The 57,671-nt window shown below is 42.8% G+C and carries 52 protein-coding genes (2 of these 52 cut by a window edge); 7 read left to right on the forward strand and 45 right to left on the reverse strand.

All coding sequences use genetic code 11. From position 1 onward, the window contains the following. From BLU97_RS14060 to nagB, 5 genes are all read right to left on the reverse strand, one after another. Positions 1-352, reverse strand: the beginning of a protein-coding gene (locus BLU97_RS14060) for a M6 family metalloprotease domain-containing protein (RefSeq protein WP_139209047.1). Its footprint begins 1,142 nt before the window's first position; the window shows 352 of its 1,494 coding nt (coding positions 1-352); the start codon lies at positions 350-352; the stop codon falls past the left edge of the window. Continuing rightward, on the reverse strand, positions 340-1,989 hold the full coding sequence (locus BLU97_RS14065) for a fumarate hydratase (RefSeq protein WP_074762117.1): 1,650 nt from the start codon (positions 1,987-1,989) through the stop codon (positions 340-342). The genes BLU97_RS14060 and BLU97_RS14065 overlap by 13 nt, the downstream gene beginning before the upstream one ends. A 44-nt stretch (positions 1,990-2,033) precedes the next feature. Continuing rightward, entirely contained in the window at positions 2,034-4,937 is a 2,904-nt protein-coding gene (locus BLU97_RS14070; RefSeq protein ID WP_074762118.1) for a M16 family metallopeptidase, read from the reverse strand. Positions 4,938-5,048: 111 nt separating this feature from the next. Continuing rightward, positions 5,049-6,968 carry a glycoside hydrolase family 97 protein gene (locus BLU97_RS14075; RefSeq protein WP_139209050.1) on the reverse strand — a complete coding sequence of 640 codons (1,920 nt, stop codon included), beginning with the start codon at positions 6,966-6,968 and terminating at the stop codon, positions 5,049-5,051. Between the two features lie 49 nt (positions 6,969-7,017). After that, entirely contained in the window at positions 7,018-7,812 is a 795-nt protein-coding gene (gene nagB, locus BLU97_RS14080) for a glucosamine-6-phosphate deaminase (RefSeq protein WP_074762120.1), read from the reverse strand. A 135-nt stretch (positions 7,813-7,947) separates the two neighbouring features. On the opposite strand from nagB, the gene hflX reads away from it, so the two are divergent. After that, complete coding sequence (hflX, locus tag BLU97_RS14085; protein WP_074762121.1) at positions 7,948-9,279, forward strand: GTPase HflX; 1,332 nt, start codon at positions 7,948-7,950, stop codon at positions 9,277-9,279. Continuing rightward, complete coding sequence (locus tag BLU97_RS14090) at positions 9,272-11,134, forward strand: DUF4954 family protein (protein ID WP_074762122.1); 1,863 nt, start codon at positions 9,272-9,274, stop codon at positions 11,132-11,134. Before hflX ends, BLU97_RS14090 begins: the two co-directional genes overlap by 8 nt. 35 nt (positions 11,135-11,169) lie before the next feature. Here BLU97_RS14090 and BLU97_RS14095 read toward each other — a convergent pair whose 3' ends face one another. From BLU97_RS14095 to BLU97_RS14280, 39 genes are all read right to left on the reverse strand, one after another. Continuing rightward, a complete protein-coding gene (locus BLU97_RS14095; protein WP_175456391.1) occupies positions 11,170-11,586 on the reverse strand; it encodes a hypothetical protein in 417 nt (138 codons plus the stop codon). After that, positions 11,565-12,638, reverse strand: a complete 1,074-nt coding sequence (locus BLU97_RS14100) for an MraY family glycosyltransferase (RefSeq protein ID WP_254771735.1) — start codon at positions 12,636-12,638, stop codon at positions 11,565-11,567. Before BLU97_RS14100 ends, BLU97_RS14095 begins: the two co-directional genes overlap by 22 nt. Further along, entirely contained in the window at positions 12,632-13,663 is a 1,032-nt protein-coding gene (locus tag BLU97_RS14105) for an MraY family glycosyltransferase (protein ID WP_175456392.1), read from the reverse strand. Before BLU97_RS14105 ends, BLU97_RS14100 begins: the two co-directional genes overlap by 7 nt. Before the next feature lie 525 nt (positions 13,664-14,188). Next, complete coding sequence (locus BLU97_RS15875) at positions 14,189-14,332, reverse strand: hypothetical protein (RefSeq protein ID WP_254771736.1); 144 nt, start codon at positions 14,330-14,332, stop codon at positions 14,189-14,191. After that, positions 14,301-15,344 (reverse strand): NAD-dependent epimerase/dehydratase family protein, encoded by a 1,044-nt coding sequence (locus tag BLU97_RS14110; protein WP_074762124.1) that lies wholly within the window; start codon positions 15,342-15,344, stop codon positions 14,301-14,303. Before BLU97_RS14110 ends, BLU97_RS15875 begins: the two co-directional genes overlap by 32 nt. A gap of 363 nt (positions 15,345-15,707) precedes the next feature. Beyond that, positions 15,708-16,484 carry a glycosyltransferase family 2 protein gene (locus BLU97_RS14115; protein ID WP_074762125.1) on the reverse strand — a complete coding sequence of 259 codons (777 nt, stop codon included), beginning with the start codon at positions 16,482-16,484 and terminating at the stop codon, positions 15,708-15,710. Between the two features lie 4 nt (positions 16,485-16,488). Beyond that, a complete protein-coding gene (locus tag BLU97_RS14120) occupies positions 16,489-17,700 on the reverse strand; it encodes a glycosyltransferase (RefSeq protein ID WP_074762126.1) in 1,212 nt (403 codons plus the stop codon). Further along, complete coding sequence (locus BLU97_RS14125; protein WP_410543915.1) at positions 17,700-18,491, reverse strand: polysaccharide deacetylase family protein; 792 nt, start codon at positions 18,489-18,491, stop codon at positions 17,700-17,702. The genes BLU97_RS14120 and BLU97_RS14125 overlap by 1 nt, the downstream gene beginning before the upstream one ends. After that, a complete protein-coding gene (locus BLU97_RS14130; RefSeq protein ID WP_074762128.1) occupies positions 18,478-19,590 on the reverse strand; it encodes a glycosyltransferase in 1,113 nt (370 codons plus the stop codon). The genes BLU97_RS14125 and BLU97_RS14130 overlap by 14 nt, the downstream gene beginning before the upstream one ends. Before the next feature lie 14 nt (positions 19,591-19,604). After that, complete coding sequence (locus tag BLU97_RS14135; RefSeq protein ID WP_074762129.1) at positions 19,605-20,888, reverse strand: nucleotide sugar dehydrogenase; 1,284 nt, start codon at positions 20,886-20,888, stop codon at positions 19,605-19,607. 4 nt (positions 20,889-20,892) lie between these two features. Beyond that, positions 20,893-22,218: a hypothetical protein gene (locus BLU97_RS14140; protein ID WP_074762130.1), complete on the reverse strand. Its 1,326-nt coding sequence runs from the start codon at positions 22,216-22,218 to the stop codon at positions 20,893-20,895. Positions 22,219-22,244: 26 nt separating this feature from the next. Beyond that, a complete protein-coding gene (locus BLU97_RS14145) occupies positions 22,245-22,934 on the reverse strand; it encodes a CatB-related O-acetyltransferase (protein ID WP_074762131.1) in 690 nt (229 codons plus the stop codon). A 10-nt stretch (positions 22,935-22,944) separates the two neighbouring features. Continuing rightward, positions 22,945-24,036 (reverse strand): glycosyltransferase, encoded by a 1,092-nt coding sequence (locus BLU97_RS14150; protein ID WP_074762132.1) that lies wholly within the window; start codon positions 24,034-24,036, stop codon positions 22,945-22,947. 16 nt (positions 24,037-24,052) lie between these two features. Next, on the reverse strand, positions 24,053-25,201 hold the full coding sequence (gene wecB / locus BLU97_RS14155) for a non-hydrolyzing UDP-N-acetylglucosamine 2-epimerase (protein ID WP_074762133.1): 1,149 nt from the start codon (positions 25,199-25,201) through the stop codon (positions 24,053-24,055). A 10-nt stretch (positions 25,202-25,211) separates the two neighbouring features. Continuing rightward, a complete protein-coding gene (locus BLU97_RS14160; RefSeq protein WP_074762134.1) occupies positions 25,212-26,072 on the reverse strand; it encodes a glycosyltransferase family 2 protein in 861 nt (286 codons plus the stop codon). A gap of 1 nt (position 26,073) precedes the next feature. Continuing rightward, positions 26,074-26,691 carry an acyltransferase gene (locus BLU97_RS14165; protein ID WP_175456393.1) on the reverse strand — a complete coding sequence of 206 codons (618 nt, stop codon included), beginning with the start codon at positions 26,689-26,691 and terminating at the stop codon, positions 26,074-26,076. Positions 26,692-26,768: 77 nt separating this feature from the next. Beyond that, positions 26,769-27,689, reverse strand: coding sequence for a glycosyltransferase family 2 protein (locus tag BLU97_RS14170; protein WP_074762135.1), 921 nt, complete (start codon positions 27,687-27,689; stop codon positions 26,769-26,771). Next, complete coding sequence (locus tag BLU97_RS14175; RefSeq protein ID WP_074762136.1) at positions 27,682-28,785, reverse strand: DegT/DnrJ/EryC1/StrS family aminotransferase; 1,104 nt, start codon at positions 28,783-28,785, stop codon at positions 27,682-27,684. Before BLU97_RS14175 ends, BLU97_RS14170 begins: the two co-directional genes overlap by 8 nt. Beyond that, complete coding sequence (locus tag BLU97_RS16470) at positions 28,778-29,716, reverse strand: sugar 3,4-ketoisomerase (RefSeq protein WP_254771737.1); 939 nt, start codon at positions 29,714-29,716, stop codon at positions 28,778-28,780. Before BLU97_RS16470 ends, BLU97_RS14175 begins: the two co-directional genes overlap by 8 nt. Continuing rightward, a complete protein-coding gene (locus BLU97_RS14185; protein ID WP_081353049.1) occupies positions 29,679-30,653 on the reverse strand; it encodes a glycosyltransferase family 92 protein in 975 nt (324 codons plus the stop codon). The genes BLU97_RS16470 and BLU97_RS14185 overlap by 38 nt, the downstream gene beginning before the upstream one ends. Before the next feature lie 23 nt (positions 30,654-30,676). After that, positions 30,677-31,021 carry an acyltransferase gene (locus BLU97_RS16300; RefSeq protein ID WP_254771738.1) on the reverse strand — a complete coding sequence of 115 codons (345 nt, stop codon included), beginning with the start codon at positions 31,019-31,021 and terminating at the stop codon, positions 30,677-30,679. A 166-nt stretch (positions 31,022-31,187) separates the two neighbouring features. Continuing rightward, on the reverse strand, positions 31,188-32,603 hold the full coding sequence (locus BLU97_RS14195) for a lipopolysaccharide biosynthesis protein (RefSeq protein ID WP_074762138.1): 1,416 nt from the start codon (positions 32,601-32,603) through the stop codon (positions 31,188-31,190). A gap of 12 nt (positions 32,604-32,615) precedes the next feature. Continuing rightward, positions 32,616-33,647, reverse strand: coding sequence for a hypothetical protein (locus BLU97_RS14200; protein ID WP_074762139.1), 1,032 nt, complete (start codon positions 33,645-33,647; stop codon positions 32,616-32,618). A 2-nt stretch (positions 33,648-33,649) separates the two neighbouring features. Beyond that, positions 33,650-34,693, reverse strand: a complete 1,044-nt coding sequence (locus tag BLU97_RS14205) for a nucleotidyltransferase family protein (protein WP_074762140.1) — start codon at positions 34,691-34,693, stop codon at positions 33,650-33,652. A gap of 4 nt (positions 34,694-34,697) precedes the next feature. After that, positions 34,698-36,023, reverse strand: coding sequence for a hypothetical protein (locus BLU97_RS14210; protein ID WP_074762141.1), 1,326 nt, complete (start codon positions 36,021-36,023; stop codon positions 34,698-34,700). Further along, complete coding sequence (locus BLU97_RS14215) at positions 36,023-36,793, reverse strand: cytidylyltransferase domain-containing protein (RefSeq protein WP_074762142.1); 771 nt, start codon at positions 36,791-36,793, stop codon at positions 36,023-36,025. The genes BLU97_RS14210 and BLU97_RS14215 overlap by 1 nt, the downstream gene beginning before the upstream one ends. A 1-nt stretch (position 36,794) precedes the next feature. Beyond that, positions 36,795-37,745, reverse strand: coding sequence for a Gfo/Idh/MocA family oxidoreductase (locus BLU97_RS14220; protein WP_074762143.1), 951 nt, complete (start codon positions 37,743-37,745; stop codon positions 36,795-36,797). After that, a complete protein-coding gene (locus tag BLU97_RS14225) occupies positions 37,745-38,722 on the reverse strand; it encodes a Gfo/Idh/MocA family protein (protein WP_074762144.1) in 978 nt (325 codons plus the stop codon). The genes BLU97_RS14220 and BLU97_RS14225 overlap by 1 nt, the downstream gene beginning before the upstream one ends. After that, positions 38,719-39,867 carry a UDP-N-acetylglucosamine 2-epimerase gene (gene neuC / locus BLU97_RS14230; RefSeq protein WP_074762145.1) on the reverse strand — a complete coding sequence of 383 codons (1,149 nt, stop codon included), beginning with the start codon at positions 39,865-39,867 and terminating at the stop codon, positions 38,719-38,721. The genes BLU97_RS14225 and neuC overlap by 4 nt, the downstream gene beginning before the upstream one ends. After that, entirely contained in the window at positions 39,864-40,874 is a 1,011-nt protein-coding gene (neuB, locus tag BLU97_RS14235) for an N-acetylneuraminate synthase (protein WP_074762146.1), read from the reverse strand. The genes neuC and neuB overlap by 4 nt, the downstream gene beginning before the upstream one ends. Before the next feature lie 33 nt (positions 40,875-40,907). Continuing rightward, entirely contained in the window at positions 40,908-41,552 is a 645-nt protein-coding gene (locus tag BLU97_RS14240) for an acetyltransferase (protein ID WP_074762147.1), read from the reverse strand. Beyond that, positions 41,552-42,718, reverse strand: coding sequence for a LegC family aminotransferase (locus BLU97_RS14245; protein WP_074762148.1), 1,167 nt, complete (start codon positions 42,716-42,718; stop codon positions 41,552-41,554). The genes BLU97_RS14240 and BLU97_RS14245 overlap by 1 nt, the downstream gene beginning before the upstream one ends. Before the next feature lie 76 nt (positions 42,719-42,794). Beyond that, positions 42,795-44,003 carry a UDP-N-acetylglucosamine 4,6-dehydratase gene (locus BLU97_RS14250; protein WP_074762149.1) on the reverse strand — a complete coding sequence of 403 codons (1,209 nt, stop codon included), beginning with the start codon at positions 44,001-44,003 and terminating at the stop codon, positions 42,795-42,797. 12 nt (positions 44,004-44,015) lie between these two features. Then, positions 44,016-44,570 carry a dTDP-4-dehydrorhamnose 3,5-epimerase gene (rfbC, locus tag BLU97_RS14255; RefSeq protein WP_074762150.1) on the reverse strand — a complete coding sequence of 185 codons (555 nt, stop codon included), beginning with the start codon at positions 44,568-44,570 and terminating at the stop codon, positions 44,016-44,018. 311 nt (positions 44,571-44,881) lie between these two features. Continuing rightward, a complete protein-coding gene (locus tag BLU97_RS14260; RefSeq protein WP_175456394.1) occupies positions 44,882-45,268 on the reverse strand; it encodes a transcriptional regulator in 387 nt (128 codons plus the stop codon). A gap of 40 nt (positions 45,269-45,308) precedes the next feature. Continuing rightward, the gene (locus BLU97_RS14265; RefSeq protein ID WP_074762152.1) at positions 45,309-45,986 is read right to left on the reverse strand and encodes a DUF3990 domain-containing protein; all 678 of its coding nucleotides are present in this window, start codon (positions 45,984-45,986) and stop codon (positions 45,309-45,311) included. Positions 45,987-46,339: 353 nt separating this feature from the next. Next, entirely contained in the window at positions 46,340-47,404 is a 1,065-nt protein-coding gene (locus BLU97_RS14270) for a chain-length determining protein (RefSeq protein ID WP_074762153.1), read from the reverse strand. A 6-nt stretch (positions 47,405-47,410) separates the two neighbouring features. Beyond that, the gene (locus BLU97_RS14275) at positions 47,411-49,873 is read right to left on the reverse strand and encodes an SLBB domain-containing protein (protein ID WP_074762154.1); all 2,463 of its coding nucleotides are present in this window, start codon (positions 49,871-49,873) and stop codon (positions 47,411-47,413) included. A gap of 82 nt (positions 49,874-49,955) precedes the next feature. After that, positions 49,956-52,319: a beta-galactosidase gene (locus BLU97_RS14280; RefSeq protein ID WP_074762155.1), complete on the reverse strand. Its 2,364-nt coding sequence runs from the start codon at positions 52,317-52,319 to the stop codon at positions 49,956-49,958. Between the two features lie 107 nt (positions 52,320-52,426). On the opposite strand from BLU97_RS14280, the gene BLU97_RS14285 reads away from it, so the two are divergent. Continuing rightward, a complete protein-coding gene (locus BLU97_RS14285; RefSeq protein ID WP_074762156.1) occupies positions 52,427-54,271 on the forward strand; it encodes an alpha-glucuronidase in 1,845 nt (614 codons plus the stop codon). Between the two features lie 39 nt (positions 54,272-54,310). On the opposite strand, the gene mnmA is transcribed toward BLU97_RS14285, so the two are convergent. Continuing rightward, a complete protein-coding gene (mnmA, locus tag BLU97_RS14290) occupies positions 54,311-55,390 on the reverse strand; it encodes a tRNA 2-thiouridine(34) synthase MnmA (protein ID WP_074762157.1) in 1,080 nt (359 codons plus the stop codon). 167 nt (positions 55,391-55,557) lie between these two features. On the opposite strand from mnmA, the gene BLU97_RS14295 reads away from it, so the two are divergent. The 4 genes in view from BLU97_RS14295 to BLU97_RS14310 are tightly spaced (at most 13 nt apart) and all read left to right on the forward strand, a layout consistent with a single transcriptional unit that may run on beyond the window. Next, positions 55,558-56,523 (forward strand): SPFH domain-containing protein, encoded by a 966-nt coding sequence (locus BLU97_RS14295; protein ID WP_074762158.1) that lies wholly within the window; start codon positions 55,558-55,560, stop codon positions 56,521-56,523. A 13-nt stretch (positions 56,524-56,536) separates the two neighbouring features. Further along, complete coding sequence (locus BLU97_RS14300; RefSeq protein WP_028907323.1) at positions 56,537-56,728, forward strand: hypothetical protein; 192 nt, start codon at positions 56,537-56,539, stop codon at positions 56,726-56,728. Beyond that, on the forward strand, positions 56,709-57,188 hold the full coding sequence (locus BLU97_RS14305; protein WP_074762159.1) for a DUF1648 domain-containing protein: 480 nt from the start codon (positions 56,709-56,711) through the stop codon (positions 57,186-57,188). The genes BLU97_RS14300 and BLU97_RS14305 overlap by 20 nt, the downstream gene beginning before the upstream one ends. Then, a protein-coding gene (locus tag BLU97_RS14310; RefSeq protein WP_074762160.1) for an alpha/beta hydrolase family protein crosses the window boundary here: on the forward strand, positions 57,185-57,671 show its 5' end (the start). The gene runs 713 nt beyond the window's last position; 487 of the gene's 1,200 nt are visible here — the first part of the coding sequence; it begins with the start codon at positions 57,185-57,187; its stop codon lies beyond the right edge, outside the window. The genes BLU97_RS14305 and BLU97_RS14310 overlap by 4 nt, the downstream gene beginning before the upstream one ends.

Here is a 57,671-nt window from a genome sequence, read left to right on the forward strand (position 1 = left end):
CCTTAATAGGGCCATAGATGTCAAACTGCAAGTTAAAAAGTCCACCTGACTGATCGCGAAAATAATCAGCCACTGAGCCTAAACCATAACCCTCGTTATAGCCTTTCTCATTAAACAAACGCTGGTAATAGGCGGCAGGATCCTCCATCGAAAAATCGCAATCGGCAAAGGTTATCAGCACCACAGCCTGACGATACACTGTCTGCGGATCCCAATCTTGAACGGGACAGCTAAGCACCCCGCGGGTCTTAGCTTTATCAGTGGGGATGTTTAGTACACAAGGTTTTCGCTCTTGTGCGCTGGTGGCAATTGCCACCAGCAACACAAATGCGAACAGTGTTATTTTGCGCAAGGTGTCCACGGCTTCAGGGTCTTGAAGAAGTCATTACCCTTATCGTCAACCAGGATGAATGCGGGGAAGTCCTCAACCTCAATCTTCCATACAGCCTCCATACCCAGTTCTGGATATTCTACGCACTCAATGCTCTTGATAGAGCTCTTAGAAAGAACAGCGGCTACACCACCGATGGTTCCGAGGTAGAAACCACCATGCTTCTTACAAGCCTCGGTCACAACGTCTGAGCGGTTACCCTTGGCAATCATCACCAGCGATGCACCATTAGCCTGGAACTCATCAACGTATGGGTCCATGCGGTTAGCGGTAGTTGGACCCATCGAACCACAAGGATAGCCCTCTGGAGTCTTAGCAGGACCAGCATACAGCACAGGATACTTCTTGAAGTACTCAGGCATACCCTCACCAGCATCCAGACGAGCCTTGAGCTTAGCGTGAGCGATATCACGAGCCACGATGATGGTACCCTTCAGGTTTACACGGGTGCTTACAGGATACTTAGAGAGCTCGGCACGTACAGCATCGATACCCTCGTTCAGGTCGATCTCGATACCCTTACCACCCTCACCTGGCTTGCGCAGCTCCTCAGGGATCAGCTCTGTTGGGTTAGAGTCCATCTTCTCCAACCAGATACCATCGGCATTGATCTTAGCCTTGATATTACGGTCAGCCGAGCAACTTACACCCATACCGATAGGACAGCTGGCACCATGACGTGGCAGACGGATCACGCGGATATCGTGAGCCAGGTACTTACCACCGAACTGGGCACCCAGACCAATCTTCTGAGCCTCCTTAATCAGCTTCTGTTCCAGGTCGATATCACGGAAAGCACGACCAGTCTCATCACCTGTTGTAGGCAGACCATCGTAGAACTTAATAGAAGCCAACTTAACTGTAAGCAGGTTCTTCTCGGCTGATGTACCACCGATTACGAATGCAATGTGGTATGGAGGACATGCAGCTGTACCCAGACTCTTCATCTTCTCTACCAGGAATGGGATGAGTGTACCCTCGTTCTGGATAGTAGCCTTGGTCATGGGATAGAAGTAGGTCTTGTTGGCCGAGCCACCACCCTTAGCTACCATCACAAACTTATACTCAGCACCCTCTGTTGCCTCGATATCAATCTGTGCAGGCAGGTTACAACGGGTGTTCACCTCGTCGTACATGTTCAGAGGCGCATTCTGCGAGTAGCGCAGGTTATCCTGAGTAAAGGTGTTGAACACACCAAGGCTCAGAGCCTCTTCATCCTCGAAACCAGTCCATATCTGCTGTCCCTTCTCACCATGGATGATGGCAGTACCTGTATCCTGACAGAAAGGCAGGATACCCTTGCAAGCCACCTCGGCATTGCGCAGGAACTGCAGGGCTACATACTTATCATTCTCAGAGGCCTCGGGATCGGTCAGGATCTTAGCCACCTGTTCGTTATGTTCGCGACGCAGCATAAACTCCACATCGTGGAAAGCCTGCTGGGCCAAGAGAGTGAGGGCTTCTTTGCTAACCTTCACGATCTGCTTTCCTTCAAACTCGGCGGTTGTTACGCCTTCTTTTGTCAACAAGCGGTATTCCGTCTTGTCCTCACCCACCTGGAACATGGGCGCATACTTAAATTCAACTGTCTTAGCCATAATCGTATTTGTTTAATCAACGTTTAATGTTTAATCTTTCATGTTTAATATCCAAAAACTTCTTCGGTAGTCAGTCTCTTCACAGGACCGATCTTCTCGAGTGTCTTCATGTCGAGTTCCTTTTCATCGCCTAAGATGATATAGCGACATGGCTTGTTGGCCATCTGCTGCTTCTCAAAGTTCACGATATCCTGCAGGGTTACCTTATCCAGGTTCTTGTAGATAATCTCATCCAGACTGCAGTCAAGACCCAGGCGCAGAGCACTCAGATAAGCATTAAAGATACCAATCTTGGTAGTGCGGTTGCTGGCCATCTGCTTGGTAACAGCATCCTTGGCAATCTTAAAGGCTGCCTCGCTAGCAGGCATATTGTTCAGAATCTCGTTAAAGTGTGCAATACAATCGCTCATCTTATCGTTCTGGGTGATGATATGAGTCATAAAGAACTCCTTACGATCCTTCCAGCTGGGCTGAGCATAGTAAGCGTAGGCATTGTAAGCCAGACCACGAGCCTCGCGCATCTCCTGGAATACGATACCGTTCATACCGCCACCATAGTACTCGTTGAATACCTCCTGTACAGCAGCCTCATCAGGATTCCAGCTACGACCCTCATTGTGGTACATACGCATGTAGATGTTCTTAGCATCGTAAGGTGCAATCAGAACCTCGTTCTGGGTAGCAGGTGCATTCAGGTATGGCTTGTTCTCAGGGATAGCAGCCAGCTTCTTGGCTGGGCGGTGAGCCTTAGCAATAGCAGCAACAGCCTCCTTCTCGCTCATCGGACCAAAGTAAACCACCTTATGGGTGTAATTGCTCAAGCCCTTCAGCAGATCAACAAATACCTGTGGATCGGTATCTTTCAACTCCTGCTCGCTTACCAGGTCGCGATAAGCATTACGCTCGCCAACGGTAGCATAGCTATACAGGTGTGAGAAATAGGCACCCTGACTCTTCTTGGTATCGTTACGACGCTTCAAAGTCAGATTCACCATCTGATCGTAAGCGGCCTTATCTACCTTGGCATTCTTAAACAGGTCCTCGAGCAGAGCCAGTGCTGCAGGCATATTCTCGTTCAAACCCGACAGGTTAACGGTGATATTCTCAGTACCTACATTCATCGACCAGTCGCAAGCCAGCTCATAGAACTTCTGCTTCAACTCAGCGGCACTCTGCTTGTCGGTACCCAGCAGCTTAATATAATCAGCCACTACATCGTAGCGCTTATCAGCACTCTGACCAAACTCGTAGAAGAATACCAAATTGAACAAACCGTTATCGTTATTCTTCACGTAGTAGAAAGGCAGACTCTTACCCAGCTTAGCGATGGTCAGATCCTTCTTAAAGTCAACAAATCGTGGCTGGATGGGCTCTACCTCAGCATTTTGTACATCCTTCACAAACTGACTCATCATGTCGCGGTTGGTAGGGATGGCGGTGATGGCAGGCTTATCAATCTTCTTCTGCAGGCTGTCAACACCCTGCTTCTTGAATACGGTTACATATCCATCGGTAAAGAACTTGTTGGCAAAGTCAACCAGCTCCTGCTTGGTAATCTTCGAAATACGGTCGATGCTCTCAACCTCCTGTTTCCAGTCAACCTCGTTGATAAAGGCATCCACGAACATATCTGCTCTACCCTCGTTGCTTTCCAGACGCTGATAGTAGCTACGCTTCTTGTTGTTGATGATGCTGGGCAACAGGTTCTCGGGGAAGTCACCCTTCTTCAGTTTGTCGATCTCGGCCAGCATCAAGCTACGAACCTCTTCCAGACTCTGACCCTGCTTTGGGGTACCCATCAGGAAGAAAGCACTATGGTCTCTCAACAGTTCGCAACCACCATTGGCGCTCTGTACCTTCATGGTCTGGTTCAAATCCAGATCGAACAGTCCGGCACGACCGTTGCTCAGCACATCCTCCATCAGCTGCAAGGTATCAGCCTGCAGGGCGTTGGCCTGCTTAGCACGCCAAGCCATCCATACACGCTCGGCCTCTGGACCTACGATGGTAGTATCCTTGGGCTGTGTAAGAGCTGGCAGTGGTGCAAAGGTTGGCTGCTTTACATCAGCACCTGGCTTCCAACTGCTGAAGTACTTATCAATGATAGCGATGGTCTTATCAGGATCAAAATCACCAGCCATACAGATTGCCACATTATTGGGGCGATACCACTTGTTGAAGTAGTTCTTGATATTGGTGATTGATGGGTTCTTCAGGTGCTCCTGGGTACCGATGGTGGTCTGTATGCCATAAGGATGGTTAGGCCACAACAACTTGCTCAGGGTTGCGAACAGCTTACGACTGTCGCTGGTCAGTCCGATGTTATACTCCTCGTACACAGCCTCCAGCTCAGTGTGGAAACCACGAATCACCATATTCTGGAAACGATCGGCCTGGATCTTTGCCCAGTTATCAATCTCGTTCGATGGGATAATCTCGGTATAGCAAGTCACATCGTTCGAAGTGTAGGCGTTGGTACCCTCAGCACCAATAGCAGCCATCAGCTTGTCGTACTCGTTAGGAATAAAGTACTTGGCAGCCACCTGACTCACTGAGTCGATCTCGTGATATGCCTTTTTACGAGCCTCAGGATCGGTGAGCTTACGATAAGCCTCGTAGCGCTGCTCAATCTCAGCCAGCAATGGGGCCTCAGCCTCTGGGTTACTTGTACCAAACTGCTTGGTGCCCTTAAACATCAGGTGCTCCAGATAGTGAGCCAATCCTGTGGTTTCGGCAGGGTCGTTCTTTGAGCCTGTACGTACGGCTATATAAGTCTGGATACGTGGTTTCTCTGTGTTCACACTCAGGAACACCTTCAGGCCGTTATCCAATGTGTACATACGGGTTTGCATCTTGTCGCCGGGAACGGTGACGTACTTGAAATCCTTAGCCTGGACACTCATTCCAAGTGCCATGGCTGCGATAGTCAGTAAAAATTTAGTTTTCATTAATAATAAAATATTGATAATAATAATTATTTCAGCCGCAAAGGTAGGTATTATTTGCGACATTTGCAAATAAAAAGGAGCATTTCTTAATAAAAAAAATGCTCCTTGATATTATTTAATAATCATTCCGCCATTCGGCTGAATAACGACTTTTATCTTTCCCTTCTTATCTTTCTTCAAGGCTGTCTGTACTGGCTGCATCTGCTTATCGTCAACAAGCAGTTTAGTCAGGTCACCAAATGCCTTCAAATCAAGAGTCAGTGCGAGTGGTTCTTTCTGGGCATTCAAACCAGCGATGTACCACTTGCCATTAGTGGCTTTACGTGCCATCACCACATACTTGCCGGGATAGCCATCAATAAAGCGTGTCTCCTCCCAAGTGGTGGGCAACTCGCGCAAAAAGTCCATCTCAAACTGGGGCAGCTCCTGCAGGTTGTTTGGCTGCATGGCAACACACTGCACCGAGGTCTGCATGGTAATTCCCGAAGCCAGTTCGAAGATATCGGTAGTCTTTCGTGAGTGGCGACTCTTGTTATCGGTCGACATAAACTTGTTCATGATAATACCACCCCAGTCCATCGAGGCTGTGGCATTACGACAGAAGGGATGCAACGTCAGATCGAAACCCTCGCTGATGGTAGCACCCTCGCCAAAGAACAGGTTCTCCGAAGCCAGCACAGCCTCCGAAGCCACAAAGTTAGGATACATACGTTCCCAGCCACGGGGCACGGTACAACCATGGAACACCACCTGCAAACCATGACGATTGGCATCGCTCAGGATATCCTCATACAGCTGCATGGTCTCTTGCTTGTCGCCACCGAAGAAATCAACCTTGATACCCTTTACACCAATGCTCTCCAACCAGCTCATCTCCCTTTCGCGGGCAATGGCGGTGTTCATGCAGTTGCGTGGGGTTTGTGGGGCATCGTTCCAGAAACCATTACTGTTATACCACATCAGCAGGTGTACACCCTTGCTCTGGGCATATTTCGAGAGTTCGGCAATACGCTCGCGACCAATATTCTGGTCCCACCAGTTATCCACCAGACAGTACTCAAAACCCATGGCCGAAGCCAGATCGATAAAACGCACCTGATCGTCGTAGTTAATCGAGTTGTCCTGACCAATCAGCCAACTCCAGGTATAACGTCCTGGTTTGTAGTCAGTTGATGCCTGATAGCGGGGCTCAACCACATCGTAGCTGATAGTTGTCTCCAGGATTGGCTTCAAAGTGCTGCCCAAGGTAATGGTGCGCCATGGTGTTTCGCCAGGCAGGGGGATAGCAGCGTGGTCGATACCAAAACCATTATTCTCACCCTTATCGGGATAAGCCACAGTATAACCGCTACCAGCCTGATAGTCGCTCAGATGACTACCGCAATAGCCACCTGTCACACCCGTCTCGCTCACCAGTGCCCAACCAGTAGGCAGATGGAACAGCGCTGGGAAGATATAGCCATGACCATACTGCGAAGCCTTGTCCATGGGGGCATCGTTAGAGTAACCCTCCTCGTACGAAGGCTTGGTCTGCTCCCAACCAGTTTCCGGACCAATCTGTGGTGAGATAAAGGTGGTGGTACCCTCAGGGAAGTTAAAGCCACTCACCTCTGAGAGAATACGCACACGCTTGTACTCACGGCGACGGATAGTCTGTCGTGACATCTGGTAGCGGTAGGCGATATCATTGTCAGATACCTGGAACAGGATGCTGAACTTTACACCATCCTTGTTCTGCAGATTGATGGTCAAGGCATTGGCCTTGTAATCCACCTTCGAGGCCTTAGTGCCACGCATCGAGTAGCTATTAGCTACAGTTGACAATTGAGAATTTACAATTGACAATTCCTTAGTCAGGTCGCCCAGACTGGTTTGCAAACCCAAGGCCGATGGTGCCAACATCTGCTTACCATCAAGGGTAGCCGTATAACTCAGTTTTCCTTCTGCATCACTCACTGTCACCACCAAACTCCCGTTAGGTGATGAAACACGAACGTCATCAGCCCAACAAAGGACTGATGACGCCAGCATTATTGATAAAAATATTTTCTTCAAAATATTTAATGTTTAATGTTTAATATTACAAAAGCTGGTCGCTTTCGATATCCTTAAAGTACTTATAGGTGCTAACCTTCAGCTCATCAGCAGCCTCCTCATCGCTCACGATGATACCGTGCTCATGCATCTGCAGAGCCGAGATGGTCCACATGTGGTTTACAGCACCCTCAACAGCAGCCTGCATAGCGCGAGCCTTACCATGACCATTCACCAGAATCATCACCTCGCGGGCATCCATCACGGTACCAACACCTACGGTCAGTGCGTGGGCAGGCACGTTCTCTGGCTTACCACCAAAGAAACGGCTGTTAGCAATACGAGTGTCGGTAGTCAGTGTCTTCATACGGGTGCGGCTGCGCAGTGATGAACCGGGCTCGTTAAAGGCAATATGACCATCAGGACCGATACCACCGATAAACAGGTCGATGCCACCAGCCTGCTTAATCATCTCCTCGTAGTGCTTGCACTCAGCCTGCAAGTCAGGCGCATTACCATTCAGAATGTGGATATTCTCCTGAGGGCAGTCGATATGATCAAACAGATTGCGGGCCATAAAGGCATGATAACTCTCAGGATGAGCCTCAGGCAGACCTACATACTCGTCCATATTAAAGGTAATCACATTCTTAAACGACACCTTACCGGCGCGATTAGCCTCAACCAGTGCATTATACATACCTACTGGCGATGATCCGGTTGGCAATCCCAGCACAAACTTGTGGTCGGGGGTTGGATTGAACTCGTTGATACGCTTAATAACGTGGTTAGCAGCCCACTGTGACATTTTCTGATAGTCACTCTGAATAATTACTCTCATACACTATTTGTTTTTAAGTTTATTTCTATTTCCGTGCAAAAATACAACGAAATATTCTTTTTAGGCACGGATTAACACGGATTAACATGGATTTTTAGTGATTTTTACGCACTTATTCGTAACTTTGTGCCCAATATGAAAGAATTTGTAATATCAGAAGCGAAAGCAGAGACTGCCGTACTGGTGGGACTCATTACCAAGGAACAGAACGAGGCCAAGACTAAGGAATATCTCGACGAACTCGAGTTCCTGGCAGATACAGCCGGGGCTGTAACCGTGAAGCGATTCACCCAGAAAGTGGGTGGACCCAGTCAAACCACCTATGTAGGTAGCGGTAAACTGCTGGAAATCAAGGAATATATCAAGCAATGCCAGGATGCCTACGATGAGTGGCTCGATCAACAGGATGCCTCGCTGTTTGCCGAGGGTTTGCTCGACGAGTCGAATGCGCCACAGCCAGTAGGTATGGTCATTTTTGATGATGAGCTCAGCGCCAAGCAGATGCGCAACATCGAAAAGGAGCTACAAGTTAAGATTCTGGATCGCACCTCGCTTATTCTCGATATCTTTGCCATGCGCGCCCAGACAGCCGAGGCCAAGGCCCAGGTAGAGCTGGCACAGCATCGCTATATGCTCCCCCGCTTGCAGCGACTCTGGACCCACTTGGAGCGCCAGGGTGGTGGCTCCGGTTCAGGTGGCGGAAAAGGTTCGGTAGGACTGCGCGGACCTGGTGAAACCCAGTTGGAGATGGACCGTCGTATCATTCTGCAGCGCATCACCCTGTTGAAGCAGCGTCTGGCCGAGATCGATAAGCAAAAAACCACCCAGCGTAAGAATCGCGGTCGCCTGATTCGTGTGGCCCTCGTAGGTTATACCAACGTGGGTAAGAGCACCATGATGAACCTGCTGGCCAAGAGCGAGGTGTTTGCCGAGAACAAGCTCTTTGCCACACTCGATACCACCGTGCGTAAGATGACCATCGATAACCTGCCCTTCCTGTTGGCCGATACCGTTGGATTCATCCGCAAGCTGCCCAGCGATCTGGTAGAATCGTTCAAGAGCACCCTCGACGAGGTGCGCGAGGCCGACCTGCTGGTACACGTGGTAGATATCTCCCACCCCGACTTCGAGGATCAGATCCGTGTGGTCGAGGAGACCTTAAAAGAGTTAGGTTGTGCCGATAAGCCCGCCATGTTGGTATTCAACAAGATTGATGCCTATACCTGGGTGGAGAAAGAGGAGGACGACCTGACACCAGCCACCAAGGAGAACATGACTCTCGACGACCTCGAGAAAACCTGGATGGCTCGCACGGGCGAGAACCAGCACTACTTAGAGTGCCTGTTCATCTCGGCCAAACAAAAGGATAATATTGATGCACTGCGCGACATTCTGTACAAACGAGTACGTGAGCTGCATGTGCAGAAATACCCCTATAACGACTTTTTATATCAAGATTATGAGTAATTACAGACAACTAACCCAAAACGAAATCGACGTTTTGGAGAACAATGTGTGCTGGGCAGAGGACTGGCAACGTGTTTTAGTCGACGAGAACTTTAAACCGTACAACTTCCATCGTGTGATGTTCTATGGCGACATCCGCTTAGGCGCATTCAACAAGATGGTCGAGGTAAGCAAGGGCTTTACCAAGCACTCTGGTATCAACGATGCCACCCTGCGTAATGTCACGGTAGGTAACGACTGCCTCATCGAAAAGATTGGCAACTACATCAATAACTACACCATCGGTAACGACTGTTACATATCTAATATATGTACGCTCGAAACCACCGATGATGCCACTTATGGTGAAGGCTCAGTGATTTCGGTGCTCAACGAGATGGGCGATGGCAATGTAACCATCTTCCGCGAGTTGAACTCACAGTTGGCGTCGTTCATGGTGAAACATAACAACGACAAGAACCTGAAGCAAACCCTCCAGCAGATGATCGAGGACGAGCTGCGTGTGTCGCGCCCCGATCGCGGTTATATCGGTAACAACGTAAAGATTATCAACGCCAAGGATATCACCAACACCATTATCAAAGGCGACTGCGAGATTAGCGGTGCAGCACGCCTCTCAGAGTGTACGGTGATGAGCTCGATGGATGCCCCTGTGTTTATCGGCACCGGTGTCATCTGCGAGAATTCGATTATCTGCGATGGCTGTTCCATCAACAATTCGGTAAAAATGCAGGATTGCTTTGTGGGCGAGGCCTGTCAGATTACCAATGGTTTTACCGCCGAGGCCAGCCTCTTCTTTGCCAACTCGTTTATGGCCAATGGCGAGGCATGTGCTGCCTTCTGCGGCCCGTTCTCAGCCTCTCACCATAAGAGTTCACTGCTGATTGGCGGCGAGTTCTCGTTCTATAACGCAGGCTCAAACACCAACTTCTCAAACCACGCTTATAAGATGGGACCCATGCACTATGGTACGCTGGAGCGCGGCACCAAGACCGCCTCGGGCGCTTATGTGCTCATGCCTGCCACTATCGGTGCTTTCTCGGTGTGCTTCGGTAAGCTGATGCACCACCCCGACACCCGCAATCTGCCATTCAGTTACCTGTTGGCCTACGGCGACGATTGCTATCTGGTGCCAGGTCGTAACATCACCACCGTGGGACTATATCGTGATATCAAGAAATGGCCCAAGCGCGATAAGCGTTCTAAGCAGTCGCGTAAGAGTATCATCAATTTCGACTGGCTCTCACCTTTCACTGTGGGCGAGATTATGCAGGGCATCCAGATCTTGAAGGATCTACGCCATGCTTCAGGTGATAACGTCACTACCTATAATTTCCACGAGTATGTAATCAATGCCAGCTCGCTGCGTAAGGGATTAAAGTACTACGACATCGCTTTGCGCATCTATATGGGTGCCGTACTCAAACGCCAGCAAAAGATATCTCCTTCCTCCTTCCTCCTTCCTCCTACCTCCGAGGTTGGCAAGGGTCGCTGGATCGACATGAGCGGACTGTTGTTGCCCGAGAGCGAAGAGCAGCGCTTGGTCGAGGATATCAAGAATGGCGCCTTCGACAATATCCACGAGGTGCTCGACCGCTTTGTTGAGATCAACAACAACTACAGCGATTACCGCTGGGCCTGGAGCTACCAGATGATTCTTGACTACTACCAGCTCGAAGAACTCGACGAGGCCGCCTGTGAGCGCATTCGTGAGGACTACGTCAGAGCCCGCCGCGCCTGGATTGCCGAGATCCGCAAGGATGCCGAAAAGGAATTCCAGATGGGCGATGTCGAGCAGGACGTTTACGAAGACTTCCTCTCCAAACTCGACCACGAGATTGATTATGAGAACTAACAACATAAATCCCCAGCCGCTTGGCCGGGGATTTATTATTTCTTCTGTTTTTCCTTCTTCGCAATAAAGTGATCGATAGTCAGATGTAGCATAACACCCAAGAAGATATCAATCAGCAGAACCAACGTTTTATCCACCTCCAGCTTTACACTGATCACAGTAAAGGCAATCAAGAACACCGTCACTACCAAAAGCGTAACCATTGTCCAGAATGGCTTCATACCTGTTCGCATCAGCTTATGGTGGATATGGTTCTTATCAGGCGTAAACGGATTCCTGCCTTCACGCATTCTGGCCAACATCACACGTGGAATATCCATCAGCGGGATAATCATGGTCGAGAAGCCCATCAGCAACATACCTCTGGGGAATCCCATTTTATCCAGACTGGCCATATATACCAACAGGAAGCTCAACAGATAGCCCAACGTCAGACTACCCGTATCGCCCATAATACACTGATCACAGTAAAGGCAATCAAGAACACCGTCACTACCAAAAGCGTAACCATTGTCCAGAATGGCTTCATACCTGTTCGCATCAGCTTATGGTGGATATGGTTCTTATCAGGCGTAAACGGATTCCTGCCTTCACGCATTCTGGCCAACATCACACGTGGAATATCCATCAGCGGGATAATCATGGTCGAGAAGCCCATCAGCAACATACCTCTGGGGAATCCCATTTTATCCAGACTGGCCATATATACCAACAGGAAGCTCAACAGATAGCCCAACGTCAGACTACCCGTATCGCCCATAAATATCTTCTTACCTTTTTCAGCATTGCCAAATACATTATAGAACCAGAAAGGCAGCAGCACACCCAGCATACTGAACGAAATCATACAGAACAGATATTGCGCTTTGATGACTGCAGCCATACCTAAAGTAAACAGCGAAATCGAACAGAGGCCCGATGCCAGTCCATCCACACCATCTATCAGGTTAATGGCATTGGTGATATAAACCACTAGGAATACGGTGAGCGGCATGCCTATCCAGGCAGGAATCTCATGCAACCAGAACAGTCCCGACAAATCATGGATCCACAAGCCCGACAAAGGGAACAGCAAGGCGCATAATATCTGCACCACAAACTTAGCCTTATACGAAACGCCTATCAAATCATCAGCCACACCGGTCAGGTAGAGAATCATCATACCAACGGCCAACAAGATAAAGCGTGCTATCAGGATATACACTTGCGAGAAACCGCCATACAGGTGCATCAGCATCCAGATACCGATCGACAAACAGAAGCTCATCAGCAGTACCGGGAAGAATGTAATGCCACCCAATCGGGGGATTGGACGCTTATGAACCTTTCGCGCATCCGGAATATCATACAGTTTCTTCTTTCTGCTAATCAGCAATACTCTGGGCACAAACAACCAACCTAACAAAGCCGATAGTATGAAAGGTACAGCCGACGCATACGTCAGTTTCAGGGCATCCACATCTGCCCCAGCCTTAATCAATATGTCAAATATATAATTCAGCATCTTTCCCTCCCTGCACGATTTTTATAATACATAATCACAACCTGCATCAGGAGCCAGGCCGAAACATCAATCACTAACAGCAACGACAGATCCCATCCATTCCATACGCCCCACATGTTCAGGCATATAAATTCAAATGTAATCAACAGTACCACCACCAATACCTGTTTGGGCTGCAATCCCGCTTGCATCAGTCGGTGATGTATATGATTTCTATCGCCACTCAAAAACACATTTCGGCCGTTTACCAATCGGGTAATGCCCACACGCATCACATCAAACATCGGTATCAGCAGTGTACCAAAGCAGGCCATACCAATGCCCAAGGGCAATTCCTTTCCCCCCATCCTACTTATAGCAATCACCACGTAAGCCATCAGGTAGCCAATCGTCAGTCCACCGGTATCACCAAAGAAGAGTTTGCGCCAGCCCACTCGCCATCCCATCACATTTCGGAACAGGAACGGTACCAACAAACCCACCATGGCCACGCATACCATCAACAACAGATACTGTTCTGCTAACGCACACAAAACTGCCATCACACCGAAAACAATTATGGCCATACCCGAAGCCAAGCCATCAATATCATCCAGCATCGATACGGTATTCGACACATACAACACAGCTATCACTGTAAGTGGAATACTAATCCACGACGACAACTCGTACAAGCCCAACAAACCGTCCAGGTGGTCGATACGCAGCCCCGATAGCGGTATCAGCAACGCCGCCAGAAACTCTATCGCGAGTTTCGACTTGAGCGACACGCCAACTAGATCGTCCATCACACCTACCAGATACATGGCTGTCAGTCCAGTAATCATCATCATAAACTGCACAAAATAGGCGCTATTCTCGGCGTTTGTCGAGAACTGGTCGTTCAAGAAGAAGGTGCATGCCAAGGGCAAGCCGACACTAACCACAAGAATAGGGAATAACGAAACGCCCCCGAATCTGGGAACTCTTCGCCTAATTTTACCGTCGCGCACTACTGTTTCCTCGCCCATCAGTTCTTTCTTCACACTTACCATAATAATACGCGGTATAATAAAGAATGCCAAAAAGGTTGCCAACAATAGTGGTATAATGATTGAGTAATATATCATTTAGTACACTTATACTGCTAATATCCGCCGCAAAGGTAACACTAAATTTTCAATTAAACAAATTATATTGTAAAATTTTGCTATTGCGTTGACAGTTTTAGAAAAAGTGATGATATCCATACCTTTTCACAGCTCCCCCAAATCGGTGAATTAATTCAAAACCCTTTCTGAATTAACTCAAAACCCTTTTTGAATTAATTCACCTCAGTTTTCTATATATTGACTAAACGTTTCGTTAATCAGGCGAAATGCCCCCAAGCGCTGGGAACGTTTCACCAATTTTCATAAAATAATAATACAATCAAGATGCCGACATGGCCATCAACCAAATAAAACAAAAAAACTACCCCGAGAGGGTAGTTCCATATACAAAAAATCTGCTGCTTGTCGGCATTAACTACGACAAACAGCAGAAAAATCACTCTTGCAAAATCGAACGGTTTATTTAGTACCGTATTTCTCTACAGCTTCATAATAGGTATCCAATGAGCCGATGTCAAATCGACCAGCACTCATGGGCCAAGCATGCATGGTGGTATGTTCTACCAGATAATTAGCCGTAATACTGTTTATACCACTCTGCAAAGCGGCGTAATCCTTCTCTTAATGTAATCTTTGGTGTAAACCCAAAATCGCGCTCTAATGCTGTAGAATCAGCATAAGTGGTAGGTACATCGCCAGGCTGCATTGGCACTAATTGTTTGTGAGCCTCAAAATCATAGTCTTTTGGAAGAACACCTGCACGTAGCAATTCTTCCTGAAGAGTCTGTACAAAATCTAACAGATTCTCTGGTTTTCCTCCACCTATGTTATACACAGCATAAGGTGGTACAGGCAATCCATCTTCACCCACCTTTTTCTCTGGAGCTTCCTGCATCACACGGAAAACTCCCTCTACAATATCGTCAACATAAGTAAAGTCTCTGCGACAGTTACCATAGTTGTAAATCTGTATAGTCTCACCTTTCAACAACTTATTGGTAAATCCAAAATAAGCCATATCAGGTCTGCCTGCAGGCCCATAAACGGTAAAGAATCTAAGTCCCGTTGATGGTATGTTATAAAGCTTCGAGTAGCAATGCGCCATAAGTTCATTGCTTTTCTTAGTAGCCGCATACAGACTCACTGGATGATCCACCCTATCATCTGTACTAAAAGGCACTTTCTTGTTACCGCCATACACACTCGAGCTGCTCGCATAAACAAGATGCTTTACAGGGTAATGCCTGCAGGCCTCCAGTATGTTATAGAAACCAATAATGTTGCTCTCAATATATACATCAGGATTCTCAATGCTGTAACGTACACCAGCCTGTGCAGCCAGATTCACTACCACATCAAACTTATTCTCTGCAAAGAGCTTATCCACCAGTTCCTTATCGGCTATGGATCCTTTCACAAATGTATAATCTACGCCTTCAGGCTTAGCCTTTTCTATCACACTGAGTCGGAACTCCTTGAGTGAAGGATCATAGTAGTTATTGAGATTATCAAGACCTACAATAATCCCGCTTTTAAGTTCCTTAAACAGGCGCAACACCAAATTAGCGCCAATAAAGCCTGCACTACCAGTTATAAGTATTTTAATTTTATTCATTTACGCATAATAATACTATAATTTTACATCCTCTGTCTTTAAAAAATTCCACCCGACGATGTATCTGGTTCCGATGTAGTCATACATCCCTGATCTGCAGGTTCATTTACGAGGTGGCTCTGGCTCCCAAACCACCACTACGGACTCTATTCTATATTGCGTTTTCTTGTACCATAAAAAAACTTGTCATACTTGATACCATTCTTCGACTAGCGAAGCGGCATAGCCGAGCGGTACATACAAAAGCGCTGCATCGAAATGTTTTTGGGAACGGCCTCTGTCCTATACAAAAACAGATAACGGCCAAGGGGGTCTTCTGTTATTGCAGCCATGATACGTCTCCGTAAGTCAGGGCGTCAATTATTACTTTATCTGATGATTACCACCACGTATTAATTCATATATCTTATAAAAGTATCGAAGGCTTAAGAGGAAGAAGTTCGAGTACACTCCATTCTTCTTCATCGCCCGCAGGTGCTCTCGCATGATTTTTCGCCTACTAGCGAACCCTGCAGTCGAGGCACCGCCTGTTCGCATAGTCACAAAATCCTTTGGGATATAAAGCGTTTTGATGCGATGAATAAAAATCAGACGGAGCAGATTCTCAAAATCTGCCGCTATACGATATGAGGTATCAAAAGCACCGTACTTTTCATATATCGAGCGTTTGCAATAAAACGACGGATGAGCAGGCATCAAGCCGAATCTCATAAACGAACGTTTGAACACTGCCGACGAATAATACCTCACCATCTTCGTAAGGTCATCATCATTTACAAAGTGAATATCACCATAAGTAGCATCGATATCATTCTTCTCAAACGCATCAGCAATCTTCTGCAATGCATCATCAGAGGTATAGAAATCATCCGAGTTCAAAATGCCCACCACATCACCCGTAGCCATCCTGATGCCCTTGTTCATCGCATCATAGATACCACGATCCGGTTCACTGACATACTTCAGTCGACCTTCGAACTTAGGTTCATACTCCTTGATGATATCCAATGTACCATCTTTCGATGCTCCATCAATGATAATATACTCAAAGTCACGATAGCCCTGACGTAATACACTTTCAATGGTATCACGCAGCGTTTTATCGCTATTATATGTTGCTGTAAGTATAGAAATCGTCATCCTTCTATTTATTCAATAACGACTGATACAAATCCAAATACTCTTTGTATCTGTCATTCTTATTAAAGTATTTAACTGCACGCTCGCGGCACAGTCTTCTAGTTTCTTCTTTATGTTCACTCTGGCATACCTTCTTGATGCCAGCCACCAATCCATTGATATCACCCACCTCAACAACCATACCTGTATTTTCATCTATCGCCTCAGGACTTCCACCTGTACGATATGTTATTACTGGCGTCCCGCAAGCCAATGCTTCGATATTTGTAGTGGGAAAATTATCCTCATAGGTTGGGTTAATAAATACATCTGCAGAAGAGTACAACTCAGCCAACTCATTTACACTATTGGTTCTAACAATTCCATCAATATCCGAAGGAAGATTTTTACATTGATTTAAAGTCAATCCTACAAGTGTAATCTGGAAGTCTTCATCTAAAAGCTTCCTTATTTGTACTATATCCGATAATCCTTTTCTATCTGTCCATTTACTAGCCACGGCTATAATACGAAACTTCTTTTTGCGATTATCACTCACAGCATTATTAACCTTAGGTTTAAATACAGAGATGTCAATACCATTATATATTCTCTGCATCTTATTGCCTTTCAAGAAAGAATCTGAGACTACTCCAGAAAGCCAATTACAAACAGGGACAAGAGTCAAATCTGTTATTAAATTAAACCAATATTTTTTTAGTCTAAAGTTGTTTCTACTATTATCTCTCAACCAGGAAGATGGATATTCTTTCAACTCACGACAAGCGTAACACCCAGTTTTCCACTTATCGCATCCACTTATCATGAAGTGAGAGCAATGACCAGTCATCGTCCAACAATCATGCAAAGTCCATACAACAGGGACATTAGCATTAGACAAAAAGTCGAATAACAACGGATAATTCAGATAATAGCCATGAATATTGTGCAAATGAATCAAGTCAGGTTTTATTTCCTTAATCGCATAGATCAGCTTCTTTGTCGCTGTCTTTGATGCAAGCCCGTGATTATCTAACAATCTAGACTGTACACCATGCCACCTCTCATCCCACATGTTACCAATCTTTATCAGATGCGACTTACTAGGATTTGCCCATCTGCCGTATGCAATATAACTCTCCCAGCCATTCTGCATAGCCAACTGACCTATTTCCTCAGCTATTCTACCATGAGACCCCCAATTAGCTGTGATATTTATCTGTAATAAACGTGGCATTAATATGTTTTTTTACAACTTAAGAAATAATTAACGTGATTAATCGGCCAAAATGGCTCAAAATGCCTCCTATTAATCACCTTTCCTTTAAAACTGAAATAATGCTTATAGTCACTCTGAGAAAAAACATACTTATAATATTTACATGCAATATCTATCGATTTCGGATTGGCATGTTCAAGACGGCCGTAAGGAAAGGCAAAATATTCACAATCAGTACCAAGTTTTTCCTCTATAACCTTTCTACATATTCCTATCTGGTATTCAAGTTCATCTACATTATCACCATTAATACAATAATGATCCATTGTATGTGCGCCTATCAAAAAACCTCGTTTCTGCAAATCTGCCATCTGCTTCCACGTCATAGGTAGCTTCCCAGGACTCTTAGTAGTATTAACAGTAAAGTTTTTTATATACTGATCATCTCCATTTTCTGCAGCATTTGCAAAATTGGGATTTATAAAGAACATGGCATTAACGCCATATTTCTCCAGCTGCGGAGCAATTTGAGTATAACAATCACGCCATCCATCATCGAAAGAAAAAGCTATTGTTGGCTTATTCACTTTTTCATGATTCACAACCAGACTAACAGCCTTTTCGAAATTCACAAAATCACACCTTTCGTGTAACTTTTCCAATAGCTTAGCAAAACGTTCCCCATCAGCTTCGACATCATGATGCCAATCTACCATATGCCCATTCAAAATATGAATATATGGTGAAGGTTTTGAAAATGAACCAATTAAAGATAAATAGATATCTCTTGCTATTTTACGAACATTCATATTCATTTATCACATTCTTCAGAATCTTTATTTGCTTATGCGGGTTCCAATTCTCATCAACCTCTTTGAAGCAATTCATACGAACATCTTCACGATTAGCACAATGCGAAGTAAACCAATTTTGAATACAATCAGCCAAACCTTCAACACTACCATGTTTATAGAAATCACCTGTTATGCCAGGCCGTATTGCTTCAAACTCTGGACCTTGATTAGGTAAATAGTCATGAGATATACAAGGACATCCAAACATCATAGCATGGATGGCGGTAAGACCTATATCTCCTGGCACCACGCACATATCCGCATTATATATCAATTCTGCATTAGTTTTCTCATCATAACAAGCACCATAAAACCATACCTGATTCTCTAGGTTTCTTTCTTCGACCATACTTTTAAGAGTAGATTCATCTTCTCCGGTACCAATTAAAATCACATTAAAGACACTTTCATTTTTCTTTAGCAAATCAATAGCAAGGATCAACAAATCAAGATGTTTACGAAGATTAAGTCTACCGATCATCAGTAAAACAGGGGCATCATTTCCAAAATGATCTTTATATATATTTGAGAACATCATTTTGTTTCTCAAAGACAGCTGTGAATCATAATCAAGTGAATTATGAATTACATGAAGCTTCTGAGGATCAAAACCATTTTCAATCATTAAATCATGAGCATAATTCCCATATACAAACATGCCCCTAGTCAAAGCACTATAAGCTCGTTTCATCCACTTTTTCAAAAAGCCCTCGCGACCATACCATCCATGACTCCATAGAAGGATCTTCTGGCCTCTGAACAATGCAACAATTGCCAAGTACCATGAGGTCGTACACAAAATGCCCATGTCATCAATGACTACATCATAGCCTTTAGTCAACTTAATTACATTTTTCATTTTGTACCATCTACCACTACCTATTGGTAATAAAGGAACTTCTTTAGCATTTTTCAAAAGAGAAATATCAAATGTCTTAACAGTGGTTTCACCTTTACCAAAGATGAAATCACAATTCATTTGTTCATCCATTAAAGAATAGATGAGTTTTCTATAATGAGAAGCACAAAGAGAAACGAGACATACTCTTTTCATACAATGCAAGTGGATTACAATCTACCGTCAATCATGCTTCTATCAAGAACGCCCTTAACATCATAAACGACTCCGACTTCAGCATCTTTCAAGAATTCACGGACATCAACATCCTTAAATTGGTCATGGGCAACAGCAAGAACCACTGCATCATATTTCGACTTCAAAGAATTCATGTCATCACCATAAAGACTAATTTCATACTCATGATTTACCGCATCAGGATTTGCCCATGGGTCATATATGGTAATATTTGATGTATACTCTACTAAGGAATGATAGATATCGACAATTTTAGTATTACGGATATCAGGGCAGTTTTCTTTAAAGGTAACACCTAATATTAAAATATTTGCATTTTTAACCAATACTCCCTTTTTATTCATCAACTTAATAGTCTGATCAGCAACATAAGCACCCATTCCATCATTTAAACGGCGTGCGTTGCTCATCACACGTGGAAGGACTCCATATACCTGAGCCTTTTGAATCAAGTAATAGGGATCAACACTGATACAATGACCACCGACCAATCCTGGACTTAACTTTATAAAATTCCACTTACTGCTAGCAGCTTCTATTACATCATGGGTATCAATTCCCATAGCATTAAAGATTTTAGCCAATTCGTTCATAAAAGCAATATTTACATCACGCTGACTATTCTCTATAATTTTTGAAGCTTCAGCAACCTTAATGGAAGGTGCTTTGTGAGTACCATTAACTAAAACAGAATTATATACACCATCCACTACATCAGCAATTTCCGGAGTGGAACCAGAAGTTACTTTTTTTATCTTCTCTACAGTATGTAATTTGTCACCAGGATTAATTCGTTCTGGGGAATAACCTGCAAAGAAATCCTTATTAAATGTTAGACCAGAAACTCTTTCTACGACAGGAAGACACTCTTCTTCTGTAACACCAGGATATACTGTTGACTCATATACGACAATATCTCCTTTAGAAATAACTTTTCCAACCGTTTCAGAAGCGCCCCACAAAGGTTTCAAATCTGGACGATTATTTTCATCTACAGGCGTTGGAACAGCAACTACATAGAAATTGCAGTTACGAATCATTCCCAAATCTGTAGTACAAATGAATCCATGGTTATTTATGGCATCCTGAAGAAGTTCATCACTAACCTCAAGAGTAGCATCATGACCTTCCATCAACGCTTCAACACGACGCTGATTCATGTCAAAACCAATAGTCTTATACTTTGTTGAAAACAAACGAGCCAAAGGCAAGCCTACATAGCCAAGGCCTATTACGCAAATACGAATTTCTTTCATCTTATTATTTATTTATTGTTGAATACCTCATTAAAATCATATTAAACAGCAAACCGCAAGAAAGCAAAGTCGTAAACAAAGAAATATTTGAGATGTTCACCACCTGCCCAAGCATCATTGCTATAACAAAGTCTTGATCATGTCGATAAGAAAGCTTATTGAGTAGAGAAAGTATATAATAAAACACTATAGCAACAATTAATATCCCAACAACTCCCATAGATGAAATGCCATCAGTTATCAGGAAATTAGCATTCGCATTCATTGCTGTCACAACGCCATCATACACATCCCAAACCGCAGTTCCCATTGACGGATCTGTAAATGGGTACATATGCGTCACAGCATTAACAATGCCAATATGAGAAAAAAAAGTATACGGGACCTCAGAGAATACATCAATATAAGCAGGTGTCAACAAGGCTGAAATACCAATTGTTCTCATAAAAATAACCGCATCTATCGTAAACATCACTTCGCTTGCAGTTGATGGTAAATATAAAAGAACAAGAATAAACACAGCAAGTGGAAATACATACTTCAGCGAATAACGATTATAGACATTCTTCCTCAAATAATAACACAAACCACATTCCAATATAGGAATACCAATAGCAGCCTTAAGACCTGTAGCCATAAAAACCAACAAATTCAAAAGTAGTCCTGCCCAAATCTTTTTTTTATTTCTTTGATAGAATCCGATGGCAATAAATAATGGCCCTAGGAAACTAAAAGACCATAATTTAATATATTCCATTAGTGGGAATGAATTAGATGCTTCTTGATTCTCTGAACGCAGGTCATAAAGTTCGCTGAATGATACTAATCTCAATTTTGAGCCAAATACTACAATGATAAGTGTTGCGAATAAAATACCTACATAAAAATAATATTTTTCAGGAATTATATCCGTTTTCGTATCGTAGCTTTCATTTGACAATATATTTCTTGGGCAATAGAAGAAGAGAATCATAGAAATAAAGAAAGCAAGCTGATAAGGCAATGCTACCCAATAATCTAAATAATAATATTGTAATGCCGTTATTGACGGAACATATACCATAATATATATTATTATAGCAAAAAAGTCGGAAATACGCTTAGTAGCGTTATAAAACACAATAGGTATAATTGCCAAGAAATCAGTAGCAATCATCGGCAGATAGTCAGTATTCTCAATTCTATAACCGAAATATCCCCATACAGGGACAAGATAATCCACATAGATGCTCCTAAACAAATACTGATAAATTATGGCTGTCAACGTATTAACCACAAAAGACTCTTTGTGGATCTCGCCAACATCCAATACATAATCACGCAAATTCATAATATACAACTATAACCAACAAACTGTTATTCAAATGTTTGGGTAAAAAAATCTTTGTTCGCAGAGAACTTTTCCTTATCCCATTTCCACCATTGACTTTTCTCTATCATCGCAATTGATTCCTTTGAAAATCTATACTTAACTACTTTTGCAGGATTACCCACAGCTATGGCATATGCAGGAATGTCATTGACAACTACTGCACCAGCTCCAATAACTGCCCCTCTACCTATATGGACGCCCGACAATATTACTGAATTAGAACCGATCCATACTCCATCCTCAATAACAATATCCCCCTTTGAGGTTACCATCTCTGGGTCCGTCTCGTCAAACAAATGAGACAAGACATCATAAGTAGCAGGCTTTTGTAAGTTATGATTATACTCTTGAACAACCACATTCGAAGCAATAGAACAAAAAGCTCCGATATAAACATGATTTATTTCAGCACATATTCGAGTTGCCGGTCCACAGATAGAGGTATACCTTCCTATTCGGACCTTGCCAAACAAAATTGGATCTTCATAAAAACAACATCCAGAAGAAATAGTAACATCTCGCCCTAAAAAAGCAGAATCGAGATTCACATCTTGCAGTCCTTTTAAGCGTTTTAATGCGAAAAAGGGACTCACCTTACACGGAAAACTACTTTTTATGCCTTTCCGAAATAAAACAAGAAGATATACGAAAATGGAACAAAAAAGTTTTAACATAGGAACTTTATTACTTCAACTGTGATAGTACACGACGAATAGTCTCTTTATTGTCGCAATCATCATACATCCTTTTAGCACTATTCGAGAAATTCTGATAATTGGAATCAATATCTTTGATCGCAGAGTACAAAGCTTCGGCATCATCCTGTTCAGCCACACGACCTGCTCCTAAATCTTCAATGATATGAAGACCAGGAAGATTATTACCAATCATAGGTTTTCCGAATGCTCCATATTCGTATATCTTATTAGGAGCACAATAGGTTTGATTCAACTTGTCGGGATTATAAACAATAATACCAATATACGATAAAGAAGTTAGTAACATGTAATCTGGTGCCGGAATAAAGTCAATATGAACCAATTTGGGATATAACTTTTTATAATATTGTACACTATTCTCGGTATCACGTCCCATCATCACAAATGCGAAATCATCTCCTAAGCGTGCAGTGGCCTCAACAAAAGCAGACATATCACGGTTACGCTTAGAGATCCATCCTTGATACAATATTACCTTTTTCGACTTAAACAAATCTATATAATTGCTATACTTATCACTTAGGCCTGCCAGTTCTTTCTCAGACGGAATGAAATATGGCTTATTAGGCAATACATATGGTCTTCGCAACAACTTAAACCAAGCCTGATATATAGCAGTTCTATTGTACTCGGGCATAAATACCGCCTGAGCTTGATGAATAACTTTGCTTATAGCAGCTAATTGTCCAGGAGCGTCCTCATGCAACTCTGATATCTGAAGAATATACTTTTTTCCACTTAACAAATTCTTTCCTATTGCCCTAACTGTATTTCCTCCTTCAATCCAGACATAATCATATGTCAGGTTTTTGAGAACTCTTTTCACATAAGAGTGGAAGAGCAAATACTCACAAACTTTTGCAATACTATTGCTTGCATTTGCATAGTCAGCTACTTCAAACGTTACACCACGATTTTTAAATTCAGATGCAATTGTATCGTTAATACCACAAGTTACCAAATGTACTTCATGCCCCAAGTCGCGAAGAATATAAATCACACTAATAAGAGGCGGTATATTGTATATTTGGTTTTTATTTATTACTAATATTTTCATTTCTAAATAATAAATCTCAACGCAAAATATCAACTATTCTTTTACATGCCTTACCATCTCCATATGGATTTACAGCTTGACTCATCTCTGCATATGCCTTTTCATCATCAAGCAATACCGAGACACTATCAACAATCTTGTTATAGTCAGTTCCAACCAGTTTTACAGTACCTGCAGATAAAGCCTCAGGACGTTCAGTCGTATCACGCATTACAAGAACTGGTTTACCAAGGCCTGGAGCCTCTTCCTGTATGCCACCACTATCTGTGAGAACAATGGAACTCTTTTCCATCAAGTAAACGAATTCTAAATACTGAAGAGGTTCTATAAAGAAAAAATTCTTATATACAGAAAGATCCTCACCAAAAACTTCATGAATAGGTCTACGTACATTAGGGTTCAAATGCATCGGATAAACAAAATCTACGTCTGAATACTTTTCCGAAAGATCTTTCATTGCAGTTACCATATTAATAAAACCGTCACCAAAGTTCTCACGGCGATGACCTGTTATAAGAACTATTTTTTTTCCATTAGCAAGTCTCGTAATGTCATAGCCAGCCTCAGTTAACACTTTTGCCTGTTCGTCAGCTAACTCCTTATCATTCTTTAGCCTATTCACAACCATATGAAGAGCATCTATTACAGTATTACCAGTAACATAGATCTGCCCTTGCGCCTTTTCGGCCATTAAGTTCTTTTCTGACAAAGGTGTAGGAGAAAAATTATAGGCAGCAATACGACCAGTAATTTGACGATTCATTTCCTCTGGCCATGGACTATAGATATTATGAGTTCTTAGACCAGCTTCAACATGTCCAACAGGTATTTGTTTATAAAAAGCAGCTAATGCAGCAGCTGTAGATGTAGTAGTGTCTCCATGAACCAGTACCACATTAGGTTTTGATTCCTCCAAAACATCACGCATACCAAGCAAAACCTTAGCTGTTATATCAAATAAGTCTTGCCCTGGCTTCATAATATTTAAGTCATAATCAGGAATAATTTCAAAAATCTTCAACACCTGATCAAGCATTTCTCTATGCTGCCCTGTAACACACACTTTCGTCTCAAAATCTTCGTCATTAGCCATAAACTCTTTTACCAATGGCGCCATTTTGATTGCCTCTGGTCTTGTACCAAATACTAGTAAAACTCTCTTCATATGATTTTTCTTACGATTTCAGAACTACTTTTAAAACGTCTCTTTTCCTCTCCATCGGGAATAACAATACTCGCAACAATAACACAAACTTTACCATTTTTGCATAAACAGAAGAGTGATGTTTCCGATAATAATAGAACAGACTCTTTACATAAAACGTCATTTTTCTGACATTAACAGAGGACGAAGCTCCACCAAGATGTATTATTTTGCAGCTATCAATTATACATGATTTATATCCTCTTTCTTTCATTCTATAAAACAAGTCTGTCTCCTCGAAGTAAAGAAAGATTTTTTCATCAAAGCCCTTCAATTCATCATACACCTCTTTTCTAACGAAAATATCAGCCCCAGATATATAACCAGTATCCGACAAATTTCCTTGTAATACAGTTTGGCCGTCGGAAAGATGATTATTGTAATACGAGGGCAATAATTTATATAATCCTAACAAAAAGAATTCTTTAAATAAAGAAGGCAAACACCCATGCGAAATAGTTAACTTTCCATTGGCATCAATAAGATTGCAACCGCACGAAGCATACTCTGTATGCTCTTCCATAAAAAGGAAGAACTTTTTCAAGACGTTTTCGACTAATATTGTATCACTATTTAATAAAAAGAGATATTTCCCTTTTGCACAATCTGCGCCTATATTGTTTGCTCTTCCAAAACCTAAGTTCGATTTATTCTCCACTATGACAACTTCGGGAAATTGTTTTCTAATTTCAACCAAACTTCCATCTTCAGAGTGATTATCAACTAGAATAATCTCGTATTCTATGCCAGAAGTCAATTCATAGACAGATCTTATACAGCTGATCGTTAATTCGCAAGTATTGTAATTAACTATAATAACAGAAATATCCATCTCAATTATTCATTTCTATTCTTTTAACAACTTTAGCAGGGACTCCTGCAACTAACGAATAAGGAGGAACATCTTTCGTAACAACTGCATTTGCGGCAACAATAGATCCTTCTCCAATCCGAATACCGCCAATAATAGAAGCCCCCTCACATATCCATACGTTGTTCTCTATTACTAATTGTCCTTTTGAAACGACATCTCTTTCTTCAGGTGCTTTTAGTAAATCTTCTTTTGTGAATCTGCCATGAGAATTATCTGTAATCAAGACTCTTCGTCCGGTAAGTAGCCCTTCACCTATATATACACCATTTATAGCAGAAATATGAGTATATGATCCTATGTGACACTTCCTCCCAATATGTATCCTTGAATTAAAACATTGATTGCCATATTTCTGTACAGATTCAATAACAGAGTCTTTCTCTATCCTAACATTATCACCAATAACAATATTTTTTCCAATAATCTCACAGGCAGAACAAATCTGAGAGTGGTTCCCTAAGGATTTTAAACGATTCTTTAACCATAATGTATAAAGCACATCTCGGATAGATTTTAGATACAGAGCAAATTCATAAGGATAAACCTTACTAACTATCCACATTACTATCTGCAGCATTTTCTTTAAAGAAACCATTATTTTCGCTTATTATGTTACAGATTCCATTTTATAACAGTTACATTTCATCCAATAATCTATGACAAGGAAGCGATTCTCTTCAATTTAGAGAAACCAGCATACACTGCCCAAACATATGCAGTAATAATAAACCTCCAATAACCAATATTACCATAATAATGAGAAACATTTTGCCTGACATCTCGAATAATAAAAGTATGTTTTGTAGGTTTTATCACCTCATTCGTATATAGTGAACATAAGAATCTAAAAAGATCTTTCTTAAACTTATTAAATGTTGATTGAGAAATACGATTCCTTCTCAAAAGATCACTAAGAATACCAGGCAAAATAACTGCAAATGTATGAAACAAATTATATCCCCCCTTACCTGCATCATCTTCCATCTTTTCATACTTCTTATTCCAAATCACATATTCCGATTCTTGTCTAATTTCAAGGAGAAGAGATGTGTTGGGGAACATGTTATTCAACTCTATTGTATCAATTCTTTTAATATCTTTTTGCCAAAAACCTATTCCTGCACTCCAACTACAAAAATATGAAAGATGCATTATAAATGCATCCGTATTGCTACATTCTATTACTTCATCACGTTCTGGTAGTGCACCATCCGCGCAATAGATAACAGGCTGGGTATCTTGGTATTTCTCGACCAGTTCCACCATATCAGCGATGCTACCAGGTAGCATCACACTACGATGATTGATCATTTTGCAGAACAATCCCTTTCCTTCTTTCAAACAGCTTACTAAATTCAGGAATCCCTCATCTGTAGTCTGTTTATAGCGAAGATTGGAATAATCCATTCTCGCGATATGTGCAGGTAGCTGCGAATCTTTACCATTATCGGTAATGACTACTTCAAACTTTTCGTTATCATATCCCTGCGAATAGATGCTTTCAATAACTGGGAGTATCCAATCCACAGCCCCATTCGTAGGAATACAAAGCGACAATATTGGTTGTTTATCCATGATAGTTATTGATAACCTTTACTACTTCAGCTGCCTCATCCATTGAAACAACCTGATTCATAGGAATACTTAACTCCTGAGCATGAATCTTCTCTGTAATAGGGTAGTTACGATTATTCCACTCCTTATAGCATTCCTGCTTATGAGGAGGTATTGGATAATGAATCAATGTCTGTATGCCATTCTCTTTCAAATATTCCTGCAACTCATCACGCTTCTCACAGAAGATGGGGAACTGATGGTATACATTATTCTCATCATCAATACGCTTGGGAAGTGTTATCAGCGGATTATTTATATTGGCATAGTAATAAGCAGCCAACTGTTGACGTGAATGATTATCTTCATCCAAGTACTTCAGCTTTACATCCAATGCTGCTGCATCAATCTCTGCCATACGACTATTCATACCAACATATTTAAACACATATTTTTTCTGACTGCCGTAGTTTGCCAATGCACGAATTATTTCTGCCAATTTGGGATCATTAGTGGTTACTGCACCTGCATCACCTAAAGCACCAAGATTCTTTCCGGGATAGAAACTATGAGCAGCAGCATCACCCAAAGCACCAGTTTTTATTCCTTTCCAAGCACAACCATGACTCTGAGCGCAGTCTTCCATCAACTTCAGGTTATACTTTTTGCAAATCTCTCCTAACTTATCATTATAAGCGATACGTCCATACAAGTGAACAATCATTACACCTTTAGTTTTAGAAGTAATTGCAGCTTCTATCTTGTCAATGTCAATCTCCAAATGTTCCCAAGTTGGTTCGACTAACACAGGCACAAGATTATTACGTGTTATCGCAATAATTGTGGCTATATAGGTATTAGCTGGCACGATAATCTCGTCACCATCCTGCATTAATCCCATTTCCTTATAGCCACGCATCAAAAGATACAAAGCATCAAGACCATTGGCGACAGCAATGCAATGCTCTGTACCTATGTATTTCGCATAATCAGTCTCAAACTGCTTATTTTCATTTCCTTGAAGAAACCAACCAGAATCAATCACACGATTGACGGCGGCTTTTATTTCGTCACCATGCATAGCCGTAATGGCTTGCAAATCCAATAGTTTAACCATTATTCTGCGTCTTTATATATTCTAAATAATCATCATAATTACGGATATAGTCCTCTTCAGAGTACCCATCAGAAGCCAGCACCAAACATATACTACCTGAAGAGAATCCTTGTTCAGAAGCCCAAATGCCAGGAGGGACATGTAATCCCCAGAAAGGGCGATTCAATAATACTGTTCTTTTATTAACGCCATCATCAAGCACAACTTCGAAACTACCACTTGCTGCAATAATAAATTGATGGCACTTCTTATGAGCATGAGCTCCTCTATCCTCGCCACCAGGGATGTCGTAACTATAAAAAACACGATTTATATGGAAAGGAACATGTACATTCTCATACATATACGTCAAGTTGCCTTCCTTATCATGCATCTTATTAAGTTCACATAACGAGCAATCAAACACGCTCTTACCTCCACTACGCATCTGTGTTGGCATAGGATTATTGACCATTACAGAAGTCTTTGCATCTGATTTCATTGGTATCTTAGACATATCCTTCCGCCAAATCTTATATTCTTCGTAATCAGATACATAGTCATGTTCATCGTATTCGGTCGAGGACAGTACCAAGGCCAATGAATTGGTTGAGAAGTTAGTCATTGTCCGCCACATTCCTTTTGGGATATACAATCCAAAATAGGATCTGTTTAATGAATAGGTATTTCTTTCATACCCATCATCTACAACAACATCGAAGCTACCAGAAAGTGCAACAACGAACTCCTCTGTTTCTTTATATGCATGACCACCACGATCTTCACCCCCAGGAACATCATATATCCAATGAACACGTTTAATCTCAAAGGGGATTTGTTTAGTCTGTTCTATAATAGACAGATTACCACGATCATCTCCTATCTTTGGCAGAGATAATATCTTACAATCAGAATTATTCATTTGTTTTTTCGTTTTGAGGATATCTACCATCCATTTTCAATTTAAGTTGCATTAAAAATCGATATATCGAATAATCTGACGACACATTAAAATGTTCATGCCATAAAAATTGGTCGAATGTTTTCCAAGATTTACCAAATACCGCAGAGCCTCTCTGATGTTTCTTTTGATAACAACCGAAAGCCTTACTCCAGTAATGATTCACTTGAATCGTAAGATTCATCTTATATCGATGAATACCTGCAACAACAAAATAGCCAAAAGAATTGATGGGCGGGACATTCAATTTTCCAAGTTTCACTTTAAATCCATGCATCATACCCTTTGAGAAGTAAGCAATATCATAATCTGTGTTATAAATAACCTTACCAATTTCCGAAATTTTCTCCCACGAATTGATATATTGCTCTGTCACTAGTTTGTTATTATCGTGCTCATAATGTCCGTTAGTTCCAAACATCTTCCAATAGAGCATGATGACAGGATACTTCTCGAAAGGTTTTATCCACTCTGCAATACTTACAACTTTTAACGGACATATAAACTCATCCAAATCTAGGAATGACACCCAGCTGGATTCATGCCGATAAGTAACATACCAATGGTCATACATTGGCCCCTGCCCTGGTACCACAGGCCATTCTACCAAAGTTACGACACCACTATCCACATAAGGTTGAAGCACCTCTTTGTAATTATCATCCGAGTTATTATTATATAGATAAAAATGTTCAAATCCTATTAACATATGGTATTCAATAAACTCTTTCAGATATGGAGCTTCATTCTTAAAAATTGACAATATGCTAAATCTGTATTTCTTATCATATACAATAGGAGATCTGAAATAAAACAAAATCCTAAAGAAGAAATTATTAAAGAATGCTTTCAGATAATTGACGATGAATCCTATACCATATTTCTTTTCACCATCAAAGATAAATCTTTTGTTCTCTTGATATTTCATGCTATAACAATGATTATGATATACTAATTGAAACGACCCTCTAACTTTAATCGATAATAATGATCCTTGTCACGGTATTTAATGATGGTAGCCGGATTTCCACCAACTATAGCCAATGGGGGAACATCTTTACATACAACAGAACCTGCTGCAATAATGGCGCCCTCACCGATATTTACATTGCCAACCACAAGCACTTTATCACCAAACCACACACAATCTCCTATTGTCACATTCTTTACTACAAAAGTGTCATCGTATGGAATCATTGATCCCTCATAATTGTGGTTTTCTGTTATAATCTGACACCCAGATCCAGAATGGAAATAATTACCAAATGAAACTTTTCCTCTCCCTCCGATTTCCATACCATTAAAATTGCAATAGTCACCTACAGTAACATTCTTGGTAAATATGGAAGGGAAATTAACGCGAAGACCTACGCCAAAAGACCCCATAGAGTTTTTAGCTCGTTTAGTGCATTTCCTGCGAAAAAAGTCCATTCGCATTTCCTGATATATGCAATAAAGTTTCCTAATAAATTTTAATAGCATAACTTTTAACCCTTGATAAAAACAGATATCCTATAACAGATAAAAATACTGTAGAAATCAATATTTTGAAGATAATTGAATAATCTACCAAATAAAAAGCTAAAACTGTCATCAACAATTGTAACAACAGGAACAGATACCACTTAACATCATAAATAGACATCCGATGATAAAAGGGATAGAAATAGCCGCAGTATCCCATATATAAGCATCCCAAATAGAATCCTATCAATGCTGCATATATTCCCATATATGGAATCATTGTGAAATAAAACACAAAACTGATAATGCCTGCCATGAATGTGATTCCCAACATCTGAACCGTATGCTCATGATAAAAGAAATAGTCAATACAATAGACATACAAAGGCCTATAATTCAGAGCCATCACCAAAATGATGGAATACTTATATGTAGCAGCTATTTCGTCATTACTTATTAATATATCATAAATCTCACGAGACCATAGTGAATACAAAAATGTCAAAGTGTAAGCCATCATGATATAAACATACAAGATACGCTTCATCTCTGACGTATTCTTATCATGAATAAATTGATAGGACATGGGAGACCAGACCTGACTTATAGCCCCCATTACTGTATCAAACATACTAAAGATGCTTTGAGACATTGTTAGATGCCCAATTTCGGTTTGTGGCTTATGATGATAATTCATGGCCAGCACATTCGATGAATTCATCAGATAAGCAGAATAATAATGAGGTATTGTTGGGATACTTACTTTCAGTAATCGAATAATCGTACGCCACTTGAAATTGTAAATTGGCGACAAACCTAAGTGCCTGTTTACAGCTGGCCAGTATGTCAAGTTTGTTAAAAAAGTTCCAGCAAAACCACCGACATAAGCTCCCATGTAGCCCCACCTAAACACAACCACACACACAAAATTCACTATGATAGTGATAACACCAGACATAACAATTCGCCAAGCAACAGGTGTAGGCTTCAGGTTCAACTGATAATACAGCTGACCTATGGTGGCAGTCGGTCCAAAAAAAACACTTGAGAAATTACCTAGTATAATAATCAGCCATCTATTATCTTCAGCTTCTTTAGGAATGAAAAAATAGAGCAATACTGCCTGAACTATCGCAAAGAAGATCATCCAAATCGACAAGAAACCATAAACCTCTCGCCACATGAGCTTATATTGAGATTGACATTTATAGAAATAATTCGGCAATAGTGATCTTAATCCTAAATCTTGAAGAGCTTGAACAGCAAAAACAACAGAAGTTATAGTTCCAATAATGCCGTAATCGGTACTTGTAAGATACAGAGTCAGAATCGGCAACAAAAGGACTGTCAGGATCTTAGGAACAAATGGAGCAACACCATATATTGCACTTCCCTTAAATAATTCTTTAAGCATATCTTAAAAAAACTACAGTTCTTGTTCTACCATTTCTATGCCATTCAGGGAATAATAATTTGATATCATACGATATTCTTCAAAGAATTTATTATCTTCTGAATGATAAAGGATATTTACGACTCGCGTTTGAGGGAACATCTTCTTTAAATTGAATAATGCTGATGAAGTAAAGCCATATATAGCCAATGGTTGGCATTTATTGCCCAATAGCTCCATCTCAACCATCATTTCCGGTCTTCGGAATTCACATCCAAATCTTTGGCAGAGTATTCTTGCATATTCGCTTCTATCACATCCGTGGGGAATATAAGTTATCGTTTCATTTCTATATTCTTTTCTCAAACATGACATCAGTTCACCCAACTTTTTAACAAACGTCTCTTTTAAAATTCCCAATGGATCGCAATAACGATCTATATTAGTTCCAACAATATACACGCCACTCAACTGTACATCACTTTTTTCGTTATTACATGTAACGTATTCAAGATGAAGGGGGAGTATATTATACTTTGGGTTATGTACATCCCCATATAGTGATAAGAAATTTTTATTTAATCCAAAATTGCGCCTGCTTGCAACATTAGCCAAAAAGGTTTTCCATACTTGAGGCATTGGCTCCGTAAAAACATTGTTAAATAATGACAAAGTAACATTTCCGTCATCCAAGTACACAATATCCGCACTATCGGAAACAAAACTACTCCCTAAGATAAAATCATAATAGCCTCGGAAATCACCTATAAAAAGACGTTTATATTTATTCTTATGATGAAATTTAGAGCGGAACTTGTAAAAAAACACATTGGTTCGATTTAGTTGCATTAAGGTCCTATTGTACATCTCAAAATGATCCAATATAGACCATAATTGTTCATTCCTTGGATCACCTTTCTGATAACAAACCACAATTTTATAGTCTTTTATCTCCAATTGCCGGATGACCGCCGCTGCACATAAAACCTGCAATGGAGAAGACACTGCGAATACAGATGGAGTCCATAAACCAAAAGGATTAGAACTTTGGAGATTTTTTTTCATGTCTATCTCAAATGTTTTGCTAATTCGATGGCATTCTGGTACTCCTGAGGATTACCAATATCTATCCACGTACCATTTAAAGGATAGCGGATCACGTTCTTCCCATCAGATATCAGCTTCTCAACTAAATCTGTTGCATTAAAAAATACATCATTGGGGATTTGATTCAAAGCTCTTCGCTTTATCAAATAAATGCCAGCATTTGCATAATATGTATATTTTGGCTTTTCAACAAGCCCTTGGATATTTCTTCCTTCCAGATCGAGAATACCATAAGGGATACTAACATTGTAGGGAATAGCAGCTACAGACATCTCTGCATCATGCTGCTGGAAATGAAGGAAGAAATCCTCATAATCGATATTCGTAAAGATGTCACTGTTCATCAGAAGTACAGTGTCATTATAGAACTTTGGGACAAACTTGATACTACCGATTGTCCCAAGAAATCTTGGCTCACGGACAGTTTGAATCTGCACGCCATTGTGAGGTTCCGCAAAGTGCTCTTCTACCTGCTCTCTCAGATAATTAACCGTCACGGAAATGTGTTGCACCCCGTATGATATCAAACGGTCAATATTATGATCAATAATAGCTTTATCACCAACTGGTAGTAGAGGTTTAGGGGTCTTCTCTGTCAATGGACGAAGACGTTCACCCTTTCCTCCAGCCATCATCACGGCATCGATTGGCAGCTTGGTAATATAATCCTCCAAATTGATAATTTCAGAAATTGAATTATCCTTTTTGAGGATAGGAACCAACTTCATTTTCATTTCTCGCTGCTTGCGCAATTCTGAAACGATTTCTCCTTCTCCTTCTCGGATGAATTTGAAATTTGTGTTCATTATAACACCTATCTTATCTTGAACACTGGCACCAGATGTTAGCGCACGTCTGGCATCTCCATCTGTAAGAGTTCCAACCATCCTCCCCTCATCATCCACAACGAAAAGCACCAGCGGCCCAGTCCAGAGTGCATTAATCTGTTTCAATGCCGCCAATAGTGTCTGGTTTTGGGGAATTATGTATTTTTTTTCAACCATAGGATTATAACTTGATTCTAACTATATCTTGATTGCCATACTTATCATTGCAGGCTAAACTGATGGTATCAACTTCTTTGAGATCCATCGTACAACTGTCATTGAAGGTGTAATAATAACGTTTCCTGAACTCACCAAAGTCAAGATTGTCATGCATATATTGGCCCGACTTCAGTTTTATTGCCAAATAAGGCTGTGATCCAAAAGGCTCGCCGGATACCACATCTATGGTAAGAAGATTGCCTTCAATTTTTGTATCTAATTTTATAGGATTGTCAGTTTTCAGATTCAAGACATCTTTGAAAGCATCTGTCGTTTTAGAAAAACCATAATCAATCTCTGGGTATTTTGCTGCCACCTTCACGAATTTCTCCCAGAATTCCTCTAATTCTATTGATATTTCACGCCAGTCGTGAGTATCAACACCCATGTAAACGGGAGCATTATCAGCTACAGCCTTCTTGAAAGCTTTCTCAATCTCAAATTCTGTGATATTACGGAAACGCGTTTTAAGGTTCAACACTCTTGCAATATAGCGGTTGCACTGCCCCTCTTTTCGCCAATCATATATATCAGGATGGTAGATAGTCCAATCCTTTGGAGCACCACGCCAATCACCGGCAACGCCATTGCCTGTATAGTCGTCATTATCAACAGACTGGTTAGCAACATCGAATGGCATCCACTGCTCAAGGAACCAGTTAATATCAGGTCGTTCTGTATGGAATCCTGGTCTGTTTACCAACGGAAAGAAATTTCGGTCAATAATTCGACGACATAGCATCTGATGAATCAAGTCATAACAATTTTCATAACAATACGCTGTCAGATTTGCCTGCTTCTTGAAATGCATAGCATGAACATGCCATTGGATGTCATCAATATCCGTTGAATCCGTTTCATCCATGATACGCTGGTAATGGTCAAAAACATTTAAATAACCAATATCACGATGTCTTGGGTTAGTGTCATATCCCACATGATCCATCACATGCCAGTTAAAAACGAGACCACCTTCTCCGTTACGACCAACATACTTGGCACGGTATTCCTTTGACATAATGCGATAAAGCATGTCATCGATCTCAGACCAAGTGCTCTTATATTGTAACAGATGTGGGTCTGTAATGATTCTTACCTTTTCAACTTGTTCAGGGGTGAGGAAATCAACTTCTCCTGCACGAAGTTTTTCAAGATTTGCTTTGGATGGCTTCAGTGGAATTTTAACTTCCAGAATACTTTCCAGACGTTGGAAAGTTGCAACTATATCCTCATAAAGCGGCCCTTCAGTATCTATAGAAAGGCATATATATACGAATGGTTTATTCATTATTTCCAACTATTTGCTTTAATGAACGATTCTTTAAATGCTTCATTATTCTCGAACAGATATTTGGCTATCACCTGCATCAACTCATAATCTTCCTCTGAGTCAATGTCAAGGATTCCTGTATCAGCCATTACAACAGCATCACATCCAGAATTAAAGAATGTGGAATGTTCCTTATTACGCAAGGCATCGGGTGAATAAGCATAAATAGAAGCATTCATATCATAGAAAACAGGTGCCTCCTGTCGGGTTGTGAAGTTTGAAGGGATGGCTTTACAGAAGAAGCCGTTCTCCTCTTTTACCATATTGAAATATGGGTTACGGCGTGATGGTGCAACGCTATAAACCACATCCACATCATTACGCTGTTTCTTGCGATCAATAGCATTCTTAACATCTTGAACGGTACGCAACGGTGATGTTATATCTAAATCAACTACCATATCAAACTTCTGAGCAAACGATTCTTCAGCCTTGTTTAAGTTATCCAAGATAACAGCAACCTTGGGAACTTTGTCACCAGCCAGACTTTCCTCTCGGTGAATGATAGTAACAGGTACTTCCTTCACACGGCTAACCAAATTCATCAGCGGTTCACTATCTGTATTCAACACAATCTTAATATCATCATTGCCTGCATACTTTTCCATATACAGGAAAATGTTTGCCATTGAATACCAAACCAGTGGCACATCAAGGAAATCACGGGCATTCTTGCCCTTAACGCCCTTGGAACCAGCTCGGCCACATAATGTAAACAGAATGTTCATCTCAGAATTCTCCTTTTGCTATTTTCAGCACCTGGTATGCATGTTCCGGAGTGCTGTCGTTTATAGTTTTATTGTTTATTATCTCAAAGAAATGCACTATCTCTGCCATCTGAAAGGCATTGCGCTCGCTATTTAACTTAATAGTTTCGCCTTTCTTTAGGTAGCTGACAATACCAGCAATCAAATCACAATGGATAGTATCATCAGCGGTAAAGAGATCAAGAGTTCGTTGAGTCTGACGGCCAAAGTAATCCAAATGAAGTTCAAAGCTGGTCTTCTCGTTCTTACCAATATAGATAGCGAGGTCATCACTATCAATCTCCAGATTGGAAACTTTTTTAATCAGCTGCTTGCACTCTGTAGGCATACCAAAGAGCCAAGTAAGATAATCCCATTCGTGAATGAGATCAATGCTGACACCACCACCCAAATCTTTATGTGCGCTATAGGTTTTGCGATAGTCTTGCCCTGGTCGCCAGTCAGGAAGGTAGCTGGAGGACATAGCCCTTGCGCAAATGACATCGTCTGGGTTTACATGCTGCTTCACATATTGCAGAACGGCATTGTAATGCAACGGACATGCTACGTATGAAGGAATACCCTTGATGGTGTCAAATATCTTCTCATCAACTTCAGTGCTATAAAACACCGGTTTCTCTATGAAGAAAGACTTGGTATGACCGGAGAATCGTTCAACCGTTTCATAGTGCATCGAAGTAGGATTAGTAACAAACACCACATCATACTGGCGGTCTGCAGGAATCTCATCAGCAAACAGATAAGTGTTACTTACCAATGGCTGTAACTCATCTGCAAGAGGTCGGCCCAGAGAGCTCCGGTATAAGTCCACTGTACAACTATCACCCTGTGATGCCAGGTAAGCATGCACATTCTTAAGGTGACGGGTGGCAATAGAACCTAAACCAACGAAAGCTATCTTATAATTATTCATTACGCCTCGATCTGATCGATTATCTTAAGCAGTTCAAAGTCCTTCTCAAATGTCCATGCAGGCACAGCAGTTGTAGCTGCAATCTGAGCCAGAAATGCATTCAGCTCCTCGCGATAAGGATTCTCTGTGATAAAAGCAGCATATCCATCTACATGCTCTGAAGCATCATCAAAATGAATAGTCCGCATTTCCTTGGTTTCGAGGTTATATTCCTGTAAAGAGTCTGCTGTACCATTCCATGACATCTGGAATGCCTCGCCATACACATCAATATGTCGGATGGATTTGCGGGTAACAACATCAACAGCCAACACACCTTTGTTGCAATTCTCATGTTCAATGGTAATAAGGTAGTTATCGTTATAGCTGATATTCAACTCTGTGTTCTTGCTCTTTACTGCACTTACATTCTTGATGGGGCCAAACGCTGTAACAATCCAGGGCAGGTCGATAGCCATAATCTCACGACAGCCATTGGTTCGTGGATTACCAATAAAGTAGCTGTTATAACTCTCCCATGGATGCCAATCAGGCAGATACTGTCCAATATGATAGATATAGTTGAGAGGACAGGTAGCCTTGTTGGCTTTCTCTATGATGGTTTGCGTCTCCTTACGATACAGGAAAGTAGATGAAAGGAATAATACTTTTCTCTTTTCCTTTGCTAACGCCATATTCTCAGCATAACCGTCGGCCACCAGATTAATCTCGGTAAAGACGTGGAGATTATGGGTCAAGCATTCTTTTATGATTGCAGCATGAGAAAGTGGAGAGGTACTGATAACAGCCGCATCGGGATGCTCAGCTTCTACCACCTCAGCTATGCTGGCATAGCATTTTAGGCCAAACTTCTCCTTTACCTCATTACAACGGCTCTCCTGACTGTCAATGCCAAAGAGTTCTATATCTCTATGCTCACTAAGCAGACGAATTCTGCGTTTGCCCATTGAGCCAAGTCCAATGACTATTATCTTCATAAATCGTAGAAATGTTTCTGAATTATATTATCCAGAGGATAGGTCTTGATGACATTCAAAATGGCATCACAAGTACCTTCCTTATAGTATGGATTCTCTGGCTGCTTTGATTCACAATCAACAACCTTTTTAAGTCCCTCCTTAATTTCATCGATGGAATATCCGCAGTGTACCACACTATCAGCAGCAATACGTCCTTTCTGACGGTCACCAATATCCAATGTGGATATTCCAAAACTGGGTACCTCAATAATACCACTAGAAGAATTACCAATCACAGCCGTCATATACTTCAAAGCTGAGAAATAGCGTCTTTGCCCCAACGATGGGATAAACATACATCTACCCTCGTTCTTATCCACATATTCCTGAATACGTTTGATAATAATCTGCGAATTGGTGTCTGAGTTAGAATAGGTGAAGATGATATGATAATCCTTGTAATCATCCATAGCTTCAAGCAGGTTTAATACCTGTGTTTCAGATGACATATTTGAGAGAGTAACAGGATGGTATGTGCAAAGGAAGCACTTTTCTGTCAGATGGAAGTTCAAACTCTGCTCTATCTCCTCCTTACTCATGAAGTCGTTTTTCATAACATTCTCCACACCAAGGGCACCTACATTGAATACTCTTTCTGGCTGTTCTCCCAACTGAATCACTCTCTTGCGGTAAGCCTCTGTGGAAGTGAAATGCAAGTGGCTCATCTTGGTGATAGCATGACGGATGGCATCATCAAATGCACCCTCTGTAATCTCGCCACCATGTAAGTGAGCAATGGGTATCTTATAGATCAATGCTGTAGAAGCGACAGCCAACATTTCATAGCGGTCACCAAGTATCAACAGTAAGTCTGGCTGCAAAGCATCAAAGGCATCTGCAAATCCGCTTACTCCCCTACTAATAGCTTTGGCCGTGGTGTTAGCATTATCCGGAGCCTCATCATCTGCCATATATACTTTGTAGTCAATAGTGAAGCCGTCACGCTCAATCTCCTTATAGGTCTCACCTTGGAGTTTTGACAGATGCTGATTGGTTGCAATGACCTGTAATGTCAATTCAGGATCATCCTTAATGGCTTTCATCAAGCCTCTAAGGATTCCATATTCTGCACGACTACCAGTAACTACACAAATCTTTCTCATAACTCTATCAACTCTTCTTCGTTGAAATCACGGACGGCCTTGGTTCCAACAACCTCCTCCCAACGCATAGGAGTAATACCTGTTCCAGGACGTTTAACAGTAAGATTATCTTCCGAAAGAATTTCGCCTTTCTTAATATCTCGGGCTGCTACAATACTCTTGCGGGCAATGGCAATGTTCTTGCGTTCACTTTCACTAACATGCTTTGTTCCATCACCGCCTACAGCTTTTTCAATATGACGGATGGCACTTACCATTGCCTTTAACTCGTCTGGTTCAAGACTGGCCTTGTGATCGGGACCTTCCATATTTCGGTCAAGAGTAAAGTGTTTCTCTATCACCATTGCACCAAGTGCTACTGCGGCAATGGGAACTTCAATCCCCTTGGTATGATCACTATAACCAACCTCAACACCAAACTCATTGCGGAGCGCATCCATTGCCTTGAGATTTACATCTTCAAAAGGAGTTGGGTATTCTGTATTACAATGCAATAATATCAAATTCTCCTTTGATAAACCATTTCTATAAAGCGCTTCAACAGCAGCACGAACATCTACCATATCACACATACCTGTACTGAGAATGGTTTTCTCATTAAAGGATGCTACTCGTTTCAGAAAAGGATAGTTTGTTACTTCGCCAGAAGGAATCTTCCACAAACCAAGATTCAACGAGTGCAAGTATTCGATGCTATCAAAGTCGAAAGCTGTTGAGAAGAACTTAATGCCTTTCTCTTTGCAGTAAGCAATCAACACCTCATGGTCTTCAGATGACAACTCCAGTTTCTTTAGCATCTGATACTGGCTATCACCTTCCTTGCCAATGTTCTTCTGCTGGTATTCTGCCTGCTTAGCAGCCTTAGTGACAAGTTTAGAGGCCTTGAAGGTCTGGAACTTGATATAGTCCACACCAGCCTCAACGGCTTTGTCGACCAGTTGTTTCGCCAGTTCTATGGAACCGTTATGGTTCACACCAGCCTCTGCTATGACTGTAACATGTTTCATGTTAATTGAAAGTTGAGAATTGAAAATTGACAATTACGAAACCTTAGCCTTTATCTTTAAGATAGCAGGATTACCAGAATAGATTCCCTTTTCTTTAATAGACTTCCTGACTAAAGAACCTGCGCCAACAACTATGTCATCACCAACGGAAATACCATTAGCAAGAACAGACTGGCTGCCAATAAAGCAATTGTCACCAACCTTGCAATCACCATTTACCATGGTTCCAGTAGATATATGACACTGATTGCCTATTACTGCATCATGTTCGATATTGGAGAACGTATTCAATATAACATTATTGCCAACCTTGGCTCCTGCATTAACAAAAGCCTGATGGAGGACAACTGTTCCCTCTCCTAATTCAGCATATTTTGATACGTATGCTGTAGAAGCAACTACTGTAGCTAGTTTGCCACCAGCTTCTTTAATCTTGTTGTAGAGCCTAATGCGGATAGCCGGATTCTTGATGAAGCCAACCGTAATGACGAACTCTGCTTTATCAACGTAAGCAGGAATGTCATCATCAGTACCAATGACCTTGGTAGAAAGAATCTCCTTCCCTACCTCCTCAGGCATATCCAGTACACCAAGAATGCTGTAGCCAGCACTCTCAGCTGCTTCCAGTACGGACTTACAATGTCCGCCACCACCAACAAGAATTAAAGGCTTTTTCATTATTCTTTGGGCAAATCAGAAGGACGTACAGAACTGGGGATATTCACCACTCTATCAGCAAACCAAATGGTGTTCTTCAAACCATCATTCTCACATTTCTCGAACATTGGCAGACGATTCATGAGTTCCCATATAGGACGTGTCATAACACCATTATCGTTTGTCTGCTCTAGGAATTCGAGCTGTGCTTCTTTATCCCTTAATATTACAGCATTAAGCCAATAATTGGAGTAAGTATCAGGTGAATCGACAAAGAACTCAATATCGGGTACATTCTTGAAATACTCTTCATATTCTGCAGCAACCTTACGCTTGCTGACAATATACTTATCAAGATTCTCCAACTGTGCGCAACCTAAAGCTGCATTGATGTTTGGCATACGATAGTTGTAACCAATATGGTCATGACGGAATTCCCAACGATGTGGAATTTTGGCCTGGGTTGTAATATGCTTAGCATATTTGCCTAATTCCTCATCCTGGAAAAGCATCATTCCGCCTCCACCAGTAGTAATAGTCTTATTTCCATTGAAACTAATGGCTCCAACCTTTCCAAATGTACCTGTATGCTGACCTTTATATTTAGAACCAATACTTTCGGCAGCATCCTCAACGAGCTCAATATGATATTCTGCACAAAGATCAGCAATCTCCTCAATGCGAACTGGGTGACCAAAGGTGTGCATTGGAACACATGCCTTTACTCTGCGACCGGTATTCTTATTGAAGCACTCGCCATTACGGATTTCTGCGTTCTTAACAAGCCATTCCTTCATGGCATCAGGAGAAAGCCCCATTGTAGAGCGGTCGACATCAATAAACACAGGATGTGCACCAATATAGCTCAATGCATTACATGTTGCTATGAATGTTAGTGCCTGAGTAAGCACTTCGTCATCGCGCTCAACACCAACAAGCATCAAACTCATGTGGAGTGCATTAGTTCCACTTACGCAGACAACAGCCTTCTTAGAACCAGTATATTTTGCTATCTCTTCTTCGAAACGATCAACGAACTTACCTACAGATGATACAAATGTAGTATCAATACACTCGTTAAGATATTTTTTTTCGTTTCCTGCAAAAACAGGTACTGCCAGAGGAGTAAACTCCTGATTGCCGTATACCGACTTTATAAATTCAATTGTTTTTGAAAAATCAGCCATAATTACATCTTGATTTTATCGAGATGTATTCGCGACTCGGCAATACTCAAGCTAGCTTGGTATTGCTCTCGCCGCTCTACATCTTTTGATCTAAGTTTTTACCCTTTTCTTCGTGCTCAAAGTTAGGTATAAACGTTTTAATAGCCTCAACTACCTGAGCTTTTGTAAAATCTTCTTTCTGGAACAGAGATTCCAGATTGCTGAAGAATTCGTTTACTTCGTCCATATTATGACGTGTGGTCTGTTCCACTACACCCAAAGACAGAAATCGCTGCATATCGATCTTCTCACCAGGCACATAGAATTCCTCATATGCCTTCTCACCTGTAGTATCGCTTCCGAAATATACAACGGGATAAATATCTGAATCATAATCCATCTCTGAAGCATAATGCTTAGCCTCAGCATCCGAACCACATTCTTTTTTTGAAAAGCCTTCAGCTTTTACGAAGTCATCACAGATAGAACTAAAAGTTAGCATCTGGTCCTCGCCAAGTTTGGGGAAGAATACTTCACCTGGCTTACCTAAAATACAAGCCAACATACAAATCTGACCAGACTCCTCGGGAGATACGAAATATCGTTTTACATCAGAAGGAGCAGCAAGCGGCTGTTTCTTCTGAAGGCGATGAATCCAACCATCGGGAAGTGAACCATTACTGAATGCTACATTTGCAAAACGAGCTGTAGTAACCTTGAAATTCTTATTATATGCCATCACAAGATCTTCCATAATACGCTTGCTGGCACCCATGATATTTACAGGATTGGCCGCTTTATCCGTACTAACGCAGAAGAAATGCTTTGGCGGATAAACTGTCAGTAAGTCCATCAACTTCTTGGCTTTTATATCATTATTCTCAATAAGAGCCTGTACAGAATAACGGTCTTTCTCAGAACGTACGTGCTTATGAGCAGAAAAATTAGCTACAATATCAAAGCCATGCTCTTCTCTAAAAATACGCTCAAAAATAGGATCTGCAAAATTGAGTGTATAACAACGGAACTCATCGGGAACATAAAGGTCTTCGGTACTTCTTACATCACGAACAAGTTCTGCAAGTCCATTTTCGTTAAGATCGACAACAACTACGCTTTTGGGTTCAAAACGCAAAACAGCCTTTATGAAACTAGAACCGATACTTCCGGCTCCACCTATTACACAAACTTTTTTACCCTTAATTTCATTCGTCAGTTTTTCCTTGTTTGCCTCAATATCAGGCACAAACATACTGACAGGACGAAAAGTCACGCTATCAGCAATGAATTTATCTAAATTAAACATAATACCCTTGAATTACAATAAGAAAGGGCTATCAAAGTCCTTCAATAATGGATGTTTTGTATCTTTATCAGAGAGAATGGCTTTATCGGTTGGGATACGCCAATCAATATTCAGTGATTCATCGAGAATGCTGATGCCACCATCGGCTTCGGGATGATAGAACTCATCACATTTATACTGAAAAACAGCAGTTTCACTCAGTACAGCAAAACCATGGGCAAAGCCCTTAGGAATAAAAAACTGACGGTGATTATCCTCGGTAAGTTCTACAGCGACGTGCTGACCATAGGTTGGTGAGCCCTTGCGAATATCGACTGCGACATCCAAAACTGCACCTTTGACACAGCGCACCAATTTGCTCTGAGTAAAGGGAGGGCGCTGGAAATGTAGTCCTCTCATTACACCATAGCTTGACTTAGACTCATTGTCCTGAACGAAATTGATGGGGCCGATTTTTTCTTCGAACTCTCTTTGAGAGAAGGATTCGAAGAAATAGCCACGGCTATCTTCGAAAATGCGGGGTTCAATAATGAACAAGCCGTCGATTGATGTTTTTATAACTTCCATAATCTATTCAATAATCATTTTTTCGACAACTCACCCAACCCTCTCTTGCCGTGTAAGAGAGGGCTTCAACCACTCTCCAAACCTCTCGCCAATCTTCGGCAAGAGACTTAAACTCAAAGTTGCAGAGACCGACAACTTATCGTACCTTTTGGCAAGCCGGGACTACGGCTTATATTGTCAATGCGCTAAAAGCGCTATATCTAATACCATGCTAAAACACTCAGTGAGCGCCACGCGGCCGCTCGGCTTTGCCGCTTGCTACCAAAAGGGACGCGAGAAGGGGCAGACAGCCCCGACGAGCGGAGGTAAGATTATTTGTTTCGCTCAATTATTTCATCTGCGACTGTTGCAAACTTGGATAGGTCGGCTTCGTGTAGTGGATAATACATATTTACCACCTCTTTAGCGCCTAGGCCATTTTTATGCATAAAGGAGAAACTGCGACGAGAGAGCCACTGATAATATGCCAATGCCCAACCAGCCCAGTATTCTGGTCCTACAGTGTATGTGCCGTCATTTTGTTGCGAAATAGCGTTTCCAGACGACTCGACCACCATATCTGCCAGTTCTGCGCCAGACAGGCCCACCAAATATCGAGGATTACCTTTAGCGAACTGACGCGACACGTCACTCATTAAGAATTTGTTATAAAACTCATCTATTGAGTAGCCATACTTGTTAACCCCACAATCCATCATAACTGCGAGATTACGCATAGCGCCATTGAGATATGTTTTCTTATAAGCTCTGGCCATTCTTCCAATTATTTCTTATGATATCAATCACATAAGTCTCATTCGCTGCCATTGGCAGAGCTGCAATTTGCTTATACTTTTTCCTAGCCTCGTCATCGCGCGACTTATACTTTGCAAAATAATCGTCACAAGAAGCACCGATTGCATCAACGAAAGTCAGCGCATCAAAAGCCTTCTTTGATTTCAAGACAACCTGCTCACCAAGCTCACCTAACCTCATTGCCTCAGACAAATCTGCCAACGAAAGAGTACCATTAATGAAGTCTCCAGCATAAGAGAAATAAGAGTCATCAGCTCTATAGCCAATTATAACATCATAATTTTTATAATCCACTTTAAAGTTCTCAAGCAAATAATTCTTCGCTTGAAGTGGCAAACCATCAGTTACATTGAACTTTCTATTCTCTAATAAGATTGTCAACCAGTTCAAAATGGTATATTCTGGAGTATTCAAGTTCAAGACCGTTAGATTGGTCAAATCTAGCTGGTAATGATTGGCATAACCATCAGTACCAGAAGCGCATGCCCATTCCTTCGCCAATTCAACATGCTCGGTACAATAGAAGCCTCGACCATAATCATTGTAGATTTTGCCTTCTCCAAAGACAGGTTTTTCTACAACATTTACAGATCCGTGAAAAATATCGATTTTATTTTCCATAATTTTAATACCATGCTAAAACACCGAGGGGTTTGCCGCGCGGCAGGGGGCGAGCAGCCACCTAAGAGCGAGGGTGGGCGGGAGCGATTTGCGCATGCAAGAGCGGGGTATTTGCAACAAGCGCAATAAAAATATTCCGGACTGACGAATACAAAGTGCTATAGGTCAGTACGTTACAAAAAAATTTGCTTTTATTAACTACACGGTACTTGGGAGTTTTAAGAAATCGATTTCCCTTTTCCGCATGCAAAGATAAGGGAATTTTATGATACCACCAAATAAAAAAGACGGAAAATGACGATTTCTCAAATAATTATACGCCAAGTTCCGTCTTTATTATGGGGATTGTATTATTATGACAAGCCCAACAACGGCTTTAGCTGATGCTCTTTAACAAGAACATACAATGTAGTAATAACCACAGCCATAAATATGCAAACCATTATGATTCGATTCCTTTGAGGACCAGCAGGCCCTAAAGGAACAGTAGCGCGCTGAAGCGTGGTAAAGGCAGGGGTTGCCTCCTGCACCTTGGCCTTGTAAGCCAACACCTGGGCACATAAAGTATTGTAGTTATTATACTGCAACTGCAAATCGTTTTCCAAATCGGTTTGCTTCTGACGGATGCTTTCTAACACCACATCCTGATTAGCATCGACAAACTCAACGTATTTCTGGCGGGCATGCTCATAATCCTTTTTAGCCTGAACTTGCAACATCTCGGCATATTCCAAATCGTGACGCGACTTCTGGGTACGATATTCCGTTAAGAAATCCTGCAAACGGGTCTTGACAGAATCAGCCAATAAAGCTGCAATATATGGTTCCTGAGCTGTAACATTGATTGAAATCAGATTTGTTTTCTTATCAATCTTGCAAACCACATTCTTCATGACCATACCAGCAATACGCGACTGCTCGCCTGTTAACTCAAAATTATTCACCAGGGTATCCTTCTTCTTTTCTGGTGCCATCAGGCCAAAGAAATCCTCCCACCATGGCTCTTTCCACTCGTTTTTGAGATAATCGTAATAGGTGATGGACGTTTTATCCTTTTTACCATGCACCTTGATGGGGAAAAGTGAGGTTTTAAAATCGGTACTCTTCATCAAGTCTGGATAGAGCGAAGGGGTAATAGCATCGCCACCTGCATTGCCACCTCCACCCAAACTGACACCAAAGGAGCTAGCCAAAGAAGCCAAAGACCCCATACTAGTACCACCACCAGATTCTGGCGCTAACAGCACCTCACATTTAAAATAAGGAGGGATGGACTTAGCAATAACAATAGCCACCACAAAAGCGATAGGCAATACGATATAGTAGAGTTTACGATTCTTTTTTATAGCCTGCCAAATAGCACCAAAATCTATCGGCAGGGGCTTTCGACCTTGAGAGTGTAACTTATTCTGCTCCATATTACATTAGAATGTCTTTATCAGGTTTGTAACTGTGGCCAGCATGGTAACCATGGTGGCGAGTGAGGTACCCAGGTTGGCAATCATGCTAATTTTATCATTCGTAGAATTAATCTTACTAGGTACAAAAATCTCACAACCAGGTTCAATCTTAGCGCCACTAGCCTTCTTCACAGCACCATTCTGATAGAGAACGAATGCACGCGACTTTTTAGCCCCCAAGCCAAATCCACCAGCCTGATTGCGCACGTACCATTTATAACTCTTGCCGCTGCTATAGCTGGCGGTATTAGGATACATGACGTTACCATCAATCTTAACAGTACCGCTAAACTCGGGCACGATGATACGGTCGCCCTCACGGAGTACCACATCATAGTCAGTTCCAGGATTAGCCAACGCCTTATCGAGCTCGATAGCTACATAGTAAACACTATCCTGCTCAACCTTATTGGCATCGAAACCAGCACCTGACTGCACCTTGGCCAACTGGAGGATACGGTTGAGACGGAACTTCTCATCGTCGTTCATGGGGCGCTCGATACGGGCACCACGGATATAAGCCTCTTTGGTGACACCGCCGGCAGCCTTCACCACCTCGCTGAGACGCTGATTTTTACGCGTCAATGGATAATTACCTGCGAAGAGCACCTCACCCTCGACACTGACATTGCGCTGGGGCATATAACCGGGACTTTTACGCACATACACCTCATCGTAGGGCTGCAGTGTGAAGTCCTTAGAACCGTCAACGACGAAACCATCTTTCAAAGTGAAAGAGAAGGTCTGAGCCACCTCAGGAGAATCCTCGGTAGCTTTAGGATCAATCATGCGACGTGAAACATCAACCTTAACGGTAGAAGCTGCATCGGTGAGGCCACCAGCCTGGATAATCAGGTCTTCGATCGACTCGTCATCAGCATACTCGTAAGTGGCAGGGAACATCACCTCGCCAAAAATAGTCACAGTGCGCTCGTTGGTCTTTTCCTGCTTAGAAGCGATGGTAAGCACATCCTCGTTCTCCAAAGGTACATCGGCTACTGTGCCGTTAAGAATGCCCTGGATATCGAGTGAAATGACACGACGGGTGCGATCGGCTTTCATACGATGCAAAACACCGCGACCGGCAAAGGCATCTTCGGTCAAGCCGTCGGCCTGCTCGATCAAACTCTTAACAGTGGTGATATTGCCACCCAAGCTATACTGTCCGGGGCGGAACACAGCACCTGCAATCTCGACCATATTCTCGTAACGACGAAGGTTACCACCTACAGTCACTGAGTCGCCATCCTGCAAGCGGAAGCTCGACATATCGAACTCGTTGATATTGTAAACCGAATATTTCTCGCCTGCCACACGATTAACACGAACCGATTTTTTGTAAGCATCGCCTGTAAAACCACCGGCATACTTAAGCAAAGTGGCAATGCTCTCGTTTTTCTTCATCTCGTAAGCCATGGGGCGCTTGACATTACCAGCCACATCGACGATGTTCTGATAAGGACCAACCATGATGACATCGTTCTCGGCCAAACGGATGTTGCCAGAGAGTTTGCCATTGAGGATATAATCGTAGATATCGACCGAAGCAATCTGACGACCACCACGGAACACCTTGATATCACGCAATGTACCCAAACTATTTACACCACCTGCCATATACAGGGCATGGAACACACTGGCAAAAGCAGAAAGGGTGTAAGTACCAGGTGCCATCACCTCGCCCATCACGTTGACCATGATAGTACGGGTCTGGCCCAATGTCATACGAATCTTGGAACTGCTGTAACGCTTACCAAGAGTCTGCTTGATTTTAGCATTGGCAGCTGCTACAGAGAGACCAGCGATGTGGATAGGACCGTAACCGGTAACCACGATAGAGCCATCGGGACCAACCTCCATCTGCTCCGACTTCTGCGAACCGCCATATACATCGACGAACACCTTATCGCCAGGGCCTACAATATATGAAGTAGGCGTAGCGATATTCATGTTTGGCTCGAATGAAAGGGCTTTGTTATTGAAGATATCACGGCCAAACACACGTTTGCCATTAATGGTATTCACTGAATCAGGGATGTATATCTTCTGTCGATTCTCGATAGATGTTGTTTCACCATCAGCATCGGTACTTGTACCAACTTTCTGTACATACAACTCGTTACCCTCAGCATCAACACGCACAGCACCATTACTCTCACGCATACGGCTATCAGCCGTAAGCTGGTCGGTAGTTGATCCAGAAGAACGCACGGCTGAGGTGCCATTCATCTTTTCGTACTGACTGCGCACACGCTGCAACTGCTGCATGGTAACGCCTTTTTGCATAAGTTTAGTAGCAATCTGCGACTGAGAAGCGCCATTCTTTGATTCGCGCTGGACATACTGCATCACCTGAATGTCGCTCATCTGAGCCTGCACCAACAGGGTGGTGAGCAACAGTGACAATACCAATAGAGATCTCTTCATTTCAAAAAATACTAGCTATTTTTAAACGGCTGCAAAGATACTGAATATTTTTAAAACAAGCAACTTTTTTACCTAATTTATATTAATAGACAAAGATTTTGTAATCCTTGATGCTACCTGGGGCACCTTCCTCGGCACGTGGCAGATAATCGAAACCAGTGATAGTCTGTTCGCTACCAAGGTCGATGACCATCAAATGCGGCAGGGCTACACCCTTCTCGGTACGCCAGTAAGTTGACTCCTGCAAATCGAAAGATTTTTCAGCAGTATTATTGCCACGCTTGATTTCCTCGCTATCAGCATATTTCACCGTCCAAGGCTCACGACTGAGGCGAGCACCATCGGCATTGATGGCATAGAGCTCGGCTACAGAAACCACATCCTTACCTTCGTGGGTAGATAAAGCCTGGATGGCCAGATAACGACCAGTCTTTGGCGCAGCAAAACGCACCATCTGCCAACCATTGCCTGCAGCCAACTGACCTACCTTCACAGGGGTAGCCGAGTTAAGATCAGGCTGATCAGCGGGATTGTTATGTGTACGAGATTTTTCAATATTCAATTTATCAAGTTCGGGCTTGTTCTGAGCAAAGAGCCAAGGCGAAAGGCGCTTCTGATCCTTGGTGAAATAGAATGCCTTGGCAGAGGGACCTACCACATCGAGCACAACCACCTCGTTCTTGCCCTTCTTAAGCCAGCAGCCAGGCACATAGAGGGTTTGCTGAGGGCCAATAGACCAGAAACGACCGACGGCATGACCATTGACATACACCTGACCCTTGCCCCAGTTCTCCATATTCAGGAAGGTATCGCCTACCCTCTTGAGGTTGAAATAGCCACGATAATAGCCAGAGCCCTTGAACACCATTTTTGTAAGAGAATCGCGCTTGGCGGTATCGAGTGCCTTCTTGGCAGCTGCATAGCTATCGGGAATAGTAAAGATATCCCAGCGCTTCAGGTTCCAGACGAGCTCGTGACCATCCTTATCGGTCGACAAAGTGACGCTCTCGGTGATGCCCTTATAATCCTTGATAGCACGACCAAAATTGATACGACCCATGGCCTCGATGAGGATCTTGAGTTCCTGACCTTTCTTAACGGCAGGCAACAGCAGGCTCTTTTCGTTACGTACACGATCGATCTTGCCGATATAGGTACTATCGATAAACACCTGTGCAAAGTCGTGACCATCATTGAGGGTAAGCACACTAGGTGTATCTACCTCAGGCAGCGAGGTGATATACACCATCGAGCCCCAGCCCTGATTAAGTTCCTCCATGGTGCGCAATGGGCTGTTCATCACCAGACTATCGGCACCCAGCAGAATATCGGCATGCTCCTTCATTTCGAAGGCAGGGATGTTAATCATATTAGCAGGACGTGCAGGGATGGCAGGCAGCGGTGTTTTGCTGTACTTCTGCATCATCTTGCGCAACTGGAAGAATTTCTCGGTAGTGCCACCATACTCGTTGATAGGGGCATCGTAATCGTAACTGGTTACATCGGGTGCAAAACCGGGCGAGTTAGCACCAGCCCAGTGACCAAACGAGGTACCTCCGTGAGTCATATAGAGCGAGAACGAGATATTCTTCGACAGCATCTCGTCCATACCATCCACCATATCCTTGGCAGGGCGTGTTTCGTGATTAGCACCCCACTTATCGAACCAACCGCTCCAGAACTCCGAACACATCAGAGGGGCATTGGGGCGCAGCTGCTTCAGGCGTGCAAACTCGTGATCGATATTGGCACCAGTACCAAAGTTCATGGTCCAAACCAAATCGTCGAGACCATTCTTCTCGAAGTTTGAACTCCAGTCGCACTGGAACAGCGTGAGTTTTTCGCCGTAGATACCACGCAGACAGTCGCGAATCTCTGAGATATAAGGTTTATCCTCGCCATACGAGCCATACTCATTCTCGACCTGAACCATGATGATAGGGCCGCCATTCTGGATAGTGAGTGGTGCCAGCTGCTCGCCTACCTTCTGCTCGAAGATTTTCACGCGCTCCAAGAAATAAGGATCGCGCTCGCGCAGACGGATATCTTTTTTCTTGAGCAGCCACCAAGGCAGACCGCCCATCTCCCACTCGGCACATACGTATGGACCAGGACGGACAATCACGTACATGCCATTTTTCTGGGCCAGTCGGCAGAACTCAGCCACATCGTTATTATCGGTGAAATCGAACTGTCCCTCGCGCTGTTCATGGATATTCCAGAACACATAGATACAGAGGGTGTTCATACCCAAAGCCTTGCACATTTTGATGCGATGCTCCCAATAAGGACGGGGGATACGCGGATAGTGAACTTCGGCCGCCTTTACCACAAAAGGCTCGCCATTAAGCAGGAAAGTTTTGTTTCCAACAGTAAAATCGCCAGCACTAGCAAACTGAGCAAAAGTGAGCAATAAAGCAGTAATCAGTAGTTTAACTTTTTTCATTTTGTATCTTTTATTTCTTTATTTGGTGCAAAGGTACAAATTTTTAGGCACGGATTACGCGGATTACACAGATTTTTTATATTTTTGCAACAAAATTATCAATAAATATGAAGAAACTAACATTACTCTTAATGGCATTGGTCTTTGCTGGGATGGCAAAGGCTGAAGACGGTCACCGGTTGTGGCTGAGATACCAACCAATTAACAAAGCAAAAGTTACAGGACCCGAGTGTATAGCAGCTCAGGAACTGAGAGCTTACAGCAAACAGGATGTAACCCTGAAGCTGGATGCGAGCATGAAACAGGATGCGTACAACATCAGGAATGGTGTCATCTCTGCCAAAAACGAGATTGGATTATTGTATGGTGCTTATGCAATGCTGCGTGGCGAGACCACCGGAAGTGAGCCATTCTACAAACTGCGCATATTGAACCATTGGGACAACCTGAATGGTACCATCGAGCGCGGTTATGCCGGTCTTAGTATATTCTGGCATCCCGATCAGCCCATCGATGCCGAATTGATTAAGGAATATGCCCGCGCCAATGCCTCGATCGGCATCAATGGTACGGTACTGAATAATGTGAATGCATCGCCTAAGATGCTGTCGGCTATATATATTAATAAGGTAAAGCAATATGCCGACATTCTGCGTCCTTACGGCATCAAGGTTTATCTCTCGGTAAACTTTGCCTCGCCCATGAGCATCCCTGCCAAGGGATTCAACGGCGGCAAACCCGTAAAGACTGCCGACCCACTGAATGCCCAAGTAAAAGCCTGGTGGAAAGCTAAGGCCAAAGAGATTTACGCACAGATTCCCGACTTTGGCGGATTCCTGGTAAAGGCCAACTCTGAGGGACAGCCTGGTCCATTCGACTACAAGCGCACACATGCTGATGGCGCTAACATGCTGGCCGATGCCGTGAAGCCTTATGGCGGTATTATCATGTGGCGAAGCTTTGTGTATGGTGCCGCCCACAGTGGTGAGGACCGCGTCAAGCAGGCTGTAAGCGAGTTTAAGGATCTGGACGGTAAGTTCCGCGACAATGTGATTCTGCAGTCAAAGAATGGGCCTCTGGACTTCCAGCCACGTGAACCGTACGCTCCTATCTTCGACAATATTAAAAACACAAAACAAATGGCCGAGTTGCAGATTACTCAGGAATACTTAGGCCAGTCGCGTCATCTTACCTACTTAGCCCCCATGTGGCGTGAGTTCTTTGGATTTGTCGCCCCTGAGAAACTGGTAGGTATTGCTGGTGTTGCCAACATCGGATTGGATAAGAACTGGTGCGGCCATCACTTCTCACAGGCCAACTGGTATGCCTTTGGTCGTTTGGCATGGAACCCCAACCTGACCAGCGAGCAGATTGCAGAAGAATGGCTGGGTCTGACATTTAATGCTTCGAATAACGAAGCATTAAAGTCGATGATGCTGCGTAGTCGCGAGGCTTGTGTGGATTACATGATGCCAATTGGTTTGCACCATATCTTTGCATTTGATGAGCACTACGGACCAGAGCCCGACGGTTATAATCCACACGTGCCCTACGAGTGGTGCCCAGTTTACTACCATAAGGCCAACAACGACAGCATTGGTTTCGACCGTACACATACAGGTTCGAATGCCACAGCACAGTATCGCGAGCCCTATTGCGCACTGTATGACAACATCAACACCTGTCCTGAGCGCTACCTGCTGTGGTTCCACCGTGTGCCATGGAGCTACCGACTGAAGAGTGGTCGCACCGTACTTGAGGAGATGGACTACCGTTATGCACGTGGCGTAAAAGAGGTTGAGGACTTTGTCCGCATCTGGAACGAGGCCAAGCCCAACATCGACGAACAGCGCTGGCAGGAAGTGGATGCCCGCTTGCAGCATCAACTCGAAAATGCCAAGGAATGGCAGAAAGTATGTATGGATTACTTCAGTAGTTTTACAAAGAAATAAAAACAACAAATCCCTCGCCAGTAAGCGAGGGATTTATTGTTAGATGGTGATTTCGCCTGAGCCTAAGCAACGGTGATGATCCTTGTCGTAAACTACACAGAACTGACCTGGTGCCACACCGTGAATTTTATCTTTTGAGTGAACCATGCAAGTAGTTGGGCTTGTCCACTCTAATGTAGCTGGATGGTATTCTGGGGTATGACGAATCTTAAAGGTAACCTCTGTCGGTTGCAACTCCTTGGTCAGAAAGTGGAAATCGTGCACAGGGAAGTCGGCCTTATAAGCAGTTTCTGGATCGTAGCCATGCGACACATATAATATATTATTATCCACATCTTTCTTAACCACAAACCAAGGACCACCGCCAAAACCCATGCCCTTGCGCTGACCAATAGTATGGAACCAAAGGCCCTTGTGCTCGCCTATACGCTTGCCAGTTTCCAACTCAATCACATCGCCTGGCTGCTCGCCCAGATAGCGGCGGATATAGTCGTTGTAATTAATCTTTCCCAAGAAACAGATGCCCTGGGAGTCCTTGCGCTTGGCGTTAACCAAGTGCTCGCGCTCAGCTATTACACGCACCTCGTCCTTCACATAGTGGCCTATTGGGAAGAGGGCCTTCTTCAACTGCCAGTCGGCTATCTGTGCCAGAAAGTCAGTCTGATCCTTCACTGGGTCAGGACTGGTACAGAGCCACTTGTTGCCCTCAGAATCTATCTCTGTCATAGCGTAGTGACCAGTGGCTATCAGGTCGTAGTCGTGACCACGCTTCTCATCAAAGGCTCCAAACTTTATCAGTCGGTTACACATAACATCGGGATTAGGTGTTAATCCTGCACGCACTTTGTCCATGGTGTACTTTGTCACCTGGTCCCAATACTCCTTGTGGCAGTCGATAACTTCCAACTTGCATCCATACTTGCGCGATACAGCCGTGGCCATCTCCAAGTCCTCCTCGCTCGAGCAGTCCCACTCCTCCTGCTCCTCAGGACCTATCTTGATATAGAAGCAGTCAGGGTGCAGCCCCAGCTGGGCAAACTCGTGCACCACCACACTGCTGTCCACTCCGCCTGAGAGCAGCACAGCTATACGCTTATTTTCTAACTCCTTGATATTCATGGGTGCAAAGGTACTAAATAATTGATAATTGACAATTGATAATTGATAGTTGATAGTTAAATATGGTTAATGTTTACTCAAAATCCATTGTCAGTTCGAAAACACTTCATATCTTTGCGATATCAAAATGATATCAAATCGAATTATAAATATTAAACATTAAGATTATGGAAACAAAAGAGTTTGAGTTCAGAGGATCGGTACTGAATGGATTCCTGATGCTGTTTGTAAATATCGCAGTTCTAATTCTGACGATTGTTGGTATCGTTGAGAGCATCATTATGCTCGATGCTACTGATGGCACACAGGGCGGTTGGTTGCTTGGATTGTGTGGACTGATGATTATCGTTAATATCATCATGTGGTGTGGCCACATGCAGCTGGAACCCAACGAGGCACGTGTAACCACATGGTTTGGTAAGTACACTGGCACATTCGCTCAGACAGGTTTCTTCTGGATTAACCCATTCTATGGCACCAAGAAGGTAAGTCTGCGTGCGCGAAATCTGGATGCTGAGCCCATCAAGGTTAACGATAAGACAGGCAACCCTGTGATGATTGGCCTGGTATTGGTTTGGAAACTGAAGGACACCTACAAGGCTCTGTTCGAGGTTGATACTCAGACGATGGCTGCTACTCCCAATGCTGTGGGTGGCGACATGAAGGGCTTAATGAACGCACTCGAGAATTTTGTACGTGTACAGAGTGATGCTGCCCTGCGACAGGTGGCCGGTCAGTATGCCTACGACGATGAGGACACCAAAACTGGCGAGCCCACCCTGCGCTCGAGCGCTGATGAGATAAATGAGCAGCTTGAACAGAAGTTGGATGAGCGTCTGGCTCTGGCAGGTATCGAGGTGGTAGAGGCTCGCATCAACTATCTGGCCTACGCTCCTGAGATTGCAGCTGTGATGCTTCGCCGCCAGCAGGCCAGTGCCATCATCACTGCACGCGAAAAGATAGTAGAAGGCGCTGTATCGATGGTTAAGATGGCTCTCGACAAACTGGCCGACGAGGAGATAGTAGAACTCGACGACGACAAGAAGGCTGCCATGGTTAGCAATCTGCTGGTAGTGCTCTGTGGCGACGACAATGCTCAACCAGTAGTCAATACAGGAACGTTAAATCATTAATAATTGATAATTAATGGCTGAAAAGAAATCCACTAAGAGTTTCATCCTGCGTGTTGATAGCGACACGATGGACGCGATAGAGGCCTGGGCTGCGGACGAGTTCCGCAGCACCAATGGCCAGCTGCAGTGGATCATCACAGAGGCCCTGCGCAAAGCCAAGCGTCTACCTAAAAAGAAGAAAGACAATGAAACCAGAGAAGATTAAAGTAAACCGCACACTCGAAGGCAACATCTTTGAGATTGTATTCTTGGTACTGCTGATTGCTGTATGGGTGTTTATCATCCTGGCTTTGAAGAAAGCACCAGATGTAGTGCCAACCCACTTTGATGCAGTAGGCCATGCCACCAGCTACGACTCAAAGTACAGCATCCTGTTTGTCACAATCTTTACATCGATCGGTGGTATCATCATGTTGGGTAGTGCCTACTATCCACACACCATCAACATTCCTGTAAAGGTCAAGACCCCACGCCAATATCTGTTAGCTATCCGCATGATGCGTGTGCTCAGTCTGGTGCTGCTAGCCCTCACCGCCGTCATCGCTTATACCTCGTTGGTGGCAGGTGCCCATGGCAAGCCATCGGCTATGCCCATTCTGGCTACAGTAGGTGTGATGTTCGCAATTATCATCGTTTTCTGTGTTCTAATATTTAAAGCTAAATGAAGAAACTATTCCTAACCATTACCTTAGCCTGTATAGGCATATCTGCCACTGCGCAGGAAATACGCAGAAGCTGGACTGGAGAGTTAAATGTAATGGGACAAAAACTGCCCATCGTACTGAATCTTGTTGATGGTAAGTGCACACTCGACAGTCCTGCGCAAGGTGCAACAGGCATCCCTGCCACTGTAGACTTGCTCACTAAAGACTCGATAAAGGTCAGCATCAAATCGCTTGGTGCCACATATGTTGCGTGCTATGTTGATGGTCAACTGCAGGGCTCTTTCACCCAACATGGTATGAAGTTACCGCTCAACATGAAAGAAACCTCGCCCGATGGTCCCAATCGTCCACAGACACCTAAGGGACCATTCCCATATTCCACGGAGGAGGTGACATTTACCAACGCTAAAGCTGGTGCTACACTGGCCGGTACATTAACCGTGCCCAAGGGAGGAACCAAGTGTGTGATGATTATGGTAACGG

This window comes from Xylanibacter ruminicola, assembly GCF_900107775.1.
GTDB classification, from domain to species: Bacteria; Bacteroidota; Bacteroidia; order Bacteroidales; family Bacteroidaceae; genus Prevotella; species Prevotella ruminicola_C.

Excerpts from the sequence above, each read along its gene's own strand:
- BLU97_RS14065 (WP_074762117.1), bottom strand. The coding sequence starts at position 1,989 with ATGGCTAAGACAGTTGAATTTAAGTATGCGCCCATGTTCCAGGTGGGT.
- BLU97_RS14070 (WP_074762118.1), bottom strand. The coding sequence starts at position 4,937 with ATGAAAACTAAATTTTTACTGACTATCGCAGCCATGGCACTTGGAATG.
- BLU97_RS14075 (WP_139209050.1), bottom strand. The coding sequence starts at position 6,968 with ATGCTGGCGTCATCAGTCCTTTGTTGGGCTGATGACGTTCGTGTTTCA.
- nagB (WP_074762120.1), bottom strand. The coding sequence starts at position 7,812 with ATGAGAGTAATTATTCAGAGTGACTATCAGAAAATGTCACAGTGGGCT.
- hflX (WP_074762121.1), top strand. The coding sequence starts at position 7,948 with ATGAAAGAATTTGTAATATCAGAAGCGAAAGCAGAGACTGCCGTACTG.
- BLU97_RS14090 (WP_074762122.1), top strand. The coding sequence starts at position 9,272 with ATGAGTAATTACAGACAACTAACCCAAAACGAAATCGACGTTTTGGAG.
- BLU97_RS14095 (WP_175456391.1), bottom strand. The coding sequence starts at position 11,586 with ATGGGCGATACGGGTAGTCTGACGTTGGGCTATCTGTTGAGCTTCCTG.
- BLU97_RS14100 (WP_254771735.1), bottom strand. The coding sequence starts at position 12,638 with ATGCTGAATTATATATTTGACATATTGATTAAGGCTGGGGCAGATGTG.
- BLU97_RS14110 (WP_074762124.1), bottom strand. The coding sequence starts at position 15,344 with ATGAATAAAATTAAAATACTTATAACTGGTAGTGCAGGCTTTATTGGC.
- BLU97_RS14115 (WP_074762125.1), bottom strand. The coding sequence starts at position 16,484 with ATGACGATTTCTATACTTACAGCAACATATAATAGCGATAAAACGCTG.
- BLU97_RS14120 (WP_074762126.1), bottom strand. The coding sequence starts at position 17,700 with ATGCCACGTTTATTACAGATAAATATCACAGCTAATTGGGGGTCTCAT.
- BLU97_RS14125 (WP_410543915.1), bottom strand. The coding sequence starts at position 18,491 with ATGAATGTTCGTAAAATAGCAAGAGATATCTATTTATCTTTAATTGGT.
- BLU97_RS14130 (WP_074762128.1), bottom strand. The coding sequence starts at position 19,590 with ATGAAAAGAGTATGTCTCGTTTCTCTTTGTGCTTCTCATTATAGAAAA.
- BLU97_RS14135 (WP_074762129.1), bottom strand. The coding sequence starts at position 20,888 with ATGAAAGAAATTCGTATTTGCGTAATAGGCCTTGGCTATGTAGGCTTG.
- BLU97_RS14140 (WP_074762130.1), bottom strand. The coding sequence starts at position 22,218 with ATGAATTTGCGTGATTATGTATTGGATGTTGGCGAGATCCACAAAGAG.
- BLU97_RS14145 (WP_074762131.1), bottom strand. The coding sequence starts at position 22,934 with ATGTTAAAACTTTTTTGTTCCATTTTCGTATATCTTCTTGTTTTATTT.
- BLU97_RS14150 (WP_074762132.1), bottom strand. The coding sequence starts at position 24,036 with ATGAAAATATTAGTAATAAATAAAAACCAAATATACAATATACCGCCT.
- wecB (WP_074762133.1), bottom strand. The coding sequence starts at position 25,201 with ATGAAGAGAGTTTTACTAGTATTTGGTACAAGACCAGAGGCAATCAAA.
- BLU97_RS14160 (WP_074762134.1), bottom strand. The coding sequence starts at position 26,072 with ATGGATATTTCTGTTATTATAGTTAATTACAATACTTGCGAATTAACG.
- BLU97_RS14165 (WP_175456393.1), bottom strand. The coding sequence starts at position 26,691 with ATGCTGCAGATAGTAATGTGGATAGTTAGTAAGGTTTATCCTTATGAA.
- BLU97_RS14170 (WP_074762135.1), bottom strand. The coding sequence starts at position 27,689 with ATGGATAAACAACCAATATTGTCGCTTTGTATTCCTACGAATGGGGCT.
- BLU97_RS14175 (WP_074762136.1), bottom strand. The coding sequence starts at position 28,785 with ATGGTTAAACTATTGGATTTGCAAGCCATTACGGCTATGCATGGTGAC.
- BLU97_RS16470 (WP_254771737.1), bottom strand. The coding sequence starts at position 29,716 with ATGGTAGATATCCTCAAAACGAAAAAACAAATGAATAATTCTGATTGT.
- BLU97_RS14185 (WP_081353049.1), bottom strand. The coding sequence starts at position 30,653 with ATGAAATATCAAGAGAACAAAAGATTTATCTTTGATGGTGAAAAGAAA.
- BLU97_RS16300 (WP_254771738.1), bottom strand. The coding sequence starts at position 31,021 with ATGGAAATCGGAGGGAGAGGAAAAGTTTCATTTGGTAATTATTTCCAT.
- BLU97_RS14195 (WP_074762138.1), bottom strand. The coding sequence starts at position 32,603 with ATGCTTAAAGAATTATTTAAGGGAAGTGCAATATATGGTGTTGCTCCA.
- BLU97_RS14200 (WP_074762139.1), bottom strand. The coding sequence starts at position 33,647 with ATGAAAAAAAATCTCCAAAGTTCTAATCCTTTTGGTTTATGGACTCCA.
- BLU97_RS14205 (WP_074762140.1), bottom strand. The coding sequence starts at position 34,693 with ATGGTTGAAAAAAAATACATAATTCCCCAAAACCAGACACTATTGGCG.
- BLU97_RS14210 (WP_074762141.1), bottom strand. The coding sequence starts at position 36,023 with ATGAATAAACCATTCGTATATATATGCCTTTCTATAGATACTGAAGGG.
- BLU97_RS14215 (WP_074762142.1), bottom strand. The coding sequence starts at position 36,793 with ATGAACATTCTGTTTACATTATGTGGCCGAGCTGGTTCCAAGGGCGTT.
- BLU97_RS14220 (WP_074762143.1), bottom strand. The coding sequence starts at position 37,745 with ATGAATAATTATAAGATAGCTTTCGTTGGTTTAGGTTCTATTGCCACC.
- BLU97_RS14225 (WP_074762144.1), bottom strand. The coding sequence starts at position 38,722 with ATGAAGATAATAGTCATTGGACTTGGCTCAATGGGCAAACGCAGAATT.
- neuC (WP_074762145.1), bottom strand. The coding sequence starts at position 39,867 with ATGAGAAAGATTTGTGTAGTTACTGGTAGTCGTGCAGAATATGGAATC.
- neuB (WP_074762146.1), bottom strand. The coding sequence starts at position 40,874 with ATGAAACATGTTACAGTCATAGCAGAGGCTGGTGTGAACCATAACGGT.
- BLU97_RS14240 (WP_074762147.1), bottom strand. The coding sequence starts at position 41,552 with ATGAAAAAGCCTTTAATTCTTGTTGGTGGTGGCGGACATTGTAAGTCC.
- BLU97_RS14245 (WP_074762148.1), bottom strand. The coding sequence starts at position 42,718 with ATGGCTGATTTTTCAAAAACAATTGAATTTATAAAGTCGGTATACGGC.
- BLU97_RS14250 (WP_074762149.1), bottom strand. The coding sequence starts at position 44,003 with ATGTTTAATTTAGATAAATTCATTGCTGATAGCGTGACTTTTCGTCCT.
- rfbC (WP_074762150.1), bottom strand. The coding sequence starts at position 44,570 with ATGGAAGTTATAAAAACATCAATCGACGGCTTGTTCATTATTGAACCC.
- BLU97_RS14260 (WP_175456394.1), bottom strand. The coding sequence starts at position 45,268 with ATGATGGATTGTGGGGTTAACAAGTATGGCTACTCAATAGATGAGTTT.
- BLU97_RS14265 (WP_074762152.1), bottom strand. The coding sequence starts at position 45,986 with ATGGAAAATAAAATCGATATTTTTCACGGATCTGTAAATGTTGTAGAA.
- BLU97_RS14270 (WP_074762153.1), bottom strand. The coding sequence starts at position 47,404 with ATGGAGCAGAATAAGTTACACTCTCAAGGTCGAAAGCCCCTGCCGATA.
- BLU97_RS14275 (WP_074762154.1), bottom strand. The coding sequence starts at position 49,873 with ATGAAGAGATCTCTATTGGTATTGTCACTGTTGCTCACCACCCTGTTG.
- BLU97_RS14280 (WP_074762155.1), bottom strand. The coding sequence starts at position 52,319 with ATGAAAAAAGTTAAACTACTGATTACTGCTTTATTGCTCACTTTTGCT.
- BLU97_RS14285 (WP_074762156.1), top strand. The coding sequence starts at position 52,427 with ATGAAGAAACTAACATTACTCTTAATGGCATTGGTCTTTGCTGGGATG.
- mnmA (WP_074762157.1), bottom strand. The coding sequence starts at position 55,390 with ATGAATATCAAGGAGTTAGAAAATAAGCGTATAGCTGTGCTGCTCTCA.
- BLU97_RS14295 (WP_074762158.1), top strand. The coding sequence starts at position 55,558 with ATGGAAACAAAAGAGTTTGAGTTCAGAGGATCGGTACTGAATGGATTC.
- BLU97_RS14300 (WP_028907323.1), top strand. The coding sequence starts at position 56,537 with ATGGCTGAAAAGAAATCCACTAAGAGTTTCATCCTGCGTGTTGATAGC.
- BLU97_RS14305 (WP_074762159.1), top strand. The coding sequence starts at position 56,709 with ATGAAACCAGAGAAGATTAAAGTAAACCGCACACTCGAAGGCAACATC.